This is a genomic window from Acerihabitans arboris, from assembly GCF_010131535.1.
In the GTDB taxonomy this organism is placed as follows: Bacteria; Pseudomonadota; Gammaproteobacteria; order Enterobacterales; family Enterobacteriaceae; genus Acerihabitans; species Acerihabitans arboris.
Genome location: NZ_WUBS01000009.1, coordinates 114820 through 172490, shown reverse-complemented (window position 1 = coordinate 172490; position 57671 = coordinate 114820). Strand labels below are relative to the sequence as shown.

Below are 57671 nucleotides of genomic sequence, written 5' to 3'. Positions count from 1 at the left end.
TCGACAAAAGGAAGGTAACAGAATGAATATATCTGGAACGATGTTTTATAAAATACACCATGATTCATTTGAATGAGATTGGTCACATTTTTTAGTTATCAAAATATGAAAATTTAATGTCTGTCACAAAATGAAATAAAATACCAATTTTTATGGTAAGGCGTTTCGGAGCTGATTAATATAGCGGACAATTTTTAAATTATAATAAAAACAATGATCTGATTGGATTTACTTTGAGGGCCGGGCAACGTTCATGGTTAAATACCATAAAAAGACATTTTTAATACTCTTTAGTTATTAATCCGCTTAACGCTATCCATCGAGGGCGTTACCCATTGTCAGCCCAAAGCGAAAATGTCGCTTCGGGCTAGATTCAGATCTCTGTCTTCAGGAGAACTATTTCAACGCGATGCGTGCCACGCTATCCGGACCCTTCGTCGTGCTGTCCTTATTGAAATCCTGCTTCGCGGTGACATATAGCGTTTGTCCATCCGGTGAAACCAGCAGGCTATTGGGACGGCTGTCGAATGACCAGCTGTTTTTCACCGCATAGGTGGTGGCGTCCAGCTGCAGCACTTTTTTCGATTCGCGCTGGCTGAGGTAAATCTCATTGCGTTTAGCGTTGAATTTGATGCCCAGCGCGTCGCCGTCGATGCGTTTGATCACCTTGCCGCTGCGCTCGTCGAACACCAGCGTGGTTTTCGCTTTGGAGTCGTCGGTAACCAACAGCCGCCCCGTCGCCTGATCTTCCGCCAGGTTCAGGAACAGATACTCTTTGCCATCGCCCGCGGTCAGGCGTTTCTCGATTTTATGCGTGCGCGGGTTGATCACCAGGATTTCGCCGCCGCCGTTCGCCGCGTAGATGCGGTCGGTCACCGGTGAATAGATAATCCCCGTCACCCACTTGCCGGCGTTTTTGATGTGCGCTTTTAGCTTCATGGTCTGCGCATCCACCACCCAAATGACGCCCGGATCACCTACGCCGCCGATATAGAGCTGGCCCTGATGCCAGAAAATTTCACGGGCGGGTAAAGGATCGCCGTCCTGGCCTCTGTCACTAAACATCAGACGCTGTAGCACCTTACCGCTCTGCGCATCCACTTTCGAGATGCCGCTATCCAGCGTATTGGTGATGTAAAGCACGCTGCCGTCGGGGTCCATCGCCATGGCGAAGTTTTTCAGATCGGTGTGGGTTTCGCCTTTGGTCGCAAGCGTAACGGGATCGAGACGATAGATTACGCCGCCGTTAACGTCTTTAAACGACTGTGCGCTGGCAACATAAAGCGCCTTAGCCTCTGGCGCATAGGCCATCTCATACAGCCCATCCGCTAAAATGCGCTGGGAAACCCGGGAATCAACCGGCTTTGGCGCAACGGGGACCTCGACTTTTTTCGCCGGCGCCTGACACGCAGTCAGGCTGAACGATGCCACCACCGCCAGTGCAACCAAGGCTTTACGCGGACTGAACAAAGATTTCATTCTGGGCTCCATCAATGGATGATCGACTCCCGCCTGGCCGCAGCCGCGGCGGGAAGCTTATAAAAAAGAATGAGAATCATACGTATTACCACTCTATAAGTAAATGCGCGATGTCAGCGCGCAGACCTTTGAGTGAGCATGCTGATATATTCAATAATAACAGTTTGTTACATTTAGTATCCACTATCCTTGATATTTTTCTAACGCAAATCATTATCATTACTATTCTCATCGCATGCTCTTCTTGCTTTTTGTGATACCTGCCGGGACACCCTGGTAATGCCGTATTGGTGTCAGGACAATAAAAAAAGCGGCAGCGCTTCGCATAACAATATTCCTTATGGGAAGTATCTATGTCTTTCATTAGCAGGGAAGCCGGCGTCGGTATGCGCGCGCCGGGTATCAAAAATACGTTTACCGTTTTACTGTTGGCACTGGCGATTCATGCTTTAATAAATCCCGCGCCGGCGCGGGCAGACGAAACCAGCAGCGACACCACCACTGCGACGTCGAAATCGCAGGAGGTTATGGTCGTTGATGCCGCCGCTAATGGATCGGCTAATGAGCAGCAGGATTACAGCGTGAAAACCACCCGCGCCGGCACAAAAATGCTGCTGACGCCGCGCGACGTCCCGCAATCGGTCAGTGTCATCACGCAACAGCGCATGCAGGATCAAGACCTGCAATCGGTGGGCGACGTGCTGGATAACACCACCGGCATTTCGACTGAAATCATTGACAGCGAACGCTCCGCTTACTTTTCCCGTGGTTTTTACATTAACAACTACACCTTCGATGATATTCCCACGTCGGTCAGCGATACATGGGACTTTGGCGATGCCGGCGAAGACACGGCCATTTATGACCGCATCGAAGTGGTACGCGGCGCCACCGGCCTGATGACCGGTGCCGGCAATCCGGCCGCATCGGTGAACATGGTGCGCAAGCACGCCGACAGCAGGGAATTCACCGGCAATGTTTCAACCAGCTACGGCAGCTGGAACAAACAGCGTTATGTCATGGACGTCTCTGGTCCGCTCAGCGAATCCGGCAATGTGCGTGGCCGCGTCATCGCGGGCTACCAGGATCAGGACAGTTGGCTGGACCGCTACCATAAAAGCAAAAAATTCCTGTATGGCGTGGTGGACGCGGATGTGACCGACCACACCACGCTGTCGCTAGGCTACGACTATCAGCAAAGCAATACCGGTAATCCGACCTGGGGCGGATTACCCACCTGGTACGGCGGCGGCTCGCGCACGCGCTTTGATCGCAGCACCAACCCATCGGCGGACTGGGCGCGCTACAGCCTCGATTCGCGTAAAGTCTTTGCTAACGCGACGCATAACTTCGACAACGGCTGGACCTTTCGCCTGAATGGCACGCATGCGGAAGAGACCTTTAACGATAAGCTTCTCTATATCATGGATTTTCCTGATGCGGTGACCGGCGAGGGCCTTTCCGGGTTTGGCAGCAAGGACCGGGGGACACGTAAGCTGGACTCGGTTGATACCTATGCCAGCGGCCCTTTCGGGCTCTTCGGGCGTCGGCATGAACTGGTGGCGGGTGTCAGCTACAGCCGTCAGCATAACGCCACTTACAGCGCGGACGGCGCCCTGGATAGCGACCAAATGGGCAGTTTCAACAACTGGAACGGCGATGTGGCCGATCCGCAATGGGATGACTGGTACCAGAATGCCGATGATGTCGTGCGGCAGAAATCCGCCTACACCGCCGCGCGCTTCTCGCTGGCCGATCCGCTGTCGCTCATCATTGGCGCGCGTTACACGCAATGGCGCACCAACGGCAGCAGCGGCGACATGAGCAAAAGCAACCTCACGCCGTATAGCGGCCTGGTTTACGACATCAACGATACCTGGTCGGCCTACGCCAGCTATACCTCCATCTTCCAGCCACAGACGTACCGCTCTCGCAGCGGAAGCTACCTCTCGCCCGTCACCGGTAAAAACTATGAAACCGGCCTGAAATCGGACTGGATGAATGGTCGCCTGACGGCGACGGTGGCCGTGTTCCGTATCGAACAGGACAACGTTGGGCAGCCCGATGGCGATAACTTCGTCAACGGCGGCAGCGAGCAGGCGTATTACGCCGCGAAAGGCGCGGTAAGTAAAGGGGCGGAATTTGAGCTAAATGGCGCGGTGACGGACAACCTGCAGATGACCTTCGGCGCCACGCGCTATGTGGCAAGAGATTCAACCGGCCGTTTCAACAGCAATATGCCGCAAACCTCGTTCAAGCTTTTCAGCCGTTATCAGCTGCCAATGCTGCCGGAATTGACCATCGGCGGCGGCGCGAACTGGCAAAACCGCACTTTCCAGGACGCAACCGGACCGGATGGGGAAACTCAGCGTGTTTACCAGGGCAGCATCCCGCTGGCCAATCTGTTTGCCCGTTACCAGGTGACGAAACAGCTGGCGGTGCAGGCCAATGTCGACAATCTGTTTGATCGTACTTACTATTCTTGGCTGAGCGACTATGCGGTCTATGGAGAACCGCGTAATTACTCGGTAAGCCTTTCCTATAACTTTTGATGCAAACATTTCCCCGGCTCACGGCCGGGGATTTTGCTATTTAAACAGGAATAGGCAATAAATCAAAAGAACTGGATATTCGCTCACCGCGGGGAAAACCGTATCATAACCCGTGTCATTCTCCAGCCGGGCGGCGTCGACGCCGGCAAGCCGTTCGCGCGTCAGACCGTCGGTCCGTATCATTACCTGAGGAATCCCCGTCATGAGCACTATACAACCTAAAACCTGGTTTATCACCGGAGCCTCCAAAGGCCTCGGGCTGACACTGGCCCGTTTGTTGCTGGCCTTGGGTCACAACGTGGCCGCGACTTCGAGGAACCGCGCGGACCTGGAGCGCGCCGTGGCGGCAACTGCCGACCAGTTCCTGCTGTTCCTGCCGCTCGAGGCCGACCTGACCGACGAGGACAGCGTCGGGGCGGCGGTAGAGCTGGCCCTTAAGGCCTTCGGCAGGATTGATGTGGTGGTTAATAATGCCGGTTATGGCCTGCATGGCACGGTGGAAGCCCTGACCGACGCCGAGCTGCGCCGTAATTTCGACGTCAATGTGTTCGCGCCGCTGAATGTGCTGCGCCGTACGCTGCCGCAGTTGCGCCGCCAGCGCTCCGGGCATGTTATTAATATTGCGTCTATCGTCGGTTTCCAGGGCGGCTACGCGGGCTGGGGCAGCTATGTCGCCACCAAATTCGCCCTGGCGGGACTGACGGAATCAATGGCGGCCGAAACGCGTGAATTGGGCATCAAGGCCACCGTGGTCTATCCGGGACCGGTGCGCACGGAATTTCTCTCCAGCGGATCGCTTACGCTGGCGCAACGCCATATTGACGACTACACCGAGGCCCAGGCCTCGCTGGATCTGCACCTGGGTACCCTGGCGGGCAACCAGGCCGGGGATCCCGATAAGCTGGCCGAACTTATCGTCCAGGCTGCGTCAGTGGAAAAACCACCGCTGCACCTGTTCGCCGGCCATATCTCGTGGGATCTGGCGTATCAGAAAATTGGCGAGGTGAAGCTGGATTTGGCGGCGTGGAAGGACGCGGCGCTGGCAACGGATTTCCCTGAGTAACCCAGCCACGTTGCCGCGGCCGAAACGGTCGCGGCATAACACCCGGCAAACCGGCCCCCCGTCTTTGATTTGTCATATTTTCGCAATCTGTTATTCAACAAAGATCCTTAGCCTTGCGCTGCGCTTTTTTACCCGCCGCAAGACAGGGTTGCTGAACAGAAATCCGCGCGGCTGTACAGATTTTATCCCCTTCGAACGTGGTTTTGTCCTATGATGTCAGGCATCGCCCGTGGCAAAAACAACACGACATTCATTCTTTTTTGGCATGACCCCATGGAGAACACCTGACGATGAAAAAAGTGAATCGCGTTTTATTGACCAATGATGACGGCATCGACGCGCCCGGCCTGGAACTGCTGGCCAAGGCCGCCCAGGAAATCGCCGAAGAGGTATGGATAGTCGCCCCCGCCCAAGACAAAAGCGGCGTGGCCAATTCCCTGAGTATGCGCGAACCGGTGCGGGTGATTAACAAAGGCCCACGGCGCTTTGCCGTCTACGGCACGCCGGCCGATTGCGTGGCATACGCCGTGCATCAGGCAATGCTCGATTCACCGCCCGACCTGGTGCTCTCTGGTGTGAATAACGGCTCCAACCTGGGGTTTGAAACCCTGCTTTCCGGCACGGTAGGCGCGGCGATGACGGGCATGCTGTCAGGCATTCCCTCGATTGCTTTAAGCCAGAACCGCGACCCGGATCAGCCGGTAAACTGGGATAGCGCCACACGTTATCTGGTGCCGACCCTGCAACATTTATTGCAGGCGTCATGGGATCGGCAGGTCTGCCTGAACGTCAATTTTCCCGATATGGCCGCCGATCGGGTCAAAGGCATCCGGGTCACCAAACAGGGCATGGGCAACGTGGACGGCATGATGGTGATAGCCACGCCGGATCCGCACGGTGAAGACTATTTCTGGATACGGGTGCAGCACGGCGGCCTGGAACGACCGGAGAACAGCGAGCTTAAACTGAATGACGAAGGTTATATTTCTGTTACGCCGCTGACCTTCGAGCGTACCGAAATGAAAGAGTACCAGCGGCTCGGCGGCCTGTACGGCCAGGACTTCTAGTCCATCCCTTATGGCTTCCCGAACCCTGGCAACCCGGTGAACGAGGCGACAATCGCCTCTTCCACCAAGGTGACGGCCCTATCGCGCGCGCCGTGGGTGCGCCGTCCCAGCTCGATGGGATAGCGCGGCAAACCGGCGCCGATCTGGTGGTCGGCGTGATTGAGCGAGCGGGCAGCACCCTGTACTGCCCGGCGCTGTTTTTCTCCGCCGGGGAAGGGCTGGCCGCCATCCACCTTAAACTGATGCCCACCGGCACCGAACGGCTGATCCGGGGACAGGGCGACGGTTCGACCCTGCCGGTGGTTGAAGGCAGCGCCGGTCGCCTGGGCACCGCCATCTGTTGGGAAAATCATATGCCCCTTTTGCGCATGGCCATGTACGCCAAAGGCGTGGAGATCTGGTGTGCGCCGACGGTGGATGGGCGAGATATTTGGCAAAGCCTTATGCGTCATATCGCCCATGAAGGCCGCTGTTTTGTCGTCAGCGCCTGCCGGGTTCAACCCTCGCCGGCGAAACTGGGCCTCGCCGTTCCCAACTGGGATAACGACCGGCCGCTGATCCGCGGCGGCAGCGTGGTTATCGGGCCGCTGGGGAATATCCTGGCCGTCCCGCTCGTCGGCGAAACGGGGCTGGTGACCGCCGCCATCGATCTGGATGAGATGGTTTAGGCCCGCTATGACTTTGACGTGGCCGGTCATTACGCCCGCCCGGATATTTTCTCGCTGCAGGTGGATACCCGGGTTAAGAGCAGCGTGGTGTTTACATCTTAGACGAAGGGTATTCGCAAGGCGACAAACGCAATGGCGGGTTGCGAAGGTTTATGATTTTAACTATAGTGTAAAATCTGAAATCATAAAAAAGGACGCCATTTATGCACACTTCCAACCTGAAAACCTGCCCTGAGACTGGAAACACGCATGGAGAATGGCATGCCACCACCGCGGGACGATTGGCAAAATTGATGCAAAGCTACCTGTGTGCCCTGGACAATAACGAACAAGCATTCAAAGGGCTATTATCCCTGCCGGATGATGAGTTTGCTATTGAATTCATTACCCAGGCCATCACGGCAAGACATAGCCAGCAGGAATCCCCGGAAACCGCCCGGCTGTTAAAACGGGCGAAAAACCGTGCCGACTTCTTAAACGAACTTGTTAAGCTTGGCGGCACGGTAAAATCCAGCGAGGTTGCCCGTATACTGGGCGTCTCGCCGGTAACGGTTAACAATAACCGCAAGAACGGCAAGCTGCTGGCGATCCAACTGGGCGGCGACTATCTGTTCCCCATGTTTCAATTTGCCAAAAATGGCCAGCACAATGACAAAGGCATGCTTAAAGGGGTCGGCGAAATTCTCGGCAGCCTGGATCATCTAAGCGATATCCGCAGATGCGGCTTCTTCATGGGTAGAATAGACACCTTGGATGCCTGCCTCGAAATGCAGACAACCCCTTTGACCATACTTGAGAAAGGAGCAACGGATGAAGAGATCCGCCAGCTTTGCCGCATTGCGAAACTGCGCGGAATGCAGGACGCCGAATAAAAAGGGCGGGAAATATTCAGCCATCACGTTACATCACCTTGATGTTTAAACGATCGAGCATGCTCTCCGCATCAATGTTTTGATAATGGAATCGGGAGAGCGCAACCACATCACGGGTAATAAACAGACCAGCGCCATCGGTGCATTCATGCCAGAACGCCAGGCAGGGTTCACCCAATTTACGTGAGATATACCATAATCCATCCGCATAGTGAGATACCTCCGCCGCGATTTTCTGTGTTGTTGCATAGGATTCGTTCATCAAAGCGGTTACATCAATCCCCAATTCCCTTGCCAGATAACCCATGTGTACAATTTTCAGGCTGCGCACGGGCGAAACGGTGGCCATAAAATACCTATCCAAATCCTCTGCTTCCAGATAAGCATCCTTAAATACTTCAGCCAGGGCTGTTTCAGGCGCATAGGCGACATAATACGTACCTTTGGTACCGGTTCCGACAGCGAAACGCGAGATTTTCGTGCCTGTTTGTTTATTAAAAAAAACGCCACTCCCCGAAAAATAACCTTTTTGGACATGAAATAACACCAGTCCCACCGGAAGGTTTATCATTACCGAAGGATTTATATCATTAACTAGGTCTATTAGCGTATTCGTATTACGGTTATGATTTCCCTCATTCAAATTTAGCATCATTATATTCCCTATAATAAATATAAATCCATTTATTTACTGAAAAAGTCACTTGGTTTATCAAAACTTTTTGTCGCTTGATACTTATAACATATTTATTTTTTATATGCCGGAATTTATATAATCAAAATATTCAATGCGTTATACCGGCAAGGACTTATCATATGGATAATATAATAATTGAAAAGAATCATATCCACTGAGCCTCTCAATTTTATAATTTGAGTATCATTTTGAAAAGATGCGCTAGACCCGTCAATGGGCGCAATAGGAAAGAATATGGATAATGACCGTTGATAGAAAAGAATGGGGATCGGGCCGGCCTTTAAGCAGCCGCTTATTAATACATCGATTCAGCCGGCGTTCTTTTTCACGTGCCGTCTCGAATACCGATCGATGATTTATCCACTGAACATCGCTTTCCCTTACGGGTTTTACGCCGCCGCCCCATCCGTTTTTTCCCGGCGCCGCTGCGGGTAAAAACGCCGCAATATCAACAATGGCCATGCGCCATCGCCGCTCGTTCCCACGCGCGGCGCTTCCTGTTCGGGCACCCGGCCATTGGCGCGCAGGCAGGCGTCCATAATGGCGGCGGTAAACTCGGGATGAAACTGTACCGAAAACGCCTGCGGGCTGTAGCGGATAACCTGGCAATGATCTTGCTGGGAGGCCGCCAGCACCCTGGCGCCAGCAGGCGGAGACAGCACCGTCTGGCGATGGGACAGCCAGGCGCTGAACCGGCCGGGAAGTCCGGCCAGCAAGAGGTCTTTACCGGCATCCCGCGTGGCCTCTATCCATTGCAGGCCCCCTTCCCACCCTTGGGGATTGTCCGCCACCGCGCCGCCGAGGGCATAGGCCATTAGCTGATGGCCATAACACACGCCCAGCAACGGCAATGCGCGTTGATAAACCTCACGAATCCAGGTGGCGGTAGCCTCGCTCCACGCCGCCCCGTCGGTAACCATCGCCCATGAGCCGGTCAGGATCGCACCTGATATCGCGCCGTCGTCCGGCAGCGGATCGCCCAGATCGGGGCGGATCAGGAGATAGTCGCCCGGGGCCAGCCCTAGCGCCCGGATAAACCAGTTATGCTGCTCGCCGACCCCGGCGATAATCGCCGCCGGCGGCGCGCCCAGCTGGATAATGGCCAACGGCGCATTTGCGGGATTATTCATATAGGTGAAAATCCTTTGCTGAATTAACGAAAAGTTTAATAAAAGCGGCCCGCTTTACAGCGGGTGCCCACGCTTATTGCCCAGCATAGCGCGACCGCGTCGCTTAGCACAGCGCCACCGATGCCCTGATGCGCTTATATCCGCGCCTCGATGATGGTATGAACCCCACCGGCGGGTATCACCCTCTTGATACGCAGCCCCGCCTGATCCACCAGCCGGCCGAACTCCCCGATACTCCTTTCGCGTCCGGTGGCGTAGGCCAGCAGCATCAAATCAAGGAATTTGGCATAATCGTGCTCATTGGCCGGCCGGAGCACATGTTCAAAAATCAGCACGCATCCATCGGGGCGCATGGCTTTACGACAGTTGCGCAGGATGCCGATCGCCTTGTCGTCCGGCCAGTCGCGCAGCACGTGCCGCAGGATATAGGTATCGCCCAGCCTCGGCACACTGTCGAAATAATCACCACTGGCCAACATCAGCCGTTCATCCGCCCCGGTTTCATCCCGTGCTGCGTTCGCCGGGATCTCCGGCCGCTTGAAGAGAATGCCGCTGGTAAGCGGGTGGGCGGCCAGGATGCCGCGTAAAAAGGTACCGTAGCCGCCGCCCACATCCACCACGCAGCCGGCCTGCGAAAAATCATACGCGTCAAGGGCGTCGGCAAGGGAGGAGGCGGACATCGATGTCATGGCGCTGGCGAAACGATTGGCCGCCGCCGGGTCCCGGCGCAGGGATTCGAAAAAGGAGCAACCGTGGATTTCATCAAATATGGGCAGTCCGGTAGCCAGCGACCAGCTTAAGCGCTCAAAGCAGCGGTTTACCTGTGGTGAGGCCATAAACTGCGCCCAGGCGTATTGCGAGTCCGGTATATCGCGGCGCAGCGTATTGCTCAGGATGGAATTGCGATAACCGCCCTCTTCCTCGATAAAAATGCCTTCGCCGCTGAGCGCGCGCAGCAGCCGATGCAGGGAATTTGCATCGGTTTGGGTAACATAAGCCAATTCATCGATCGGGCAAATATTATCGCCAATCACATCCGCTACTTTTAATTCGGCCGCCGCGGAAATGGCAAATACCACTAACGACCGCATGCCTATAGTTTCCAGCATTTGACTATGGGGGGAAGGTTTATTTATATTCATATATGTTCTCCAACATACAGTAGCGATGTTTGACAAACAGTAACCCGGCCCCATATATAAAGAAGATGATTAACACTTTTAATGTTTATTTCAGCCGGGTTGTTATAAACATTTTTATTTCAGCCCTGCCCAACCCTACGGGTTTAACTTTTTCGATTTAACCTGGCGTAAGAACGGTAATATTGATATAGGGATAACCACACTGGCGATATCTCAATCTCCCTTAATTAACCTATTGTGCATGTTTTTGAGCCTTTTAAGGTGCGAGTGTTCACGAATCCGCTTTTTTGGCTTCGGCCTCAAGCTACAGAATGATATCGCCTGTCATATTTGCCCGGGACTTAACAGAAATCCAGCCGGTATTCTGGGGTAATATCCTACCTGATTGAGCCGATACGGGATGACGATATAGTGGCGCTGAAACCTGCCTTGCCCCTTTCCGGACGCGACGACCTTCCCAAGCGGGAGTCGGCCTGCGCGCCCCCCGCGCTTGAGGAATCCTGGCGCCGCTGCCGCAAACTGATGCAGCCCGCCGACTGGCGTCCGGCGCACCGCGCCGCCGGCGCCACCTTTGATTCCATATGCCGGCGCAAGGACGACCTGCTGGTGCTGGGACAGGCGGCGCTGGAGGATGCGTATGAATATATGGAATCACGCCCCTGCGCGCTGCTGATCCTCGATGAGAGCGGCTGTACCCTGTGGGTATGCGGGCACCCGTTTACCCAGGCACAGCTGGAAGCGCTGGGCATCGGTCCCGGCAGCTACTGGACCGAGGGCCTGATCGGCTCCAACGCGCCGGCGCTGGCCATTGCCGGGGGCTATCCGGTGCAACTGGCGGGAGAGCAGCATTTCAGGCAGGCGCTGCATCCCTGGCATTTTTGCGCCGCCCCGGTCTACGACAACGGCGGCCGCCAGCGCGCGGTTATCGTACTGGCCAGCCTGGTAGAGGAAAAAGCCGCCAGCGATTTATCGCTGACGCTGGTGCTGGCGCGCGAAGTGGGCAACTACCTGCACGCCGACAGCCTGCTGGCTGAAACCAATCGCCACCTGAATGCGCTTAACGCCCTGCTGGATGGCGTGGAGGACGGCGTACTGGCCTGGGATCAGCACGGCTGCCTGCAATACCTGAACGCGCGTGCGGCGGCCATGCTGCGCCTCGATGAAACGGCAAGCCTCGGCAAACCGGTGCTGACGCTTATCACCCTGCCGGCGCTGGTGATCCAGGCGATGCACAACCGCAGCCCGCTGAGCCATGTGCAGGTGACCTTTGAGAGCCGACAACAGTTTATCCCGGCGCTGCTGACGCTAAAGCCGATCCCGGACGGCGACCGCTGCGGCTTTATCGCCCTGCTTCATCCCCAGGAGCTATTGCAGCAGTTGGTGCATAACCAGTTGGGCCGGGCGAGCTATACCTTTGCGGATATGCCGCTGGCCTCGCTGGAAATGCGGCGGCTGGTGCGCTACGGCAAACAGGCGGCCAAAGGCCGGCACCCGATGCTATTGCACGGTGAGGAGGGCGTGGGCAAGCAGCGCCTCGGACAGGCGATCCATAACGGCGGCGAACGCGCGCATGGCCCGTTTATCGCACTTAATTGCCAGGCGCTGCCGCAGGATTTGATGGCGCGGGAATTCCTGGGCAGCGACGCCAGCGAGGGCGAGGCCGGGCAGCCAAGTAAATTCGAGCTGGCCAACGGCGGTACCCTGTACCTGGAGCAGGTTGAATACCTGTCGCCTGAAATGCAGTCCGCCCTGCTGCAAATTATTAAAACCGGCATGCTGATGCGCGTAAATTCGAACCGGGTGATCCCGGTGGATGTACGGGTAATTGCCGCCACCGGCGCCGATCTGCCGCTGCTGGTCAAGCAAAGCCGGTTTCGCCGCCAGCTGTTTTATACCCTGCAATCCTTCGAACTGCATATTCCACCGCTGCGCCTGCGGGCGCAGGATATCCCCCTGCTGGTACAGGACAGCCTGAAGACGCTGGGTCGTCATTTCCAGTGCCGCTATCAGATCGGGGAGGATGTGATCCGCCAATTGTGCCTGTACCCCTGGCCGGGCAATGATCAGGAGCTGAAAAGCGTGGTGGAGCGTGCCGCCATGACCTGCCGCAACAATCGCATCGACCTTAACGATCTGCCGGAGCATTTGTTGCATGAGCGGGCGCTGGTTGAGCCGGACGCGCCCGAGGCGCAGCCGGTGCTGTCGTTTCCGGACCTGGAGCGCCAGGCGATTATCCGCGCGGCGCTGATGTGCCGGGGGCAGCTCAACGAGATGGCGCCGCTGCTGGGCATCGGCCGCACCACGCTATGGCGTAAGGTAAAGCAATACCAGCTTGAAATGGCGCGGTTTAAAGCGCGCGCCGAGGCTGAATAATCGCCGCCGGATCCGTTGTCATCGGCGCGGGGAAAATATTACTGGCAAGCATCGCGCCGCATGCGGCGGCGCCATGCTTCAAACAGGCACGCCGCCGCGCGGCATGATCTTATGCCTCGTCCAGCCCCGCCTTTTTACCGCCGGCGGGTTTGTCGACGGTGAGGGATCCGGTGGTCATATCCAGCGCCGCCATCTGGCCGGTGCGGGTGGCCTGCATACATCCGCTGACGCCCACCACCATCGGTATGCCCTGCGCCCGCGCCAGGATGGCGCTGTGGGACCAGATATTCCCCTCGCTCAGGCAAATACCCTTCACCTTTTGCCGCTCCAGGCCGATCATTTCGGACGGCATCAGTTCCTCCGCCACCAGCAATACGCCGTCGCCGTCGCCAATGCTTAACGGCGCCACCGGCCCGGCGCCAAGGTGTCCCAGAACGCGATTGAGAATATCGCGGATATCCAGTTCCCTGGCGCGCAGATAGGGGTCCTCCATCGCCAGGTATTCACCCGCCATCGCCAACAGTTCGTGTTGCACCGCCGCCTCGGCGCCGGCCAGCTGCCGGGCGATACGTTGGTCAAACGCCCGCAGCAGGTCCTCATCCTCAATCAGTAGCGCGTGGGCGCTGAAAATGGCCGCCTGATCCGGCCCCATGGCATCGCCGGCCCGGTGCGCCAGCCGTCGCAGATCGCCACGGGTGGCAGCCATCGCCGAACGCAGACGCTGCTGTTGCCCGGTGACCTGTGCGCGGGAAATCGTCTCGGAGCGGGCATGATAACGAGCCGGCCGCAGTTTCAGCACCGGCGCGCGTATGCCGCCCGGGGGAACCGGAATGCCGCCAAGTACCATGCCCGCGCGCGCGTCAACGTGTTCGCCAAAACCCCGGCGCGCCAGCGTGCTGAACGCGTCCAGCGCCTGCTGCGCCTCCGGTCCGCTGGCCAGCAGGCGAATAGTATCGCCCTGGCGGACTTGCAGCGTCGCCAGCTGATTGAGGCTGCGGGGATCGACGCCACGCCCCTCCTTTTGCAGCAACAGATCGGCCTTGAACGGCGCCAACACCCCCGCCAGTTGGGCGGCGGGGCGCACGTGCAGTCCATTCGGGTTAAGTACTTTCCAACTGACGCTTTGGCCATCGGCGGGCATCACCGGCGTGGCCGGACCGGCGGCGGGCTGGTCGGCCGGCTCGCCAAGCTGGCGGGCTTTCGCCGCCAGCGCGCCCAGCGCCTCGGTTGTAACCCGCGGCAAATCGCCGCCCGCCGAGGCCGCCACCACCGCCGCCAGCGTACCTTCCACCAGCGGCGCGGCGCACAGCCGGACCCGTTGCGCCATGTCGCGGTCCAGCAGCTCCAGCGCCGTTTCCGCGCTTAGCAAGGCGCTGCCAAGATCCATCAGCACCAATACGCCGGCAGGGTCGTCCACCGATGCAATGGCTTCCATTACCTTAACCGCATCGGTGCCGATGGGATGCGCTTCGTCGTCCACCCCGGCGGCGATTGCCAGCCTGCAGCCGCCCTGGATCATCTGTTCAGCCAGCTGCGCAACGCCCTGCGCCAGCAGAAGACTGTGGGACACTACCACGATATTGACCATCTCTCCTCCTGCCGGCCCAGGGCCTGTGACTAACGGGTAACCACCTGGTAAAGCGCCTGTATCATCAGCATCGCCGAGGTGGCGCCGGGGTCCTGGTGACCAATGCTGCGCTCGCCCAGGTAGCTGGCCCGTCCTTTACGCGCCTGCATGGTGATCGTGGATTCCAGGGCCTGCTGCGCCCGGTCGACGGCCAGGCGCAGAGCGTCGATAATATCCAGGTTGCCCTGGCGGTCCCGCTCCAGTTGCTCGACCACCGGAACCCAGACGTCGCACATGGTTTTATCACCCGGCTCGGCCTTGCCGCGCATGACCACGCCTTCCGACCCCTCTTTCAGCATCTGGCACAGGGCCGGCAAATCGAGGCTTTGCTTGGCGTTGGTGCTTTGGGCGGCGCGGATAAAAAAGGTGCCGAACAGCGGGCCGCTGGCGCCGCCCACGCTCGACAGCAGCGTCATACCGGTATTCTTGAGGATAAAACCAATATCCTTGTCCGCTACCGAAGGCAATTTCTCCAGCACTTTATTAAAGCCGCGGTTCATATTCAGGCCGTGATCGCCATCGCCGATATCCGAGTCCAGCCGGGTGAGGAAATCCCGCTGTTCGGTAAACACCTCGGCGCACAGCTGCAGCCAACTGACGATATGCTGTCTGGTGATAACCATTGTTGCCTCCATGAATTAACAGCCCCAGCGCAGGGCCGGCGTGTTGACCGGCGCATCCCACAGCGCCAGCAGCGCGTCATCGACCTTCAGCAGGGTAATGGACATGCCTTGCATATCCAGCGAGGTACAATAGGAACCGATTAATTTACGTTCCACCCGCAGGCCGAACTCCGCGCAACGCTTCGCCAGGCGGTGCCAGACGCCATACAGCTCCGACAGCGGTGTCGATCCCAGGTTGTTGACCAGCACAATCACCCGATCGCCTTTGACCAGCGGCTGCTTGGCCTGGCGGCTTTCGCGCCAATCGCCCGCCTGGCGATCCCAGTGGCGCAAGGTGCGCTGGTAGCCGCCGTGTTCGATAAGGGTGGTAAACATGGTATCCACCGTGTCGTTAAGCGAGGTAAACGGACGGCGCTCAATGCCCGGCTCGCCGTGGATGCCGATGCCAAACTCCATCTCATCCTCCGCCAGCGCAAACGACGGTTTACCGGCGGCGGGCACGGTGCAGGCGCCCAGGGCGATGCCCAGCGAATGCCCCTGGTTATTGATATGCTCGCCAAGCGCCGCGCATTCATCCAACGAGTCGCCGCGCGCCGCCGCCGCCCCCAGCAGCTTTTCCATCAGGACGGTATTGGCCACGCCGCGCCGGCCGGTGGTATAGAGGCTGTCCTTTACCGCTACATCGTCATCGACCACCAGGGTCGCCACCGGCGTGCCACCGGCGTGCAGCAACTCCGCCGCCGTCTCGAAATTAAGGATATCGCCGGTATAGTTCTTAATCAGCATCAATATGCCCTGGCCGCCGTCAATGGCCTGTCCGCATTCATACATCTGGTCCGGCGTGGGGGAGGTGAATATCTCGCCGGGACACGCGCCCGCCAGCATGCCCTCGCCGATATAACCGCAGTGCATCGGCTCATGGCCGCTGCCGCCGCCGGACATCAGCGCCACCTTGCCGGCTACCGGCGCATCGCTACGGGTAACAAACAGCGGTTCCCGATGCAGTTTCAGCCCGGGATGGGCTTCCACCAGGCCGTCAAGCTGTTCCTGTAAAACCGTTTCAACGTTATTGATTAATTTTTTCATACGCTGCTCCGCCAGATAATAGGAATAGATAATGACTATAAGGCAGCTTTGGCCCGCAGATGATAACCCCCTGAAAGGTTCCCGTTTGGAACATTGCCGGGCCATTAACGTTTCGTTATGGAACGTTAATCGGGCTGAAGGCGGGAGAGGGTGAACTGACGCACAGAACGCGCCGGGCAATGAAATGATGGACCCCGCCGGTGGTCGTTGGCATTAAACCGGGGATCCGTTACCCTTGGGCAAGTCAGCATTTTTTCCATCGCCGCGCGGCAGGGCTTTTATGACACCACTTATCTATTTGCAGGGTTATCCGGAACATTTGCTTGCGCAGGTGCGTACGCTAATCGAGGAACAACGGCTGGGCGAGGTGCTGGCGCAGCGCTATCCCGCCGCCCATGAGGTCACCAGCGACAAGGCGTTGTATGTCTATACGCTGGATCTGAAAAACCATTACCTGCGCAACGCCGCCCCGGTCAATAAAGTCGCCTGGGACAGTAAAATCCATGTGCTGAAAAATGCCCTGGGCCTGCACACCGCGGTATCGCGCGTGCAGGGCGGCAGGCTGAAGGCCAAGGCCGAGATCCGCATCGCCACGGTATTCAAAACCGCCCCGGCGGATTTCCTGCGCATGATTGTGGTGCATGAACTGGCGCATCTGAAGGAAAAAGAACATGACAAAGCGTTTTACCAGCTCTGCTGCCATATGGAACCACGCTATCACCAGTTGGAATTCGATACCCGCCTGTGGCTGACGCAGCTCTCACTGCAAGGCCGGCCGGATTAACGCCGGCGGCAGGAATAGCCAGCGCCCGGACGGTTAGGTTATGCTATGCTCGCTTATCCATGCGCAATCCGATAACCCCATGAAAAACATTGATACTTATGCTCCCGACCGGTTGATTACCCCAGGCGGACGCGTGCTGGGCTGGCGGGATCTTTTTTCCTTATGGTTCTCTTTAGGCATTGGGCTGGCGGTGTTGCAGGCCGGCGCCATTCTTTCCCCAGGGCTAGGCATGGCAGGGTCGCTGTCCGCCATCGCCCTAGGATCGCTGGCGGGATGTCTGCTGCTGGCGCTGGCCGGGGTCATCGGGTATGACACCGGCCGTTCGTCGATGGCCACCATGGCTTTTAGCCTGGGCAAAACCGGCGCGTCGGTGCCGTCCCTGCTCAATCTGCTACAGCTGATTGGCTGGGGCGCGTTTGAAATTGTGATGATGCGCGACGCGGCCAGCCTGCTGGCGGCCCGCGCCCTGGGCAGCACCAGCCTTTGGGCAAATCCGGCCTTATGGACCTGGCTGTTCGGCTTTTGCGCCACGGCGCTGGCCCTGGCGGGCCCATTGGCATTTATCCGGGTGGTGCTGCGGCGCTTCGGCATCTGGTTGCTGATTATTGCCTGCGGCTGGTTAAGCTGGTCGTTATGGCGGCGGGCGGATATGGCCGGACTGGCCGCCACCGCCGGCAACGGCACGCTGCCGTTTGCGGCCGGCTGCGATATTGTGATTTCCATGGCCCTGTCCTGGCTGCCGCTGGTGGCGGATTATACCCGTTTTGGCAAAAGCGCCCGGCAAACCTTTTTCGGCACGCTGGCCGGCTACCTGGCCGGCAGCCTGTGGGTCATGGCCCTGGGCGGCGCCTACGCCCTGGCCTTTGTCAGTAATAACGATGCCAGCGCGCTGCTGGTGGCGCTCTCGGGCGCGGCCATGGGCATTCCCTTATTGCTGATACTGATCGATGAAAATGAAAACGCTTTTGCCGATATCCATTCGGCGGCCTTGTCGTCGGCGCTGCTGGTACCGATGCGGGTGAAGCCGTTGACCCTGATTATCGGCCTGGCGTGTACGCTGATTGCCTGGGGGGTGCCTCTGTCGCAGTATGAAAATTTCCTGTTATTGATCGGCTCGGTATTTGCGCCGCTGTTCGGCGTGGTGCTGGTGGAGCACTTCCTGATCCGCCGCCGGGGTCTGGCCCCCGCGGCGGCCTCGTCATGGCGGGCGTTCCTGGCCTGGGCATGCGGCATCGCCGTTTACCAGGCCATGGTCCAATGGTTGCCGCAGGTGGGCGCCACCTTGCCGGCGCTTATTATCGCGGGACTGCTACACTACGGTTTGTCCCGCCGTCCAAGCCAGGTTTAACAGGAAAGACATGCCTTTTTACCGCGTTATGCCCCACCCGCTTACGCCAGGCTTTGCCCGCAATGCCCCACTCGCCTGCCGCCCGGATAACGGCGCGGCGGTATCGCCGCCGCGCCGGAGCCGGCAATGGATGGGCATCGCCCTGCTGCTGGCCCTGGCCGGCTGCGGCACCCAACAACACCAGGGCGCCGCCACACGCCAGCCCGCCGAGGCGCAGGCGCAAATCGCGCGTCTTTTGCCGCCCAATACCACCGATCGCGCGGGCTGGGCCAAGGATATCTATACGGCGTTCAACGCCCGGAATATCGACCCCAATACGGAGAATATCTGTTCGGTACTGGCCGTGGCCCAGCAGGAATCCGGCCTGCAGGCCGACGCGCCGGTGCCGGGATTGGGCAAGATCGCCTGGGATGAAATCGACCGCCGCGCCGCCCAGGCGCATATCCCGGCCATCGTGGTCCATGCCGCGCTGCATATCAACTCGCCTAACGGCAAGACCTATAGCGAACGCCTGGACAACGCGCGCAGCGAAAAAGAGCTGAGCGCCATCTTCGAGGACTTCATCGGTATGGTGCCGATGGGGCAAAAACTGTTTGGCAATCTCAATCCGGTGCATACCGGCGGGCCGATGCAGGTCAGCATTGCCTTCGCCGCCGGGCACGCCGACGGTTATCCCTACCCCGTCGAGGGTTCGATCCGTCACGAGGTGTTCAGCCGTCGCGGCGGCATGTACTTTGGCATTGTGCATTTACTCGGTTACCCGACCCATTATCCCCGGCAGATATTCCGCTTTGCCGATTTCAACGCCGGCTGGTACGCCAGCCGCAACGCCGCGTTCCAGAATGCCGTCAGCCGCGCCACCGGCAAGAAGCTGGCGCTTGACGGCGACCTGGTAAACTATGGTTCGGATGCGGCGGGCGCCACGGAGCTGGCTATACGGTCGCTCGGCAAACGGTTGGATATGAGCGACGCGGCCATCCGCCGGGCGCTGGTTAAAGGCGAACGGCTGGATTTCGAGGAGACGGATCTTTACCGGCGCGTATACGCCCTGGCGGATAAAACCCAGGACCAGCCGCTGCCGCGCGCCGTGCTGCCGGGCATTACCCTGGAAAGTCCGAAAATTACCCGCCGGCTGACCACCGCCTGGTTTGCCAAACGGGTCGACGAACGGCGCCTGGATTGCCTGGCGCGGGCAAGGAATAACTGAGGCGTCCCGCCCGCGGCGATCTGGTCCCCATTACCAATGGCTACCGGGTCAACACATTTCATAGCAATCGTTAAAAAAACATTGACGTGCCGGAAGCCGCGTCCTAAGTTGATGGCGGGCAGGACCACCGGCCCGCTGTCTACCCTTATATCAGATAACGATGAGAAGACTGAACATGGCTAATCCGGCACAATACGACCTGACCTACTATCAAGCCTCGATCCCGGTATTTATCCGGGCGCTTAACAATCTGTCCGCGCTGCTGCGTAAAGCGGTCGCCTTTACCGCCGAGCAGGGTATTGATGAATCCCAGTGGGTGAATGCCCGCCTGGCGCCCGATATGTTCAGCCTGGCACGGCAGGTGCAGTCGGCCAGCGATGCGGCGAAATCCTGCGCGGCGCGTTTATCGGGCGGTGAAATACCCAGTTTTCCCGATACCGAAACGACCTTTGCGCAATTGCAGCAACGAATCGACAAAACCATCGCCTATCTCAACAGCCTGCCCCAGGACCTGTTTGCCCACGCGGGTGAAAGGCCGATTGTGATGAATATGCGCGGCACAGCTAAAACCTTCAGCGGTTATGATTATTTATTCCGCCTGGCGTTGCCCAATCTGTTTTTCCATATCACCACGGCCTACGACATCCTGCGTAACCAAGGCCTGGCTATTGGTAAAAGCGATTATCTCGGATCTTTTGAATAATAGATTTTGACATCGCCTTTGCGCGCGATGACGGCGGGTAAAATGGATTTTATCCAGTCCAATTAGCGCCGTGACAATGCGGGAATAACGTCAAGCGGGCGTTAAATATAACAAGAACGGAAGGCCGCCATGGGCGGCACTCCTGTTCTATGTCGATTATTCATAAATTACCGCGGTGCCGTGCAGATTATTATGGCCGGAGGTCGAGGTAATCTGGAATGATTTGGCGCCGGACTGCGCGGCTTTATCGGCCAGTTGGCTTTCCAGCGAGGACAGGCTGCCGCCGCCGGTGGCGGAAATTACCCCTACCTGCCGCTGGTCGGCCGGTGCGGAATCAACCAGGTCGGCGGCAAAACTACCGAAAGAAACGACGCTCAGGGCGATGGCGGCTACTGCGTATTTTACATTTTTCATGATAATTGACTCTCTATAATCTGGTGTAATATCGTTTTCACTGTTCGCGGGCTTGCTGACGCCCACGCATAATTGCTTAATTAACGACTGGCCGTGTTATTTGCATCGGATCTATTTATATATAATAAATGTGATATCGAATAACCAAATTGCTCGCTCGATACCCTTTCCGGATAATTTCCGGCCCGACGGGCGCGGGGTTCAAATACCCCGCTGCACCTTGATACTTATTGATAAATTACCGCAGTGCCGTGCAGATTATTCTGGCCGGAAGCCGAGGTAATCTGGAACGATTTGGCGCCGGACTGCGCGGCTTTGTCGGCCAGTTGGCTTTCCAGCGAGGACAGGTTGCTGCCGCCGGTGGCGGAAATTACCCCTACCTGCCGCTGGTTGGCCGGTGCGGAATTAACCAGGTCGGCGGCAAAACTACCGAAAGAGACGACGCTCAGGGCGATGGCGGCTACTGCGTATTTTACGTTTTTCATGATGTATGCTCTCTTTAAAAGTTAATCAGGATTTTGTCTGCGGCGTTAATTTCTTAACGTTCGATAACTAAATGCTACCCTCTGTATTCATTCCGATCAACTCTTTTTTATTATCGATCGTTAATTTAATACTTAAGGTACTGATTATGCCTAGATTAAAGTCTTCTTTTTTGTTTTATCCCTCGTCCTGACGACCTGGCCGGGCGCTGGATGCCCCGGTTGCCCACGTGGTGCTTGTAATTTTATTAATGATCATTAATTATATACTGACACGACAACATCAATAAGAGAGGATTTTATGGACACACATCCGCCTGCGTGTGTCAAAACGACCAAAGGGCCGGGACGGCCAAAGCTGTTCGACCGGGAAAATGCCCTGGACAAAGCGCTGGTGCTGTTCTGGCGTCATGGTTATGAAGCCACCTCCATGTCGGATCTGGTCGCGGCGACCGGCGCCAAGGCACCGACGCTGTACACTGAGTTCGGCAATAAAGAGGGGCTGTTCCGCGCCGCCGCCGAGCGTTATATCGAGCTGTTCGCCGAGCGGGGTAAAAACCTGTTGGCCGATACTGCCCGCCCGGTGGCCGGGGTTCTGTGGGATTACCTGCGCGATGCGGCGGCGATGTTCACCGACGACGCCCTGCCCGCGGGCTGCTTTTTGATCTGTACCTCGGCGGCGCTGTCTTCGTCTTCTAACGACGTGGCGCTGATGCTGCGCGCCCGCCACCATCGGCAGGAAGATCTGCTGCTGGCGTTTTTCCGCCAGCGGCAGGCGATGGGGGAGCTGCCCGGGGATATGGACGCGGCGGGGCTGGCCAAGAACCTGGTCTGCGCGCTGCACGGCATGTCGGTGCAAGCCCGCGAAGGGGCCAGTCGTGACGATCTCCACGCCATCGCGGCAACCTGGATGACGGTATGGCCGGCGCTTGCGTTGCCCAAAGGCCCAACCGCCTGAATGTCCACAAAGGCTTAAAGCGTGGATGGCGGGTAGGCCATGCCGATGGCGCGCGCGGCGTCCATTTGCTCAAGGTGGATCGGCAGGATACGGGCACGAATACTTTCGGCGGTATAGGCGCCGGCGTTAACCGCAAATGCCGGCTTCGCCGCCAGCAGACGGTTATCCAATGGGCTGAGCAGGCTTATCAGTAACGGGCTGCCGGCCCGGCTGGCGCTGAAAACGGCGCCCATACCCATCAGGCCAAAGGGTCGGGCGCCCTGGAGGATATCCCCCGCCTTTACCGCCGTTCATGCGGCAAGCGTCGCGCCGCCGTCGATAACGATATCCTGCATTGTAATATGGCCGGCATGTTCGGAAGCGAGGAACAGCACCGCGGCGGCAATCTCCTGCGGGCGGGCAATTTTACCCAGCGGGATGCCAAGCTTAAACCGATCGGGGAAACCGGCGATGGTCTGCTGCTCCGCCCCGGCGGACTGCCACATGCCGCGCTGCATCGGCGTATCGGTCGAGCCGGGCGAAACCAGGTTGCAACGCACGCCGAACGGCGCCATTTCCAGCCCGACGGTCATGCACAGGCTCTTCAGCGCCGCTTTCGAGGCGCAGTAGGCCGACATGTCCACGCGCGGCACGTGCGCGGCGTTCGAGGCGATGCTGACAATGGCTCCGGCCCGCTGGCGGCGGAACACCGGCAGGGTATGGCGAAACAGGTTGAACGCGCCGCCGGCGTTGATCGCCATGCAGTCCTGCCAGTCCCGGAGGTCCAGGCTATCGGTGGCGCCCATGCGCAGGATGCCGGCGCCGTTAACCAAAACGTCCAGCCGTGGGTTTTCCTCCAGCAGGGACTGGCAAACCCGCCCGACCTCCGACGCATCGGCGATATCCAGCAGTTGGGTGCGAAACGGGTAGCCGTCGCCGGCAAACCGCCGGTCCAGCCCCACCACATCGGCCCCGGCCTCGGCAAACTCCAGCGCCGTCCGGTAACCAATGCCCTGCCCCGCGCCGGTGATCCAGACGCGCTTACCGCTAAAATCCAGGCTGATAGTCATGCGTTATGCTCCGGAGCCAGCAGTTTCCACCAGGCGTGAATGGTCGGTTCCCGGGCCAGCGCGACAAAATCAAGCCCCGCGCGCGCCTGCCGCCAGCGGGTGGCCAGCGTCATGATGCGCACCGAATCGAGGCCGTAGTCGATCAGGTTTTCATCATCGCCCAGATCCTCGCTATCATCATCGAGCATCGGCAGGATCTGCGCGCGCAGCTGCGCCTTGCTGACCGGCACCGGCAGCAAATCGGCGGTCATCAGCACGCGCCCGCAGCGGCCGGCGGCATAACGCAGGGCCATCAGATGCTCATCGCGGGTAAAATCCGCCAGGGCGTCCGCCACCAGCAGTGGTTTGATATTGCGCATAAAAGCGTCGGTGGCGGTCATCAGGCAGCCGATATGCGCGTATACGCCGCAGATAATCAGCTGGTTACGGCCGCGCTCGGTCAGGATTTCCTCCAGCGGCGAGCGATGGAACGCGCTATAACGCCATTTGACCAGCACCAGGTCGTCGGTATCGGGCGTCAGGGCGGCGACCACCGCCTGCTGTTCGGGATGCTGGTTTAACCCCGGTCCCCACATATCGTTTAACAGCCCGCGATCCTCATCGCTCTGCCGCGCCGGCTGGGCGGTGTAAAACACCGGGATGCCCTGTGATTTACAGTAGCGGCGCAGGGCGGCGATATTCTCCACCAGCCGGTTGACCAGCGCGCTGTCCTCGCCCCAGAAATTGAGGAAATAGTCCTGCATGTCATGGATAAGCAATGCCGCGCGCTGCGGTTCAAAGGCCCAGTTTACCTTGTTGGCGGGCAATTCCGCCGGTGTCGGCATCGCATAGGAAACCAGTTTCGGGATGGCCATCGGTTTATTCTCCTGCGGCGGGGGTGGTAGTGGAGGCGTCAATCAGCTGGCGCAGCCGTTTTTTATCAACCTTGCCCACCGGCGTCAGCGGCAATTCGTCAACCCGTTCAAAACGGTCGGGTAACTTGAACTCCGCCACGCCCAGTTGGCGAAGATGGCGGCGCAAGACCACCGGTTTGATATCCTGCGACGTGACGATATAGGCGCAGCTCTTTTCGCCAATCATTTCGTCGGCCATCGATACCAAGGCCACGTTCACCACGTGCGGATGGCGCAGCAGTAAATTTTCCACCTCTTCAGCGGCGATCTTTTCCCCGCCGCGGTTGATCTGATCTTTCTCGCGCCCCTGGACTTTCAGGTAGCCGTCCGGGGTCAGCTCAACCAAATCGCCGGAACAATAAAACCCGTCGGCGTCAAACGCCTCGGCATTGTGCTCCGGGCTTTGGTAATAACCGCGGAAGGTATAAGGCCCGCGCGTCATCAGGCGCCCGACCTGGCCCGGCGGCAGCGGATTACCCTGCCCGTCGGCCACCCAGACCTCATCATCCGGCGACATCGGGCGTCCCTGGGTGGTAAACATATGCTCGTCGTCATCGTCCAGCCGGGTGTAGTTCACCAGCCCCTCGGCCATGCCGAATACCTGCTGCAGCCGGCAGCCCAGCTCCGCCGGTATGCGGGCGGCCAGGGTTTCGCCGAGCTTGGCGCCGCCGACCTGTAATAACCGCAGGCTGGCCAGTTGCCCGCGGTCGCCCCACTGCTCCATGGCCTGCAGCCACAGCGTCACGGCGGGCGGCACCAGTCCGGTGACCGTGATCTTATGTTGCGCTATCAGCGGGAAACAGACATTGGCGCTCGGATCATTAGCCAGCACCACGCTGCCGCCGCCGTAAAATACCCCCAGCGCCCCCGGTGAGCTCAGCGGATAATTATGCGCCGCCGGCAGCGCGCACAGGTAACGGGTATCCCGGTCAAAACGGCAAACTTCCACGCTGACGCGGATACTGTAGTAATAGTCGTTATGAGTGCGCGGGATCAGCTTCGGCGTGCCGGTGCTGCCGCCGGAAAGCTGGAAAAAAGCCACTTCATCGGCGGGCGTGGGCGTGGCGATGAAATAGCCCGGCGCTTCGTCGAACAAATGCGCCAAACCAGATTCCGGCGCGGCGTCATTGCGCATCGCCACCACCCGAAGCGACGGATGCAGTTGCCGCAGTTCCCCGATAAACGCATCATCCGTAAACAGCGCATGATGCCTGTCGGCAATCAGCAGCGCCGGTTTGATTTGCTCCGCGTAGGCGTTCAGTTCGCTGCGCTGGTGGCTAAACAGCGCATTGACCGGCGCCACGCCTATTTTCAGCAGGGCAAACAGCACCAGGTAAAATTCAGCCACATTGCCCAGCTGCACCAGCGCGGTATCCCCCGCCGCCAGTCCCCGGCGCGCAAGCGCCGCGGCCAGCCGGTCGGTTAACCGATCAATATCGCGATAGCTCAGGCGGCGATCGCCGCAGACCACCGCCAGCGCGTCGCTGTCTTTACGGCGGTCGATAATATCGGTGAGGGGCACATCCAGCCAGTATCCCTTGGCGCGGTAGCGGGCCGCAAATTCATCCGGCCAACGGTTAAACGTTATGCTCATCATCTCTCCTGTTCTTTTAGTGCAATCCGAACGCGCTCAGCATGGTGTTGAGCTTTACGCCGGTTTCGCGCCATTCCGATTCGGGCGTGGAGGCGGGCACGATCCCCGCCCCGGCAAACAACCTGACCTGGTTGCCCGCCACCCGGGCGCAGCGGATGGTGACCACCCATTCGCCATTGCCCTCCTCATCGCACCAACCCACCATGCCGCCGAACAGATCGCGATCAAAGGGTTCCAGGGTCCGGATTAACCGGCGCGCGCGGTCGGTCGGGGCGCCGCACAGCGCGGGAGTGGGATGCAGCAGGCAGGCCAACGACAGGGCATTGACCTCGGGGTCCGCCACGTCGCCGTCGATGGCCGTGGCCAAATGCCACAGGGTGGGCGTATTGACCAGTCCGGGCTCGGAAGGCACGTTTAAACCCTCGCTGTACGGCGACAGCACCTCGCGCATCTGATCAATGACCAACTGATGCTCATAACGGTCCTTGGCTGAATCCAGCAATTGACGACCGGCGGCGGCATCCCGATCAGGCTCGGCATCGCGCCGGGCGGAACCCGCCAGCGGCGTGGAGTAAAAGCGGCGGCCGATCTTGCGCAGCAGCAGTTCGGGGCTGGCGCCAAGCAAGGCGCCGTCGTCCAGGGGCACATGAAAATTATAACTGGCGGGATTTTGGGCGACGATCCGCCGCATCAGCGCCGCGGTATCCACCGGCTCGCGGGTGGTAATATCCAGCAGGCGCGACAGCACCACTTTACTCAAACGCTGCTGCCCGGTCGCCTCGACCGCCTGCGCCACCATGCGCCGAAAGTCATGTTCCAACGGACGCTCGACTTTTTCAATCACCTGCGGCAGCGCGCCGCCGCGCACGTTCCGGCCCTGCAAAAACGTCTGGCGATCGAACCCATGGCTGCTTTGCGGGATAAACAGCGACGGGGGCCGGTCGGCGTCAAACGGAATGGCGCCCACCACTACCGGCCGTTCAATACCGGCATTCCTGGCGCGCCTGAACGCGTGGCGCAGTTCCCGCTGGAACATGCCTTCCCGCTGATGCCCCGAACCCGCGGGGGTTTCAATGGCGCAAAAACGCCCTTGGGTAACGAAGCTGCGATAGGGCGACATGAAGAAAAATCCGTTTATAATGGCATCCGCGTCGCCTGGTGATGTCTGTCGTAACAATGAAAATTCCACGTGGCGGTCTCCGCTATTGACAAATGATAAACACAATAATAATTATTATCATTTGTATTGTTAGTCATTAAACTACGTCGTAGAATCTGCCGTGTCAATAAACGTAAATCGCGTTTTACCGCTCACGGGTGGTTTTTGTCGCCCATCTTCCGTAATGTTGATGCATATCAAACATGCACTCTTATCCCAGGAATTTTCAGATATGACCACTGCACAATCCCGGCGTCGATCCGCCCTGAATTGGCTCGCCCTGGCGGCGCTTTCCTGCCTGCTGGCGGCCCCGCTGCGCGCCGCCGAGAGCGGCTGGCCGCGACAGGTGGCGGGCACCCGCGGCGCCATTACCCTTGAGCGCGCGCCGCAACGCATTGTGTCCACCAGCGTCACCCTCACCGGCACGCTGTTGGCCATCGGCGCGCCGGTGGTTGCCAGCGGCGCCACCACGCCAAACAACCGGGTGGCCGACGAGCAGGGCTTTTTCCGCCAATGGGCCGGCGTGGCCAAACAACGCGGGGTCCGGCGCCTCTATATCGGCGAGCCGGATGCCGAGGCCATCGCCGGCCAGAACCCCGATCTGATTATTATTGCCGCCACCGGCGGCGATTCCGCCCTGCGCCTGTACGATCAGCTGTCCCCGCTGGCGCCGACGCTGGTGGTCAACTATGACGATAAAAGCTGGCAGGATCTGGCTCGTGAGCTCGGACAGGCAACCGGCCACGAGGCCCAGGCGCTTGCTATCATCACCCAGTTCGATGTCCGCCAGCAGGCGCTGAAACAACGGCTGGCGTTGCCGCCGCAGCCGGTATCCGCCCTGGTTTACCAACCGGACGGCAAAGCCGCCAACCTGTGGACCGCCGATTCGTCCCAGGGCCAGCTGCTGCGCCAGCTGGGTTTCCAGCTTGCCGAACCGCCCAAAAGCCTTTCCGGCGGGCAAAGCATGGGCAAGCGCAAGGATATCGTCCAACTGTCCGGCGAAAATCTGGCGACCGGGCTGAACGGGCAAACCTTCCTGCTGTTTGCCAACGATGACGCCAATGCCCGGGCGTTATTGGCCAACCCGTTCCTGGCGCATCTGCCGGCGGTGCAAAACCACCGGGTCTACGCCCTCGGCAACGATACCTTCCGTCTTGATTACTACAGCGCCAGCAATGTGCTGGCCCGTCTGGAACAGCTGTTCGTTAAACCCTGATCTTTCCCCGTCCCTAGCGGGCGGGGTTTTCCACTGCGCCATCCTTGTCCATATCCACGGCGCGCAGACCGCGCAGCGCCAACGCCGGCAGTATCCCGGCCAGGGCCGCCGCCAGGGCGAACGCGGCGGCGGCCAGCCCCGGCGGCATCAGGGTGCCCAAGCCGCCCAGCACCAGCGCCCCCAGCGCGTCGCCGGTGACGTTCTGCGCGGTCCACAGGCCGTTGATCCGGCCCAGCAGATGATCCGGCGTCAGTTTTTGTATCAGCGCATATTGCAACAGCGAATTGATGGCGCTGAAATAACCAAATCCCACCAGGCAGAGCAGCGCCAGGGCGAAAAACGGCGCCAGGCTGAACACCGCGACGGTAATAAACGCCGCAACGGCGGTGGCCAGCAGCATCCAGCCCGGTCGCGCCGTGGCGGCAACCCGGCCGCTGGTAAACGCGGCTATCGCCGCGCCCAGGGGCACCGCCGAATACATTAACCCCAGCCGGGCGGCGTTGATATGCCAGCTGACCGCCAACGCCGGATAAAGCACCCGCACCGCGCTGGTCATGGTTAGCAGGGCGCCGATCAGCGCTACCAAACCGATGGTTTTATGCTGGAACAGGTAGGTTACCCCCCCCGCCAGCGAGCGCAACGGATGCTCCTTGGGCTGGGGCGGCGGCGCGAGCCTGGGCAACCGGAGCAGCGGCAACAGCGTTAACAGCGTGCCGAACGCCGCCAGGCCGTAGTTCCAGGCCACGCCGCCGGAGGCGATGATCAGGCCGCCCACCGCCGGCGATAAAATAGCGCCGAAGCGTACGGTAAGCATGCTGATGGCCCCCGCCTGCATGACATTTTCCCGCCCGACCAGCGCCGGCGTGGCGGCCAGCAACGCCGTGACGCCCACCGCGCCAAAAAAACCATCCCATACCGCCAGCAGGTAAATCGCGAAAAGCGACGGCGCCGGCAGCAGCGCATTGATGCACAGGCCGATAAACCCCACCCCGCAGGTGGAGCGGGCAAACAGGATAAGCCCGCGCCGCTCGTGGCGATCCGCCATGACCCCGCCGGCCAGCAGGCCGACGAACATGCCGCCGCCCGCCAACGTCACCGCCAGCCCCACCCGCAGGGTAGACCCCGTCATGGCCTGTATCTGCACCGGCACCGCCACCGCCAGCATGCCGAGCGCCAGGATGGATAAAAAACGCGCCAGGAAAATCGCCCGGAACGCGGGATGGGTTTTGAGCAGGCTGATATCGAGCATGAAAGAGGGTTTTTGCATAAGGCGTTGACTACTCGGAATTCGCCGCTATTGGACGCTGCAATAATGGAAGCAGTCATGCTATCATAAGTAGTTGCGAGTAATAACGATAATAAATATCATTATCATATAATTTATGGTCTAGTCTTTTATGCGCCATTATTACGGATTGCTATTTGTTAGTGTACTGTTGGCATTGTTGATGGCGGCCAGCTTATTTATCGGCGCCAAAACCATTCCCTCCGACCAGGTATTGCCCGCGCTGACCGGCGCATGCCGCAGTCCGGATTGCATTATCATCCTTAACAGCCGCCTGCCGCGTATGCTGGCCGGGCTGCTGGCCGGTATCGCCCTCGGCCTGTCCGGCGCCCTGATGCAAACCCTGACCCGCAATCCGCTGGCCGATCCCGGCATTCTCGGCGTTAACGCCGGCGCGGGTTTTGCCGTGGTGTTGGGCATCACCTTTTTTGGCGCCGGCTCCATCGATCGCTATCTCTGGTTTGCGTTTGCCGGCGCGCTGGCCGCCGCCCTGCTGGTGGCGTTAATCGGCGCGGTGGGCGGCGGACGGTTGAATCCCATTCGTTTAACCCTGGCGGGCGTGGCCCTGGGCGCGGTGCTGGACGGCATGGCCTCCGGCATTTCACTGCTTAATCCGCTGGTCTACGACCAACTGCGTTTCTGGCAGGCCGGTACGCTGGATATCCGCAGCATGGCGGTGGTGAAAGCGGTGATCTGGCCCATCGTGCTGGGCACCGGCCTGACGCTGTGGCTGACGCGGGCGCTGAATACCCTGAGCATGGGCAGCGAGCTGGCGACGGCGCTGGGCTCGCGGGTGGGCGTAACCCAGCTTCTCGGGCTGGCGGCCATCACCTTGTTATGCGGCGCGGCCACGGCGCTGGTCGGACCTATTGCTTTTGTCGGGCTGATGATGCCGCATATTGCGCGCTGGATTACCGGCCCGGACCACCGTTGGCTGATGCCCTGGACATTGCTGCTCACGCCGCTGCTGCTGCTGGGCAGCGATATGATCGGCCGGGTGATTGTGCCCGGCGAGCTGCGCGTATCGGTTATCACCGCGCTACTCGGCGCGCCGGTGCTGATCGCCCTGGTGCGCCGCCACCGGATGATCAGCCGGCTATGATGGTAAACCGGCGGTCCCGGGCCAGGGTTATCGTCGCTACCGGCGTTTTGCTGCTCGCATGCCTTACGCTGGCGATTTACGGCCTTGGCGCCGGTTCGCTGCCGCTCTCCGCCGCCCAGGTGGTGGACGCCTTGCGCGGCGCGGAGGCGCACAATATCCAGGTTATCGTGACGCAATGGCGGCTGCCCCGGGTGGCGATGGCGTTACTGCTGGGCGCGGCGCTTGGCGCCAGCGGTGCCATTTTTCAATCATTAATGCGTAATCCGCTCGGCAGTCCCGATGTCATGGGCTTTAATACCGGCGCGCACAGCGCCGTACTGATAGCCATTGTCCTGTTCAGCAGCAGCTACCTGGGCATTACCGGCGCGGCGCTGGCCGGCGGACTGGCGACCGCCGCCGTGGTCTACCTGCTGGCCTGGCGCAACGGCATCCAGACCTTTCGGCTGATCATCGTCGGCATCGCCATCCGCGCCCTGCTGGTGTCGCTTAATACCTGGCTGGTGGTCAGCGCCTCGCTGGAGTCCGCGCTGACCGTCGGGCTATGGAGATCCGGATCGCTTAACGGCATGACCTGGGCAAAATGCCTGCCGGTGTCCGTGCCGATCGCCATGGCGTTCTTCCTGGCCCTGGCGCTGTCCCGCCGCATGCGGCTATTGGAAATGGGCGATGACGCCGCCTGCGCGCTCGGCGTGCCGGTGGAAAAATCGCGCCTGGGCCTGATGCTGGCGGGCGTGGCGCTGACCGCCGCCGCCACGGCCGCCGCCGGCCCCATATCCTTTATCGCCCTGGTGGCGCCGCAGATATCGCGCCGGCTGGCGGGCACCCAGACCCTGCTTATTCCCCTGGCCGCGCTGACCGGCGCGCTGCTGCTGCTGGCGGCCGATCTCGTCGCCCAGCGCATGTTTATCCCTCATCAGCTTCCCGTCGGGGTGGTTACCGTCAGCATCGGCGGCATCTATCTGATCGGTCTATTAATCCGGGAGTCGCGAAAAAAATGAGCGCCGTTAACCCGTCGTCCGACCGTCTGCGGGCGGAACATCTTACGCTCGGCTATGATAAAAAAATCATCGTCCGCGATCTGTCCATTGCTATACCCGATGGCGAACTGACGGTGATAATAGGGCCAAACGCCTGCGGGAAATCGACCTTGCTGCGCACGCTAAGCCGCCTGATGCGCCCGAACCAGGGCACCGTATGGCTTGACGGCCGGGAGATCGGCAGTTACGCCACCAAGGAAGTGGCGCGGCGGCTGGGATTATTGCCGCAAAGCTCCAGCGCGCCCGGGGATATTACGGTGGGCGATCTGGTGGCGCGCGGGCGCTATCCCCACCAATCACTGTTAAGCCGCTGGAGTGAGCGGGATGAACAGGCGGTGCTGGAGGCGATGCGGGCCACCGGCGTCGGCGAACTGGCGGGACGGTCGGTGGATACCTTGTCCGGCGGACAGCGCCAGCGGGTGTGGATAGCCATGGTGCTGGCGCAGCAAACGCCGCTGCTGCTGCTGGACGAACCCACCACCTGGCTGGATATTGCCCACCAGATAGATCTGCTGGAGCTGATGCGCGACCTGAACCGCAACGGCGGCCATACGCTGGTGGTGGTGCTGCACGATCTTAACCATGCGTGCCGCTACGCCACCCATCTGGTGGCCATGCGCGACGGCCGTATCCTGGCCCAGGGCGCGCCCGGGGATATCGTTACCGCCGAGCTGGTGGAACAGGTGTTCGGCCTGCGCTGCATGATCATCGACGATCCCGTGTCCCATACGCCGATGATCGTGCCGCTGGGCCGGAGCTGACGCCTACAGTTCCCTGAGCACCTGGTTGAGCAGCGGGCCGAGCACCTGGAACGAGGCGGGCGAGATGATATCCACATGGGCGCAGTCCAGCTCATGTACGCTCAGCTTGCCCACATAGGTCGACCAGGTTTGCCGCACGTCCATATCGGCGGGCAGCGTGCGGCGCGCCACGAACAGCGTGGCTTCCCCGGCAAAATACGCGCTGCGGCTGGCCGCCAGCAGGCGCACCGAATCCGCATAGTTACCCTCGATATCATCAAACAGCCGCCGCTGTCCGCCTCCCGCCGGCTCGGCTATGCCCTGCTGCGCGGCGATAAACTGCTCGCGCTCGCGCCGCACTTCCTCCAGCACTTCCGGATCCAGCACGTGCTTACCCTGCACCGCATTCCAGTTGCGGGTTTCCGGCGGGTAGGTATCGAGCAGGCCGAGAAACGCCACCGTTTCCCCCGCGGCGCGCAAGCGGGCCGCAATACCCTGCGCCAGCGTGCCGCCCAGCGAGTAGCCGATAAAATGATAGGGTCCGTGCGGCTGCACGTTACGCACGGTCAGCAGGTGCGCGTCGCATACCTGCTCCAGATCGTCGCAGCGTTGCAGCGGGCCGTCCGGACGCGGCGACTGAATACCCACCAGCGGCCAGCGCGGATCGAGATAGCGCCGCAGCACGCTGAACTGCCAGGCAAATCCGGACGCGGGGTGGAAACAGAACAGCGGCGGGCCGTTGCCATGACGTAGCGGCAACACCGCGTCCAGGCCGGAGCGCTGCGCATCGTCGTCCCGATCGCGGCCGTTATCGTCCAATAACACGGCCAGCTGCGCCACCGTCGAGGCCACCATCACCTGCCCGACGGTAACCGGCTTGCCCAGCGCCCGGCGCAGTTCGGCCGCCAGCCGCATCGCCAGCAGGGAGTGGCCGCCGAGGGCGAAAAAGTCATCATCAACCGACCCGATCTCCTGTTGCAACAGTTGCGCAAACAACGCGGCAATCCGCCGCTCGGTTGCCGTTTGCGGCGCACGCCCACGGGCGGCCTGACGGGCCCGCGGCAACGGCAGCGCCTTACGATCGAGCTTGCCGTTGGCGCTGAGCGGCAGGGCGGGAAGCTCGACCAGCGCCACCGGCACCATATGCGCGGGCAGCCGTTCGGCCAGGGCGGCGCGCAGCGCCTCGGGATGCAGCGTTTCGCCCGGCTGGGCCACCAGGTAGCCGACCAGTTGCCGGGCGTCGCCGCCGGCGCCGGCGTCGGGCATGGCGCCCAATACGCGGGCATGGGTCACCGCCTGGCGCACGCCCGGCAATAACAGCAGGGCATGGTCGATTTCACTTAGCTCGACACGCTGCCCGCGGATTTTAAGCTGATCGTCGCTGCGTCCCAGATATTCCACCGCGCCGTTATCCAGCCAGCGGGCAATATCGCCGGTGCGGTACATCCGCCCGCCGTCGCCGTCGGGATCGGCCACGAACCGGCTGGCGGTCAGCTCCGCGCGTGCCAGATAGCCTTGGGCCAACTGTGCGCCGGTCAGGTAAAGATCGCCCGCCACGCCCGGCGGCACCGGGCGCAACCGCCCGTCAAGAATACGCAGGCCGGTATTCCATACCGGGAAGCCGATCGGGACATTCGCCCCGCCGATCGCCGCCAGCACCTCGCCATGGGCGGGGTACCAGCTCACATCAACCGCGGCCTCGGTCGGGCCGTACAGATTATGCAGTTCCACGCCGGTACGCCGTTGCCACAGGCGGGACAGCTCGGCGGGCAGCGCCTCGCCGCTGCAAAATACCCGGCGCAATGTACCGCAGCAGGCAACGGCGTCGTCATCGGCCAGCGCGGTGACAAACGCCGCCAGCATCGAAGGGACGAAATGCAGGGTGGTCACGCGATAATCCGCCATCAGCTGCAGCAGGGCCTGCGGATCGCGGTGGGCGTCCGGCGGCGCCATCACCAGCCGCGCGCCGACGATCAGCGGCCAGAAAAATTCCCACACCGACACATCAAAGCTGCAGGGGGTTTTCTGCAATACCACGTCGGCGGCGGTCAACGGATAATGATCCTGCATCCACAGCAAACGGTTCACGATGGCGTCATGGGCCACCACCACGCCTTTCGGCCGCCCGGTCGAGCCGGAGGTGTAGATAATATAGGCGGGATGATGCACCGACGGCCCCGGGAAGGCCTGCGGCAGCCGCGGATCTTGGGCCAGCGGCGCGTCATACAGCAGCAGGGCGCCGCGGGTGTCGAAACGCGCGGCCTGATCTTCGCTGGTGATAATCAGGCGGGGCCGCGCGTCGTCCAGCATCAGCCACAGCCGGTCGTCCGGATAGCCGGTGTCCAGCGGCAGGTAGGCGGCGCCCACCTCGACAATGGCCATCAGCGCCAGCGACAGAAATACCGAACGCGGCAGCGCGACGGCGACAATATCGCCCGGCCGCACCCCCCGCGCCACCAGTCGTTGCGCCAGCGCCAGCACCTGTTCGCGGGTTTCGCCATAGGTCAGGCGGCGCCGCGTATCCATCAGCGCCATGGCCTGCGGCGCGCGCAACGCCTGCCGCGCCAGCAGGGTGCTGAGCGTATCTGGCGCCACCGGCCTGGCGGTGTCATTGATGCGCGCCAACAACGCATGGTCGGGAGCGTCCAGCAGATCGGCCCGGCCGCATTGCAGCGCGGGGGCGGCGGCAAACTGGCGCAGCAGCAACGGCAGGCGGCGGGCGTGGCCGGCCAGTTCGGCGGCGGTGTAACGTTCGGCATTGGCCACCAGTTCCACCGCCACCTCCTGTTCGCCGAGGTATAACGCGATTTCCACATCCCGCACCGGTCCCGAGGCCAGGGCGCGGGTCACGCCTTCCACCCCGGCAAAATCCAGCTGGAAATCGAACATCTTCAGGTTAAATACCGGGCCGAACATCGGCTGTCCGTCGCCGGTCCGGCCCAGATCGCGCTGCACCTGCTCCGAGTCATAGCGCTGATGGCGGCGCAGGCTTTTCAGCTCGCCGGACAGGGTGGAAGCCAGTTCGCCCAGCGTCTGTCGCGGGCCGACGTTGACGGCCAGCGGCAGGACATTGATCACCGGGCCGGTGGCGTCCAGGGCCGCCGAGCCCATACGGCGCATGAAGATAAAGCCGGCGGCATAGGACGTTTGCCCGCTCAGCCGGGCAAACCATAGCGCCACCAGCGCCAGGGCCAGATCGGCGACGCCCGGCGCGCGTTGTTGTCCCGTTACCAGGACGTTCAGCAACCGGGTGTCAAGATTCAGCGTATGCCGCAGCAACCGGGTGGTGGCGGCCTGGCCGGACAGCGGTTTGAGCGCCAGCGTGGCCGGCGCCGGCAGTTGCCCGGCTTTTTCCCGCCAGAAAGCGGCGTCGCGTTGCCAGGCGTCCGACTGATGATAAGCCTGGTATTCCTCCACCACCGCCCGGAACGGGGTAAAAGGAGGCGGCGACGGCGTCTCTAGCCGCATCAAGGCGGTATACAGCGCGGCAATGCGCCGGGTGACGGCGGTAAAACTAAAGCCGTCCACCTGCAGGTGATGGTAGCGCTGATACCAAAACCAGCGATCGCGGGCCACGCGTATCAGCATATGCCGGTACAGCGGTTTGCCGCTCAGCGCGCGCATGTCGCCCGCCAGATCCTCTTGCATCAGCGCCAGCGCGGCGCTCTCCGCTCCCTCGGCGGCGCCGAGATCCAGGCAATCGGGGCGATCAAACGTCCGATCGTCTGCGACCCATTGCACCGGGATGCCGTCACGTTCGGCAAAGCGCATCCGCAGGGTATCGGCCTCGCCCATACCCTGGCCGATGGCGCGCAGCAGGCAATCGCTGTTGATATCGCCCTTTAGCTCAATGTAATGGGCCACCGCATAGGCGTTATGCAGCGGGGAGAGTTGGTCGGCAACCCAGATACCGGGTTGCGCCGCCACCAGGGGCATTTCGATCGCTTGTCCATCGGCGTCGGTTGGCAAGGATATGTCTGACACGGCGGTAGCTCCTTTAAAACGAATGATTGCGCCGGTTATGCGCCACGCAGCGCGGCGGGACGCATATCGGTCCAATGAGTTTCCAGCCAACGGCCGCATTCAGCGCGCGGCGCCGGGCCGAATACCGGCGCCCAGCCGCGGGGCACCGGACTGAAATCAGGCCAGAGGCTATATTGAGATTGCTGATTGCGTAACACCAGACAGTCCTGCAGCGGGTCGTCAAATGGGTTGAGTTGTTCCAAAACAGACTCCTTGCATCAGTGCGTAATAGCTGAAAACAGGCATGGCCCATGGGTGGAAATGGCTAAGCGCGGGTAAAGAGCCAGGGCATAGGCGACATGCCGGACCACAGCGCGGCAAGCCCGTCCAGCAGTCCGCCGCGCCAGCACAGCGCGTCGTGGCCGCCGTCCACCACCCGGTAATCGACCTGATGCCCGCGCCGGCGCAGGAGATCGGCTAAACGGTCGTTTACCCGATGGATAAGCTGCTCCCTGGCGCCGACCTCGATAAACGCCTTTAACGCCTGACCGTCGCCCAGTCCCTGCGCTATCTGGCCCAGCAGCCGGCTGGCGTCGCCGGGGACGTTCTCGGCCTGCGCCAAATCCCGGTCTGGCCACCAGAAGGATCCGGACTGGCTTAGCACGCAGCCAAAATGCCCGGGCCAGTTCAGCGCGGCGTACAGGGCCGACAGGCCGCCAAAGCTTTGCCCCGCCACCACCGTCGTGGCCGGATCGGCACGGTACGGCGCCCAGGTTGCCAACTGTGGCAGCAGTTCTTCCCGCACCGCCAGCCAGAAGTCAGGATTGCAGGTTAATTCGCGCCCGCGCTGCCGGGTATCGATGGCGTCGATCAGCACATAGACCGCCTCTGGCAGGCCCCCGGTCCGGGTCATGTGCAGCAGCGGCGACCAAACCGGCATCTGCCGCGACCAGAACTGTCCGTCGAGCAGGATGGCGAGGGGGCGTTCGGCTTCGCGCCGCCGGCCGGTGGTGAATATCCATATATCGCGGGTATTGCCCAGGCGCTCGCTTAACCAGCGATGACGCTCAAGCCCCGCGGGCGCCGGCAACGGCGGCAGGGTGCGCCCGGCCACCGGACCGATCTTGTCAAACTCGCGCCAGGCCGCCTGCGCGGGCGCCCGCGGCATATGCAGCGCGGAAACCGGATGGCCGCGCCCGTTGGTCCAGGCGCGCAGCGGATTTAGCCTATCGGCCACCGCGCCGGCGAATAAACCGCGCCAGGCGTTGCGCAACGCGGCCCGGTCCACGGGCGCCATCGTCAGCGTGACGAAAGCACCGTCGTCCCGGCACGGGATAAAGCAGTAACTGCCCCGCCAGCTTTCCCCAAGCCGGGTTTGCCAGTACCAGACATCCGTGCCGGCGATACGCTCAAGGCTTTGCGGACCGGTATTGCCGTGATGGTCGGTCACGCCGCTGATGTTTATCCATACCCGGCGAATAGCGGATGCGCGCTCGTCGCCCTCTGGATCACGCCACAGGAAGATGACGCCGCATTGTCCGGCCGGGCCTGGCTCCACCCAAGGCGCGCCCTGGCGTTCCACCTCCCGCCACCAGCCGTCGCCGCCTACGTCGGCACGGGCCAATATCTCTTTATTCACCGTGCACTATTCCTTATGGAAAACCCGAATGTAGACCTTTTAATATAAAACGTAAACTTAATACTATTGATAATTATTTCTATTTGCAATAGTGTGTAAAAGTTCCGTAAAGGGTCGGTTTTATTTGTCATTGGATTGACTGATCGAGGAAATAACGCAATGTTAACAGCAGGTTAACATTGGCCTTTCGCCGCCGGGCAGTTGCTGAAAAACTGCTTATTTTATCAACATAATAAAACATCAGGCCGTCCATACCGCTGGATTTCCGCCAGCGCAGTCTCCGGATCGGCTTCAGATCAGGGATAATATGCATACCACATTATCAGGTTACTCCTTAGCGACCTTAATCAGTCTGGGCCTGGGGACTCTGGCACTTCCTTTGGCTGCGTTTGCGGCCGACAGCACTACCACAGCACCGGTATCAACACCCGCGACGTCGGGCAACACCACGGCAAGCGACGGCGCTCAAACCGCCGGCAAGAGTACCGCCACCGGCGATACCATCGTGGTCACCGCGGCGAAGCAAAACCTGCAGGCGCCGGGGGTATCCACCATCTCCGCCGATGAAATCAGGAAACGACCGCCCGCCCGCGATGTGTCGGAAATTATCCGCACCATGCCCGGCGTCAACCTGACCGGCAACTCCACCAGCGGCCAGCGCGGCAATAACCGCCAGATCGATATTCGCGGCATGGGGCCGGAAAATACCCTGGTCCTGATTGACGGCCTGCCGGTCAGCAGCCGCAACTCGGTGCGCCAGGGCTGGCGCGGCGAGCGCGATACCCGCGGCGATACCGCCTGGGTGCCGCCGGAAATGATCGATCATATCGAGGTGATCCGCGGTCCGGCTGCGGCGCGCTACGGCAATGGGGCCGCAGGCGGCGTGGTTAATATTATTACCAAAAAAGAGACCGGGGAGTGGCATGGTTCATGGAATACCTACATGAATATGCCGCAGCATGATGACGAAGGGTCGACCAAACGCACCAACTTCAGCCTGGCCGGGCCGCTCAGCGACGCATTCAGCTTTCGCCTGACCGGCGGCTACAGTAAAACCAAGGCCGATGCCCGCGATCTTAACGACGGCCATCAATCCCTGCGTACCGGCACCTATGCCGATACCATCCCGGCCGGACGCGAAGGCGTCAGGGACAAAAATATCGATGCCCTGCTGCACTGGGATCTGGCGCCGATGCACTCGCTGGAGTATGAAACCACTTACAGCCGCCAGGGCAACATTTACGCCGGCGATACCCAGAATACCAATACCAGCGCGCTGGTAGAGGATAACTACGGTAACGAAACCAACCGCATCTACCGCCAGACCCATGCCCTGACCTATCGCGGCGCCTGGGACAGCGGCATCAGCACCATGAACTATGTGCAGTATGAGCGCACCAAGAATACCCGGCTGAACGAGGGACTGGCCGGCGGCACGGAAGGCATTTTCTCCAATGACGATTTCTCCACCATCGAGTTGGACAGCCTGCTGGCGCATACCGAACTCAGCGTACCGTTTGAGCTGGGGGTCAACCAGACCCTGACGGTCGGCAGCGAATGGAACCAGCAGAAAATGAAGGATCCGGCGTCGAATACCCAGACCCTGTTGGGCGGCGCTATCCCGGGCGTATCCAGCACCGGCCGCAGCCCGTACTCCTCGGCCGATATTTTCTCGCTGTTTACCGAGGATAATATGGAACTGACCGACAGCACCATGCTGGTGCCGGGGCTGCGCTTCGATCACCACTCCATCGTCGGCGACAACTGGAGCCCCTCCCTTAACCTCTCGCAGGGGCTGGGCGATGATTTCACCCTGAAGATGGGCATTGCCCGCGCCTATAAAGCGCCGAGCCTGTTCCAGACCAATCCCAACTACCTGCTCTACAGCCGCGGCCAGGGCTGCGCCGCCAGCACCGGCGGTTGCTATCTGCTGGGTAATGATGACCTGAAGGCGGAAACCAGCATCAACAAGGAAATCGGGCTGGAATTCAAGCGCGACGGCTATCAGGCGGGAGTGACCTATTTCCGCAATGATTACCGCAATAAAATCGAGGCGGGTTATGTGCCGACCGGCGTATCGACCAACGGCGCGTCCGATATCTACCGTTGGGAAAACGTCCCCAAAGCGGTGGTACAAGGGCTGGAAGGCACGCTGAACATCCCGGTCAGCGAAACCATCTCCTGGAATAACAACATCACCTACATGATTGAAAGCAAGAATAAAGAGACCGGCGATTACCTGTCCATCATCCCGGAATATACGCTGAACTCAACCTTGAGCTGGCAGGCGCGCCAGGATCTGTCGGTGCAGTCCACCCTTTCCTGGTACGGCACCCAAAAACCGAAGAAGTACAACTACAAGGGCGAACGCGTTACCGGCAGCGAAACCGACGAGGTCAGCCCTTACGCCATTATCGGCCTGAGCGGCACCTATGATGTCAACAAATACGCCAGCGTCACCCTGGGCATCGACAACCTGTTCGATAAGCGCCAGTTCCGCGCCGGCAACGCCCAGACCACCGGCAACGCCGCCACCAACGCCTATATGTACGGCGCCGGCGCCGCCACCTACAACGAACCGGGCAGGACATTCTACCTTGGCCTGAACACTCACTTCTGAATCCGGCGCCAGTAGCCGGTAGTGAGAGAGTGTATGTGCCGATGGCACGCCGAGTTTGCTGACAACGGGGGGAGGGTTTCGCCTGCGGTAGGCTTTATGTCACCCCGGCGGGGTCTGGCTGGCGGTAAGGTTTATGTTGCCCCGGCGAGGGTTTCGCTTGCCTTGCGTTGGGTGGTTATTGGTATTGCCGGGTGCCGGCAAGCGACAAGGAGGGTGTTTCGCGACACCCTCCTTGACCTCCGCGCGTCCGGCAGGTCGCGCGTCGCTGCGCGATGCCTTCCTGCGCCAGCGCGCTCTATGCCGGCCCAAATGTCGCTGTTAGCAATGCTTTTTTATTAGGCTATAGCGTTGCTGGTGTTGAGGGTCAGGAAGTATAGATTGAGATACTGCTAATCATTATGGGAAGCAACTGGCACAGCGAAAATCAGGTCATCCGGCATAAGCCTTTAGCCTTTAGCCTTTAGCCTTTAGCCTTTAGCCAAAAATTACCGCTGTTTCCCCCCCGGTATATGCATACTCCCATAAACAAACAAAAAACGCCTTCTCTTGCAGACGATGGTGTTGACCTTGTGCCGGCATAGAGTGCGCCGGCGGCGCAAATCACGGCTGGATGAGCCGCCGGGAGCGGCGAAAGCCCGGGTTGCGCCGGGAGCGCATCCCGGGCGGTCCAAAAGCCGTGATGCGGCGATGCCGGGGACCGCGCAGCGGCGCACGACCTGCCGGACGCATGGGAGTCCAGAGGGACCGGGCGAACGGTCCCTCTGGTTGCTTGCCGGCACCCGGCAATACCAATAACCACCCAACGCAAGGCAAGCGAAACCCTCGCCGGGGCAACATAAACCTTACCGCCAGCCAGACCCCACCGGCGCGACATAAACCTTACCGCCAGCCAGACCCCACCGGCGCGACATAAACCTTACCGCCAGCCAGACCCCACCGGCGCGACATAAACCTTACCGCCAGCCAGACCCCACCGGCGCGACATAAACCTTACCGCACGCCAGACTCGCCGGGGCGACATAAACCTTACCGCCAGCCCCTGCGCTAAATCCTCCATGAGACAGCTATAGTACCGAAACCCTCCACCCCATTACGCCAGCACTCAAAAAGGAAGGCGGCGGGATGGTCAACAGACCAAGCGTGCCGATAGCACGCCCTCTACACCGCATAACCAATCATCGTCAACATCTTTTTCACCTGCTGCACCGCATCCTGCCGCTGCCCCACGCCCAGCTTTTGATAAAGATTGCGGATATGGGTCTTGATGGTGGTCGCCGCCACCTCCAGCTCGCCGGCGATTTGATTATTGCTGTACCCCGAATAAATCAGCCCCAGCACCTGCCACTCGCGCTGGGTCAGCGGACTGATGCGAATCAGCTCCGGCACCTGCGGATGATGCAGCAGCTGTTGGACAAAATCCTCATCGAAATGGGCGAACTTATGCCGGTGATGGGCATTGATATCGCGCAGGATGCGCCGGGTACGCTGTTGCTCCAGCTCCGGCAGCACGCCCAGCTGCAGTAGTTGCCTCAGTTGCACCGCCATCGTTTCGCCCTCGATGACAAAATGGCTGATAAAGCCGGTGCGATTAGCTAACGACAGCGCCTCCATCAACACCTTTTGGGCATCATTCTTCCGCCCGGCATGCCAATAAATCAGGTTATTCAGCAACAGATTACGGTTAAGGTCGCTGACCAGACGCAACTGCCGGGCGTTATCGTTAAGCTCGTCCAGCACCACTTCCGCCTCGTCAAACTGACCGAGCAGGATTTGGGCGCGCGCGATATTACGCCACTGGCCCTGCAAAAAATGGTTATCGACATTATCCGGTTTTACCGTCTGGCCCAGCCACCGCGCGGCGGCATCGGTGTCGCCGGTCAACTGCCAAAACAACACCCGGGGCTTATCGGCGTTGGTTACCCAATCGCTATGGTATTGCGCGCCGCTCATCAGGTTTTCGCAACGATGCAGGTGGCTACGGGCATTGTCGAAATCACCGCGCGCCAAGGCGATTTTGGCCAGCATGGCCAGGCACTGCAACTGCTGCTGCGGCTCGGCGCCGGCCAGGACCTTCAGCCCGGCGAGGGCGGCCTGTTCAGCCTCGTCCAGGCGCGACCAGGACCAGAGCAACTGCGCGCGCAGCCGCAGCAGGAACTCATGCATCGGCAACTGTTCCAGATGTTGCTCGCCCACCAGCTCAAACGCCTTATCCTGTATTTCAAATGCCGCCTGCAAATATCCCTGGGCTATCAGGATCTCGCTTTGCTGCAACAGCGCCCATAACGCGTAATGGTATACCCCGTGCTGGCGCGCCATCCGATCGGTCTGCTGCATCATGGTCAGCGCAATGGTCAACTGTCCTTTGCAGTGCGCGACTTCGCCGGTCACCGACGTGGCGACGATGCGGCCGAAATAATTGCACTGCGGCAAAAACCGCAGCGCTTCGGCCGCCAGGGCTTCCGCTTCGTCGGGCTTGCCGGTGTTGATGGCCACCTGCGCCAGCAGGGCGTTGAACTCCGCCGCCAGCCAGGGCGAGACATCGAGCTTGCGACGGGCCATCTCCGCTTTGTCATGGGCCAGCAGGCTCGCCACCTCGGCGCATCTGTGCTGGCTCTGGGCCAGCCAACCCTTCAACAACACCAGCCGCGGACGCAGGATCAATACGTCATAGGGCAGATGCTTCAGGCAACGATCCAACAGCGCCAGCTCGCCATGGTTAAACAGCGTCCAGCCGCTATCGAGCAGGATCCGGCACATCATCTCCACATCATCCGCCGCCATCGCATGGTGAATGGCCTCGCCGGGATAACCCAGCTCCAGCCAGCCGGCGGCGGCGCTACGGTGGATCTCGGGCAGCTCGGCCGCCAGTTCCCACTGGCAGCGCTGGCGCAGGAAACCGGCGAATAATGGATGAAAACGAAACCATTCGCCGCTATCGTCCATGCGCTGGATAAACAGCCCCTGGTGCTCGGTTTGCTCCAGCCGCTGCTGACCGTTTTCCTCGCCCGTCAGCCGGTCAATCAACACGTCGTTCATCGAGCGCAGCAGCGAACAGCGCAGCAGGAAACGCCGGGTGGCGCCGTCCACCCGATCGAGCACCTCATCCACCAGGTAATCGGACAAATGACCCGCATTGATGCCCGACAGCCGCCGGGCGGTTTTACTGGCCGGCGTATCGGACTGACGGGTGGACAGCACAATCAATTGCAGCGCCGTCGCCCAGCCCGCCACTTCGTCACAAAGCCGGTTGCTATCCTGGGATTCGATGGACATATCGAGACGGCAATCGAAAAACAGCTTCGCCTCCTCATGGGTAAAGGCCAGTTGCTGGCTGCCGATTTCCAGCAGTTGATCGCGCACCCGCAGGTTGGCGATGCCCAGCGACGGCAGGTTGCGCGATAGTAAAACCAGCTTGAGGTTATCCGGCTGCTGGCGCAACAGGCCGCGCATGGCGTCGTGTATCACCGAATTGGTGATCAGATGATAATCGTCGATCACTAAAAACAGCGGCTTGTCCCAGTCGGCCAGATCCACCGACAGCTGGGCAAACAGGGTGGCAAGGCTGGCATACTGATGCTTCTGCGCCAATGCCTCGCTGCGCAGGCAATGGCCGTCCGTCGCCTGCTGGATGGCCGCCACCAGGTAATTGGCAAATATCTCAGGTTCATTGTCACTTTCATCAAGCGAAAACCAGCCCAAATCCTGTCTTGCCGCCGCCCACTGCGCAATAAGCGTCGTTTTGCCGTACCCGGCGGGACTGGTAATCAGCGCCAGGCGATAGTTGGCCGCTGAAGAAAGCCGGTCCAGCAAACGCTGGCGCGGCACCGTATTATGCAGCCTTGCCGGCCGTCTGAGTTTTGATGGGATTAGCATTCTTTTTATTTCCCCGGAGGTGCGCAATAACTGTCGAAAACTAACTGTTAATTATTGTAATAATATTGTAAGTAATTATTGCCCAAGGTTATCCATTTCATATTTTGGTAAATTGCGCCCTGTCACAATTTTTACTACGCCTCGTCGCTCCTCCTCACATAACCCATCACCGGGAGGATGCCGGTCGCGCCCCGCCAGGTCATGATCAACGGCGGTACCAGTCATCAGCGGCCCACGGCGGGAAGGATAATGGAAGAACTTTTGCTGGAACAGCTATCGGCCCAGGCCGGAATCGGCAGCGAATATATCAACGCCCTGGGCCGGCGCCAGACCATCTCGCCACAGACCAAACGCCGGCTGCTGGACGCCATGGGATGCCGGGCCGGACTCGCGGCCGTCACCACGGAACCGCTGCCGCCGGTGGCCGTTTGGCGACGGGACGAGCCGGCGGCGCTGACGCCCGGCGGCGAGGGCGATTACCAGTGGCGGCTGTATACCGAACAGGGCGGTTTCCTCCAGGGTGAGGTGAGCGCCGGATCCCCGCTGCAACTGCCCCGCGTCCTGGCGTGCGGCTATCACCGGCTAACCTTAAGCCAGGGCGCGCGCGCGTGGCGCTGCCGGGTGATCATCGCCCCGCCCCGCTGCTATCAGCCCGAGGCGCTGCTCGGCGGGCAAAGGCTGTGGGGCGCCTGCGTTCAGCTCTATACGCTGCGCTCGGCGGCCAACTGGGGCATCGGCGATACCGGCGATCTGAAAAAGATGGTGCGGGAAATCGCCCGGCGCGGCGGCGCGTTTGTCGGCCTTAACCCGCTCCATGCGCTTTATCCGGCCATGCCGGGCAATGCCAGTCCCTACAGCCCGTCATCGCGGCGCTGGCTGAATACGCTGTATATCGACATCAATAGCCTGGAGGATTTCCACCTTAGCCCGGCGGCGCGGCTATGGTGGGCGCGGGCGGACGTGCAGCGCCGGTTGGCGCAAGCGCGCGCCGCGGCTGACGTGGATTACCCTGGGGTCGGCGCCCTGAAATTAACCGCGCTGCGGCTGTGCTGGCAACAGTTTAACCTGCGGGAAGAGCAGGATGGGCAGCGGCTGGCTTTTGCCGCTTTTGTGCGTCTGGGCGGCGCCAGCCTGCGCCATCAGGCCGAATTTGACGCCCTGCATGAGTCTCTGCTGGCGCGGGACGCGTCCTGCGTGGGCTGGCCGGACTGGCCGGAGGATTGCCGCGATATCCGGGGCGCCGGCACCCAGACGTTCCGCCAGCGGCATGGCGATGAGATCGCGTTTTATCTTTGGCTGCAATGGCTGGCCGATGGTCAGTTCGCCGAGTGTTTCGCGTTGTGCCGCGCGCTGGGCATGCCCATCGGGCTATATCGCGATTTGGCGGTGGGAGTTGGCGACGGCGGCGCGGAAACCTGGAGCGACCCGGCATTGTATTGCCTGGGGGCGTCGGTGGGCGCGCCGCCGGATATGCTCGGTCCGCGGGGACAGAACTGGGGGCTGGCCCCCATGGATCCCCGCGAGATGGCCTTACGCGGGTACCAGCCGTTTATCGATCTGGTGCGATCTAATATGCAGGGCTGCGGGGCGCTGCGCATCGATCATGTGATGTCGCTGCTGCGCCTGTGGTGGATCCCGCTGGGCGATACCGCCGGACAGGGCGCCTATGTTCATTATCCGATGGAGGATCTGCTGTCCATCCTGGCGCTTGAGAGCCAGCGCAACCGCTGCATGGTGATCGGCGAGGATTTGGGCACGGTGCCGCATGAGATCCTCGCGCGGCTGCGCGGCAGCGGCGTGTATTCCTATAAAGTGCTGTATTTCGAGCAGGACGCCCACCATAATTTCCTGGCGCCCGGGGCGTACCCGCCGCAGTCGATGGCCACCGCCGCCACCCATGATTTGCCGACGCTGCGCGGCTATTGGGGGGCGGGCGATCTCCGGCTCGGGCAGACGCTGGGACTCTATCCCATTGAGTCGGCGCTGCGTTACCTGCATAAGGACCGGCGGCGCTCGCGCCAGGGGCTGCTGACCGCCCTGCACCGCCACGGCTGCCTGCCGCGGCGGGTCTCGCCACTGGCTGATACCCTGCCGATGTCGCCGGTGCTTAACCGCGCCATACACCGCTATCTGGCCGATAGCGCCAGCACGTTATTGGGATTGCAACCCGAGGATTGGCTGGATATCGCCGCGCCGGTCAACGTGCCCGGCACCGGCAATGAATACCCGAACTGGCGCCGCAAGCTGACGCTAAGCCTGGAGGAGATATTTGATAATGCCGGGATTAACCGGCTGCTGCGGGATATCAACCGACGCCGTCAATTGCGTTAAAGACCGGTATTGTTTCCGGCACAACCGATCCAGGGGCCGCGCCGGCCATCAGGCAAAAAAATGGCGACATTACGTCGCCAAAGACACAGGACACAGACATATACGCAAATTACAACAACAGTGGCTTAACCTTTCAGGCCCCCGGCGGTAAGACCGCTTACCAGCCAGCGCTGGGCCAGCAAAAACAGCAGGGTAATAGGTATGGCGGACAGCACCGCCGCGGCGGCAAAATCCCCCCACAAATAGTTTTGCGGATTGAGATACTGCTGCATGCCCACCGCCAGGGTAAAGTTGTCCACGTCGCGCAGCAGCAGCGACGCCACCGGCACCTCGGTAATGGCGCCGATAAACGACAGCACGAACACCACCGCCAGGATCGGTACCGACAGCGGCAGCAGTACCAGCCGGAACGACTGCCAGGGCGTGGCGCCGTCCAGGGCGGCCGCCTCCTCCAGCGATCCCTCGATGGTGTCGAAATAGCCCTTGATGGTCCACACGTGCAGCGTGATGCCGCCAAGATAGGCGAATATCACCCCGCCGTGGGTATTAAGACCGAGAAACGGCAGGTACTGCCCAAGCCGATCAAACAGTACATACAGCGCCACCAGCGACAGCACCGCCGGGAACATCTGGAAAATCAGCATGCCCTTGAGCAAGGGGCTTTTACCGCGAAACCGCATGCGGGCGAAAGCGTAGGCGCAGGTGGTGGACAGCGCCACGATGCCCACGGCGGTAACCGACGCCACCTTGACCGAATTCCATAACCACAGCAGCACCGGAAACGGCGGCGGCGTGATGCCGCCGTCCGCGTGCCGCACGCTCAGTCCCAGCGCCAGCCGCCAGTGCTCGAGGGAAATCTGCCCGGGGATCAGGCTGCCGGTGGCAAAGTTGCCGATACGCAGCGAAATCGCCAGCACCATCAGCAGCGGGAACAGGATCATGGCGATAAAACCCAGCAGTAATACATGCGTCGCCGCCAGGCGCAGAAAGCGCGAGGATGATTGAACTATGGCCACCGGCGGACCTCCTTAATCAAACGTCAAACGTGTTGCTTTCAGGTTCAGTATCGCCAGCCCGCCCACCAGCAGGAAGATGATGGTGGCAATGGCGGCGGCCAGGCCAAAATCCTGCCCGCCGCCGCCTTCGAAGGCGATACGGTAGGTATAACTCACCAGCAAATCGGTATAACCCGCCGGCGTGGTGGTGCCGATGCGGTCCGGTCCGCCGTTGGTCAACAGCTGGATCAGCACAAAGTTATTAAAATTAAACGCAAAGCTGGCAATAATCAGCGGCGTCAGCGGCTTAATCAGCAGCGGCAGCGTAATACCAAAGAAATTCTGCAACGGCCCGGCGCCGTCCATGGCCGAGGCCTCGTATAAATCATCGGGGATGGATTTCAGCAGCCCCATGCATAAAATCATCATATAGGGATAACCGAGCCAGGCGTTCACCACCACCAGCATCAGCCGGGCCAGCAGCGGGGCCTGGAACCAACTGGGCCTGATGCCGAACAGGGCGTTAAGCATCAGGTTGATTTCGCCGAAACTCTGGTTAAACAACCCCTTGAAAATCAGTATCGAGATGAACGACGGCACGGCATAAGGTAAAATCAGCAACAGCCGGTACAGGGCGCGGCCCCTCAGCGCCTCCCATTGCACCACGCAGGCCAATACCATGCCGATGGCCACGGTCAGGACCACGGTTAGCAACGAAAACACGATGGTCCAGACGAATATCGCCAGGAAAGGTTTCTGGATCCCCTGGTCCTGCACTACGCGCATGAAATTTTTCCAGCCCACCGGCACGGTATACCCGGGGCTGAGCTGGCCGTCGACAAAACGTCCTTCGGCATTCACCGCCTGGTAAAAACCCGTGGCCGGGTTGGGCCGGTATTCTTTCCCGCTATGGCTGTCGGTCAGGCTATCCCGCTCGCCCAGGACATACAGCGGCCGCAGGCTGGAAAACTGCCGTAACGAGCTGATGCGCAGCCGCGCGCCGTCGGGCAGTTGCAGCGTCAGCCGCCCCAGCGCCTGGCGATGCCGCGTGACCGCCCTGAGCGTACCCCGCGCCCCCGCTGGCGGCGCGTCGCTCGCTTGCATAACCAACGTCCGCTCCCGGCCGTCGTCCGCCGTGAACACCGGCGAGACCCAAAGCCCGCCGTTCACGTCATCGGTCAATGCCAGCCGCCACGCGTCATCCTGGCCATACAGGCTGAAGCCGTAGGATTTGCCGGACTGTAATTGCCGTTCCAGCAACACCGATTGCGCGCGGTCAAAGGTCAGCTGATGCACGCTGCCGTAGTTGGTAAACGCGATACCGATGGTGCAGGCCAACGGAAACAGCACAAACAGCCCGACGCCCGCCAGGCCGGGATAAACATAGCGCCAGGCATACGCCCCGGCGTTGGCGAAGATGGCCAGCCAGGCGCCGGCCAGGATAAGCGTCAGCATGGCGAACAGATATTCGCCCCGGGCATACATCGGTATCACCATCCAGGCGATGGCCAGGGCGCAAAAAACCACCATCGGCCACTTCACGTACCGATGGCGCCACCGGCGCGCGGACCTGCGGGACAGGGGAGCTGAGCCAAGTTTTGACATAACCCTTCCTATAACGGCGAATGACAACCTGATTGCTCGCACGCGCCGTGACGACGGTTGACCAGCCAATGGCCCGCACGCGCCGTGACGGCGGGAGATAACCCGACTCCAGGCACGGCCCCGGGCCGACGGGTCATTTGATGATGCGCGCCTTTACCCCGTCCAGCGCGTCCTGCACGCTTTGTTTACCGTTGATGGCGTTGACCACCGCGCTGCGCTCGGCATACCAAAAAGCGCTCATCTGCGGAATATTCGGCATGATCTCGCCCCTTTGCGCATTATCCATAGTGGCGGCGATACGCGGATCCCTGGCCAGTCCGGCCTGATAACTTTTCAGCGCCACCGCGCCGAGCGGCTTGTCTTTATTCATGGCGCCCAGACCGTCCTGGGTCAGCAGATAGTTTTCCAGGAACTCTTTCGCCAGTTCCTTATTGGGGCTGGCGGCATTAATCCCGGCGCTGAGCACGCCGACAAAGGGTTTAGAGGGCTGGCCCCGGAAGGTGGGCAATGCCGCCACGCCGTAGTGGACGCCGCTTTTTTCCAGATTGCCCCAGGCCCAGGGTCCGTCGATGGTCATGGCGGTTTGTCCCCGGTTAAAGGCGGCGTCCGAAACGGAATAATCGGTGTCGGCGCTGATGTGCCCGTTCTTGATCAGATCGACGATAAACTGCAGCCCGGCGCGGGAGCCGGCGTTGTTCACCCCGACATCCTGGGTGTTGTAGCCGCCGTTTTCCGCCTTAAAGGCGTAACCGCCGGCGGCGGCGATAATCGGCCAGGTAAAGTAGGGTTCCTGCAGGTTCCACATAATGGCGCTTTTACCCTTGGCGCGCAGCTGGGTGTCAAGCGCCGGGATCTCTTCCCAGGTTTTCGGCGGCGCGCCGATCAGGTCTTTGTTGTAAATCAGCGACAGGGATTCCACCGCGATGGGATAACCGATCAACTTGCCGTCGTAGCGCACCGCGTCCCAGGTAAAAGGAAACAGCTTATCCTGGAACGCCTGGTCCGGGGTGACCTCCGCCAGCAGGCCGGACTGGGCGTAACCGCCAAACCTGTCGTGCGCCCATAAAATAATGTCCGGTCCATCGCCGGTCGCCGCCACCTGGGGATACTTCTCCTCCAGCTTATCGGGATGCTCTACGCTCACCTTAATGCCGGTATCCTGTGCAAACTTCTTGCCGACTTCAGCCAGGCCGTTGTAGCTCTTATCGCCGTTGATCCAGATAAGCAGCCGACCTTCCTCTATTTTGGCCAAGGCCGGCGAGCAGGCCATCGCCGAGATTACGGCCGACAGCGTCAGGGTACAAAGAGCGCATGTGATGCTAGCCATAGTTCCATCCTTACATGTGGCGATGTCCCGCAGGCGCGGAAAGCGAGTCCCCGACAGGAACCGGACCTGTAACCAGGCCGGCGGCGTCCGGGCGCGCGGAAAACCGTGATGAATCGACAATCTGGACATAGTGCGCATAACTTTTGCCACGCTCATCCTCCCCCGCCCTACGCCCCTGGGTCCCCCGCTGTGACCGCATTAACACTCCATGGGCAATTTGCGCGGCAAGCCACAAAAAGCATGCTGGATACTTGCGGCAACCGTCACGCTTTTACCGGCTCGCCGCCGCCATGGCCGTCAATTGCTCAGCAACGTCATCCCGCCGTCTCCCCCTTGAAAAAAGCCGCCCCCGGAGGATTTCCCTCCCGCGCGTTTCACTCACACTTGCCGACACTAGATGTCAACCTGCCGCCGCACCGCCGGGCGGCGGGCGGCGGGGCAAAGAGAGGCAGGAACCAGGGCCTATGGCAAGCGTGACGCTGCGCAATATCGGCAAAAGCTACGGTGACCACGTGATTTTCAGCGATATCAACCTGGATATCGGCGAAGGAGAGTTCGTGGTGTTTGTCGGCCCGTCGGGCTGCGGCAAATCCACCTTGCTGAGAATAATTGCCGGGCTGGAGGACATTACCTCCGGCGAGCTGAAAATCGACGATCGCCGGATGAACGAGGTGCCGCCCGCAGAACGGGGGGTCGGCATGGTTTTCCAGTCCTATGCGCTTTATCCGCACCTGACGGTGGCGGGCAATATGTCCTTCGGCCTGAAGCTGGCCCGGGTCAAAAAAGAGGAAATCAACCTCCGGGTGAACCAGGTGGCGGATATTCTCCAGCTCGGCCATCTGCTGGAACGCCGCCCCAAGGCGTTGTCCGGCGGGCAGCGCCAGCGGGTCGCCATCGGCCGTACCCTGGTGGCGGAACCGCAGGTGTTCCTGCTCGACGAGCCGCTGTCGAACCTGGACGCCGCGCTGCGGGTGCAGATGCGCATCGAGATTTCGCGCCTGCACCAGCGTCTGCGGCGCACCATGATTTACGTCACCCATGACCAGACCGAGGCGATGACGCTGGCGGACAAGATCGTGGTGCTCGACGGCGGTCGCATTGCGCAGTTCGGCAAACCGCTGGAACTGTATCACTACCCGGCCAATCGTTTTGTCGCCGGGTTTATCGGCTCGCCCAAGATGAATTTCCTGCCGGTAAAAGTGACCGCCATCGCCATCGACCAGGTACAGGTCGGGCTGCCCAACGGGCGGAAGGTGTGGCTGCCGGTGGAGAGCAGCCGGGTGGAGGTCGGCGCCAATATGTCGCTGGGCATCCGTCCTGAGCATTTGCTGGCCGGCAATATCGCCGATGTCGTCCTGGAGGGCGTGGTGCAGGTAGTAGAGCAACTGGGGTATGAAACCCTGATCCATATTCAAATTCCCTCCATCCGCCTCAATCTGGTCTATCGCCAGAATGATGTGGTGTTGGTCAACGAGGGTGCCCTATTCGCTATCGGCCTGCCGCCCCAGCGTTGCCATTTATTCCGTGAGGATGGCAGCGCCTGCCGACGGTTACACCAGGAACCGGGCGTATAAGTCTGCCTGTTCGCAGGCAATAATAATCAGGAGAAAATAATGACTAACCTACGCGTATTACCTTTGTCAGTGGCAATCATCGCCGGCGCGGTTTCCGCCCAGGCGATGGCGGTGGATTTTGGCGGTTATGCCCGTTCCGGCATCGGCTGGACCGGGAGCGGCGGCGAACAGCAATGCTTCAAGGCCACCGGCGCCTCCAGTAAATACCGCCTCGGCAACGAATGCGAAACCTACGCCGAACTTAAACTCGGGCAGGAGCTGTGGCGCGAAGGCGACAAAAGCTTCTATTTTGATACCAACGTCGGTTATTCCGTCTCCCAGCGTAACGATGACGAACCGTTGGAACCGAGCTTCCGCGAAGTCAACGTGGTGGGTAAAAACCTGATCGATTCGCTGCCGGGCGCCAATATGTGGGCCGGTAAACGCTTCTATCAACGTCACGACGTCCATATGATCGACTTCTACTACTGGGACATTTCCGGTCCCGGCGCCGGATTGGAAAATATCGATTTGGGCGTGGGCAAGCTGTCGCTGGCGGTGACGCGTAACAGCGAGGCCGGCGGCTCCTATGGTTATATCGATAACCAGCTCAACCAGGTGCCGACCATCAACGACATCTATGACGTGCGTATTGCCGAACTGGAGACCAACCCCGGCGGCAAACTGGAGTTTGGCGTCGATTATGGCCGCGCCAACGTGCAGGACAACTTCAACCTGGCGGACGGGGCCACCAAGGACGGCACCATGGCCACGTTGGAACACACGCAAACCATCGGCAACGGCTTTAACAAGTTTGTGCTGCAATACGCCACCGACGCCATGACCACCGATAATACCGGTCGTCCGCACGGCTCCTACGTCGATAACGACGGCCATATGATCCGCGTGCTGGACCACGGCGGCCTGGACTTTAACGACAAGTGGGCAATGATGTATGTCGCCATGTACCAGGATGTCGACCGCGACAACAACAACGGCACCACCTGGTACACCGTCGGCGTGCGCCCGATGTACAAATGGACCCCGATCATGAGCACCCTGCTGGAAGTGGGCTACGACAACGTCAAGTCCCAACGTACCAGCGATCGTAACGATCAGTACAAGGTGACGCTGGCGCAGCAGTGGCAGGCCGGTGACAGCATCTTCTCCCGTCCGGCAATCCGCCTGTTCGCGACCTATGCCAAATGGAATGAAAAATGGGGTTATGGCGATAACAACGCGGGTTATACCAACGGCGTCGCCTATAGCGATAACAGCAGTACCACCTTCAGCCGCGGTAAGGACGACGAAGTCGCCTTCGGCGTGCAAATGGAAGCCTGGTGGAAATAACCCCCGGCGCGGCCTGTTGACGGGTCGCGCTGTATAAGCACCTGGCGGGCCTGCGCTACTTGCCCGGCGCCGGCCCGCCGCTCGTCACGCTGATAAGGCGACAATAATGAAAATAAAAATGCTTTCCCTGTGCCTGATGGCCGCACTGAGCGCCATCCTGCCGGCCGCCACGCTGGCCGATACCCAGACCAATCCGCAAGATATGTCGGTAGCGCCGGTGATACCGCAGTCCACCCTGAGACAGTTGCCCTGGCAGACGCTGATGCCGCCGGTTAAACAGGAAATTATCCTCGACGGCGCCTCGCCCCGGATCCAAGCGGGCGACATCACCGGGCCGGTGGCCGCCGTGACCCTGCCGGCGAACCGCGGATCGCTGTCCGTCACCCTGAGCAGCCTGGCGAAAGGCCAGTCGGTCTTTGCCCCCAACGTGCTGGTGCTGGATGAGCAAATGCATCCGGCGGCGTTCTTCCCCAGCAGCTATTTTCCCTATGAAAAACCGGGGGGCATGTCGATGGACCGGCTGGAGGGCACGCTTAAGCTCACCCCCGCCCTGGGTCAAAAACAAATTTACCTGCTGATCTACACCACCCGCCAGGATCTGCTGGCCACCACCACCATGTCCAATCCGGCCAAAGCCTACGCCGAGGGGGTAGGCAACGCGGTGCCTGATATTCCCGATCCCATCGGCCGCCATAGCGAAACCGGGGCCCTCAGGTTAAACGTGGCGGCGGAACAGAAGAGCGGCAATATTACCATCGGCCAGATTTTCTCCGGCCCGGAAACGCAGCCGGTCGTGGTCGGCAACGCCGCGCCGGTGGCGTCCCAGGCTCCGGCGGCTGTCGCGCCGGCCGCGCCGATGCTTACCGATACCGAGCGCTATTTTAATCAAGCCATTAAACAAGCGGTGCGCGAGGGCAATATCGACAAGGCGCTTAAACTGCTTAACGAAGCGGAGCGGCTGGGGTCGTCATCGGCACGGCAAACATTTATCAGCAGTGTAAAAGGCAAGGGGTGAGGTTATCCCGATACTGCTGATATTTGGCAGAACATTGGTGCGCTCAGGCGCACCCTTTTTTCATGCCGGGGAAAAAAAAGACAAAAACCGCTCCAGGCTAATCTAAATCATTGTTTCAGCCGAGTAAGGTCATTATGATGCCGCAGCCCTTCGCCGGGCGGGGAGCCATCTTCGCCGTCGCGGGCCCCGAAAGGAGAGTCAGTCCACTTCATTTTGCCTTTTTCTGCTGAGGATATATGCATACCAACAAGTTGGCGAACCCCGGCCCGCTGGGATTAATGGGTTTTGGGATGACCACCATATTGCTAAACCTGCATAACGCTGGTTTTTTCCCTTTGACCTCAATCATTATCAGTATGGGTATTTTTTACGGCGGTATCGCGCAAATCATCGCCGGTATCATGGAATATAAGCACGGCAATACCTTCGGCACCACGGCGTTCACCTCGTACGGCGCGTTCTGGCTGAGCCTGGTGGGGATACTGATGTTGCCGCGCATGGGATTGGCCGAGCCGAGCGACGCGGTATTCCTGGGCGTGTACCTGGCGCTGTGGGGCATTTTTACCCTGTTTATGTTTTTGGGTACCCTTAAATCCAGCCGGGGGCTGCAAATCGTGTTCGGCAGCCTGACCGTGCTGTTTGCCCTGCTGGCCGCCGGCAATATTACCGGCAACCATCAGATCATCGTCGTTGCCGGGTATGTCGGCCTGTTCTGCGGCGCCAGCGCCATCTATCTGGCCATGGCGCAGGTCATAAACGAACAGCTGGGCCGCCAGGTGATGCCGGTCGGCTGAGTCTTGACAATAAAGCAATAAGGTCTCTTAGCGAGACCTTTTTTATGATGGGCTGGGCTGGATTGGCCCTACGCGGTCAAACCGGTCGAGGCCGCCACCGGGACCTGGATGTGCGACTGGGGCTGGGCAACCGTCGCCGGGGTCTTGTGGTGGACCGGCTCCTTGCCGCGCATCCGGCCCAGCACCCGTTCGGCCACCGCCAGCACCTGCTGGCAATAATCCAGCGAAATGGTCAGCGGCGGCTCGATGCGGATGGTTTTGGCATTGTTCAGCGTGCCCGCCACCAGGATCTGATGCTGGAACATCCCCTGGGCAAAAGCATACCCGATATCATTGCGCCTGAATTCCAGCGCCTGCAACAGTCCGCGCCCGCGCGCCTCCACCATAAACTCCGGATAGGCCGACGCCAGCCGGACAAAACCCTTGAGCAGGAACCGGCCCTTAAGCGCCGCCTGCGCCGGCAGATCTTCGCTGAGCAGCACGTTAATGGTGGCCAGCGCCGCCGCGCAGGCCAGCGGGTTGCCGCCAAAGGTGGTGGTATGCAAAAACGGATTCTCGAACAGCACCGAAAACACCTCTTCGGTGGCTACCGTGGCGCCGATAGGCATCACGCCGCCGCCGAGCGCCTTGGCCAGGCAGAGGATATCCGGCTGGACGCCTTCATGTTCGCAGGCAAACATCTTGCCGGTGCGGCCCATGCCGGTCTGTACTTCGTCGAGGATCAGCAGCGCGCCCACCTCGTCGCACAGCGCCCTGACCGCCGTCAGGTAGCCCGCCGGCGGAATAATCACCCCGCCCTCGCCCTGGATCGGTTCCAGGATGATGGCCGCCACGTCCGCGCCGGTGGACCGGCAGCGATAGACGCGATCGCGCATTGCCCCGATATCGCCGAACGGCACATGATCGAAGCCCTGCAGCATCGGCATAAAAGGACGGCGGAAGGTGGATTTGGCGGTGGCGGACAGCGCGCCGAGGGTTTTACCGTGGAACGCGCCGGTGGCGGCGATAAAGGTGGTCTTGCCGCGCGGAGTCTGGTAGGCCTTCGCCAGCTTCAGCGCGCCCTCGACGGATTCGGTGCCGCTATTGCTGAAAAAACTGTATTTAAGCCTGCCGGGCGTCACCGCCGCCAGGGTTTTGGCCAGCATCGAGCGCAGCGGATCGAGCAATTCCTGGCTATGGAGCGGTTGTTTCGCCATTTGGTTTTCGACGGCGGAAAGAACTTTTGGATTACGGTGCCCCACGTTGAAAATGCCAAAACCCCCCAGGCAATCGATATATTCCCTGCCCTGGGTGTCGAGCAGTGTATTAAGTCCACCGGCTCGCCATTCTACGGCTCCGTAATCCCCGCCTACCGTGACTGATTTACGATAATCAAGAAAACCGGGATTCACATACTCTTTAAAATTGTTTATCACTTCCTTATTCAGGTTGATCATCTCATCATGCGTCAGCGTTTTTTTCTCAATCCACTTAAGCGCCTGCTGAGTACATTCTAACGGGGTAAGCATGGGGGTTGAACGAGACAAAATAAGCTCCTTGGAAGGAGATATCATATGATATCGATCTGACAGATGCAGCGTCCGGGCCAACTGTAACTACCTGTATATATTTAGAACAAAATATGAAATCCATCAATAAAAAGAGTTATTAGCGCAAGATTGGAAATGAATAACAGCCGGAAATACTGAAATAACCAAGAGGAAAAAATAAGGAGGTTTTATTGCGAAGACGGCAATGCACCACGATGGATCGCGCATGCCTTAAATAAGTGCGTCTGACCAATGAGATAAAAGCAATAATATTTTTAACGCAGGATTTTATAGCAGACGGGAAGCGTAACGGCAATCTTTTTATGCCTGATTTCAGGCTTTTTATTATATTTTTTTCCCAGGCTTTTTTCGGCAACACAGGCGGCGGCGAAACGGGATATTCGCCGCCGCCCCGGTTGATGAAGGGTTAATGACGGATCATCACGTGCCGCACGGCGGTATAGTCTTCCAGGCCGTACATCGACAGATCCTTGCCGAAGCCGGACAGCTTCTGGCCGCCGTGGGGCATCTCGCTGACCAGCATAAAATGGGTGTTGACCCAGGTGCAGCCGTATTGCAAACGGGCGGTGACCCTGTGGGCGCGGCCGATATCCCGCGTCCAGACCGACGACGCCAGTCCGTAAGGCGACGCATTGGCCCAGCGGATCGCCTGCGCCTCGTCGTCAAATACCGTGACGGTGACCACCGGCCCGAACACTTCCCGCTG

General features: G+C 60.2%; 46 protein-coding genes (1 of these 46 running past the window's edge). 22 read left to right on the top strand and 24 right to left on the bottom strand.

Features of this window, described 5'->3' with window-relative positions; all coding sequences use genetic code 11:
• Nucleotides 1–396: 396 nt before the first annotated feature.
• On the bottom strand, nucleotides 397–1479 hold the full coding sequence (locus GRH90_RS14030) for a YncE family protein (protein WP_162366575.1): 1083 nt from the start codon (nucleotides 1477–1479) through the stop codon (nucleotides 397–399).
• 353 nt (nucleotides 1480–1832) lie between these two features.
• On the opposite strand from GRH90_RS14030, the gene fhuE reads away from it, so the two are divergent.
• The 5 genes from fhuE (at nucleotide 1833) to GRH90_RS14005 (ending at nucleotide 7701) form a co-directional block, all read left to right on the top strand.
• The gene (fhuE, locus tag GRH90_RS14025; RefSeq protein WP_162366574.1) at nucleotides 1833–4031 is read left to right on the top strand and encodes a ferric-rhodotorulic acid/ferric-coprogen receptor FhuE; all 2199 of its coding nucleotides are present in this window, start codon (nucleotides 1833–1835) and stop codon (nucleotides 4029–4031) included.
• A 202-nt stretch (nucleotides 4032–4233) separates the two neighbouring features.
• Complete coding sequence (locus GRH90_RS14020) at nucleotides 4234–5094, top strand: SDR family oxidoreductase (RefSeq protein WP_162366573.1); 861 nt, start codon at nucleotides 4234–4236, stop codon at nucleotides 5092–5094.
• Between the two features lie 290 nt (nucleotides 5095–5384).
• Nucleotides 5385–6161 (top strand): 5'/3'-nucleotidase SurE, encoded by a 777-nt coding sequence (gene surE, locus GRH90_RS14015; protein WP_162366572.1) that lies wholly within the window; start codon nucleotides 5385–5387, stop codon nucleotides 6159–6161.
• Nucleotides 6162–6253: 92 nt separating this feature from the next.
• On the top strand, nucleotides 6254–6829 hold the full coding sequence (locus tag GRH90_RS14010; RefSeq protein WP_312857188.1) for a nitrilase-related carbon-nitrogen hydrolase: 576 nt from the start codon (nucleotides 6254–6256) through the stop codon (nucleotides 6827–6829).
• Nucleotides 6830–7032: 203 nt separating this feature from the next.
• Nucleotides 7033–7701 carry a helix-turn-helix domain-containing protein gene (locus tag GRH90_RS14005; protein WP_162366571.1) on the top strand — a complete coding sequence of 223 codons (669 nt, stop codon included), beginning with the start codon at nucleotides 7033–7035 and terminating at the stop codon, nucleotides 7699–7701.
• 28 nt (nucleotides 7702–7729) lie between these two features.
• Here the strand turns inward: GRH90_RS14005 and GRH90_RS14000 are convergent, their stop codons facing one another.
• From GRH90_RS14000 to GRH90_RS13990, 3 genes are all read right to left on the bottom strand, one after another.
• Complete coding sequence (locus GRH90_RS14000; protein ID WP_162366570.1) at nucleotides 7730–8356, bottom strand: RES family NAD+ phosphorylase; 627 nt, start codon at nucleotides 8354–8356, stop codon at nucleotides 7730–7732.
• Nucleotides 8357–8787: 431 nt separating this feature from the next.
• Complete coding sequence (locus GRH90_RS13995; protein ID WP_162366569.1) at nucleotides 8788–9528, bottom strand: glutamine amidotransferase; 741 nt, start codon at nucleotides 9526–9528, stop codon at nucleotides 8788–8790.
• A gap of 134 nt (nucleotides 9529–9662) precedes the next feature.
• Nucleotides 9663–10619: a methyltransferase gene (locus GRH90_RS13990; RefSeq protein ID WP_162366568.1), complete on the bottom strand. Its 957-nt coding sequence runs from the start codon at nucleotides 10617–10619 to the stop codon at nucleotides 9663–9665.
• Between the two features lie 480 nt (nucleotides 10620–11099).
• On the opposite strand from GRH90_RS13990, the gene dhaR reads away from it, so the two are divergent.
• Entirely contained in the window at nucleotides 11100–13043 is a 1944-nt protein-coding gene (gene dhaR / locus GRH90_RS13985) for a dihydroxyacetone kinase operon transcriptional regulator DhaR (RefSeq protein WP_281352764.1), read from the top strand.
• Between the two features lie 109 nt (nucleotides 13044–13152).
• Here the strand turns inward: dhaR and dhaM are convergent, their stop codons facing one another.
• Genes dhaM through dhaK form a run of 3 tightly spaced genes read right to left on the bottom strand, consistent with a single transcriptional unit; the run spans nucleotide 13153 to nucleotide 16379 of the window.
• The gene (gene dhaM / locus GRH90_RS13980) at nucleotides 13153–14631 is read right to left on the bottom strand and encodes a dihydroxyacetone kinase phosphoryl donor subunit DhaM (protein ID WP_162366567.1); all 1479 of its coding nucleotides are present in this window, start codon (nucleotides 14629–14631) and stop codon (nucleotides 13153–13155) included.
• 29 nt (nucleotides 14632–14660) lie between these two features.
• Nucleotides 14661–15293, bottom strand: coding sequence for a dihydroxyacetone kinase subunit DhaL (gene dhaL / locus GRH90_RS13975; RefSeq protein ID WP_162366566.1), 633 nt, complete (start codon nucleotides 15291–15293; stop codon nucleotides 14661–14663).
• A 15-nt stretch (nucleotides 15294–15308) separates the two neighbouring features.
• A complete protein-coding gene (gene dhaK, locus GRH90_RS13970) occupies nucleotides 15309–16379 on the bottom strand; it encodes a dihydroxyacetone kinase subunit DhaK (RefSeq protein ID WP_162366565.1) in 1071 nt (356 codons plus the stop codon).
• A 280-nt stretch (nucleotides 16380–16659) separates the two neighbouring features.
• Between dhaK and GRH90_RS13965 the strand changes: the two genes are divergently transcribed.
• From GRH90_RS13965 to GRH90_RS13950, 4 genes are all read left to right on the top strand, one after another.
• Nucleotides 16660–17163: a YgjP-like metallopeptidase domain-containing protein gene (locus GRH90_RS13965; RefSeq protein WP_162366564.1), complete on the top strand. Its 504-nt coding sequence runs from the start codon at nucleotides 16660–16662 to the stop codon at nucleotides 17161–17163.
• Between the two features lie 79 nt (nucleotides 17164–17242).
• Nucleotides 17243–18511, top strand: a complete 1269-nt coding sequence (gene cytX / locus GRH90_RS13960) for a putative hydroxymethylpyrimidine transporter CytX (RefSeq protein ID WP_162366563.1) — start codon at nucleotides 17243–17245, stop codon at nucleotides 18509–18511.
• A gap of 130 nt (nucleotides 18512–18641) precedes the next feature.
• A complete protein-coding gene (locus GRH90_RS13955) occupies nucleotides 18642–19718 on the top strand; it encodes a DUF1615 domain-containing protein (RefSeq protein ID WP_162366650.1) in 1077 nt (358 codons plus the stop codon).
• Nucleotides 19719–19893: 175 nt separating this feature from the next.
• Nucleotides 19894–20421: a DUF1993 domain-containing protein gene (locus tag GRH90_RS13950; RefSeq protein ID WP_162366562.1), complete on the top strand. Its 528-nt coding sequence runs from the start codon at nucleotides 19894–19896 to the stop codon at nucleotides 20419–20421.
• A 156-nt stretch (nucleotides 20422–20577) separates the two neighbouring features.
• On the opposite strand, the gene bhsA (GRH90_RS13945) is transcribed toward GRH90_RS13950, so the two are convergent.
• Nucleotides 20578–20835, bottom strand: coding sequence for a multiple stress resistance protein BhsA (bhsA, locus tag GRH90_RS13945; protein ID WP_162366561.1), 258 nt, complete (start codon nucleotides 20833–20835; stop codon nucleotides 20578–20580).
• A gap of 227 nt (nucleotides 20836–21062) precedes the next feature.
• On the bottom strand, nucleotides 21063–21320 hold the full coding sequence (bhsA, locus tag GRH90_RS13940) for a multiple stress resistance protein BhsA (RefSeq protein ID WP_162366560.1): 258 nt from the start codon (nucleotides 21318–21320) through the stop codon (nucleotides 21063–21065).
• A 298-nt stretch (nucleotides 21321–21618) separates the two neighbouring features.
• Here bhsA (GRH90_RS13940) and GRH90_RS13935 point away from each other — a divergent pair, with 298 nt between their 5' ends.
• Nucleotides 21619–22275: a TetR/AcrR family transcriptional regulator gene (locus GRH90_RS13935; protein WP_162366559.1), complete on the top strand. Its 657-nt coding sequence runs from the start codon at nucleotides 21619–21621 to the stop codon at nucleotides 22273–22275.
• A gap of 14 nt (nucleotides 22276–22289) precedes the next feature.
• Here GRH90_RS13935 and GRH90_RS13930 read toward each other — a convergent pair whose 3' ends face one another.
• Genes GRH90_RS13930 through GRH90_RS13910 form a run of 5 tightly spaced genes read right to left on the bottom strand, consistent with a single transcriptional unit; the run spans nucleotide 22290 to nucleotide 27000 of the window.
• Nucleotides 22290–22508 (bottom strand): hypothetical protein, encoded by a 219-nt coding sequence (locus GRH90_RS13930; protein ID WP_162366558.1) that lies wholly within the window; start codon nucleotides 22506–22508, stop codon nucleotides 22290–22292.
• Nucleotides 22509–22565: 57 nt separating this feature from the next.
• Complete coding sequence (dhbA, locus tag GRH90_RS13925) at nucleotides 22566–23324, bottom strand: 2,3-dihydro-2,3-dihydroxybenzoate dehydrogenase (RefSeq protein ID WP_162366557.1); 759 nt, start codon at nucleotides 23322–23324, stop codon at nucleotides 22566–22568.
• Nucleotides 23321–24178 (bottom strand): isochorismatase family protein, encoded by an 858-nt coding sequence (locus GRH90_RS13920; protein WP_162366556.1) that lies wholly within the window; start codon nucleotides 24176–24178, stop codon nucleotides 23321–23323. The genes dhbA and GRH90_RS13920 overlap by 4 nt, the downstream gene beginning before the upstream one ends.
• 4 nt (nucleotides 24179–24182) lie before the next feature.
• Nucleotides 24183–25811, bottom strand: coding sequence for a (2,3-dihydroxybenzoyl)adenylate synthase (locus GRH90_RS13915; protein WP_162366555.1), 1629 nt, complete (start codon nucleotides 25809–25811; stop codon nucleotides 24183–24185).
• Between the two features lie 16 nt (nucleotides 25812–25827).
• Nucleotides 25828–27000: an isochorismate synthase gene (locus GRH90_RS13910; RefSeq protein ID WP_312857187.1), complete on the bottom strand. Its 1173-nt coding sequence runs from the start codon at nucleotides 26998–27000 to the stop codon at nucleotides 25828–25830.
• A gap of 202 nt (nucleotides 27001–27202) precedes the next feature.
• On the opposite strand from GRH90_RS13910, the gene fepB reads away from it, so the two are divergent.
• Nucleotides 27203–28186 carry a Fe2+-enterobactin ABC transporter substrate-binding protein gene (fepB, locus tag GRH90_RS13905; protein WP_162366553.1) on the top strand — a complete coding sequence of 328 codons (984 nt, stop codon included), beginning with the start codon at nucleotides 27203–27205 and terminating at the stop codon, nucleotides 28184–28186.
• A gap of 13 nt (nucleotides 28187–28199) precedes the next feature.
• On the opposite strand, the gene entS is transcribed toward fepB, so the two are convergent.
• The gene (gene entS / locus GRH90_RS13900; protein ID WP_162366552.1) at nucleotides 28200–29453 is read right to left on the bottom strand and encodes an enterobactin transporter EntS; all 1254 of its coding nucleotides are present in this window, start codon (nucleotides 29451–29453) and stop codon (nucleotides 28200–28202) included.
• Nucleotides 29454–29583: 130 nt separating this feature from the next.
• On the opposite strand from entS, the gene fepD reads away from it, so the two are divergent.
• From fepD to GRH90_RS13885, 3 genes are read left to right on the top strand one after another with little or no spacing between them, the layout of a single operon-like run.
• On the top strand, nucleotides 29584–30573 hold the full coding sequence (fepD, locus tag GRH90_RS13895; protein ID WP_162366551.1) for a Fe(3+)-siderophore ABC transporter permease: 990 nt from the start codon (nucleotides 29584–29586) through the stop codon (nucleotides 30571–30573).
• Nucleotides 30570–31571 (top strand): iron-enterobactin ABC transporter permease, encoded by a 1002-nt coding sequence (gene fepG / locus GRH90_RS13890; protein ID WP_162366550.1) that lies wholly within the window; start codon nucleotides 30570–30572, stop codon nucleotides 31569–31571. The genes fepD and fepG overlap by 4 nt, the downstream gene beginning before the upstream one ends.
• Entirely contained in the window at nucleotides 31568–32371 is an 804-nt protein-coding gene (locus tag GRH90_RS13885; RefSeq protein ID WP_162366549.1) for an ATP-binding cassette domain-containing protein, read from the top strand. The genes fepG and GRH90_RS13885 overlap by 4 nt, the downstream gene beginning before the upstream one ends.
• Nucleotides 32372–32374: 3 nt before the next feature.
• On the opposite strand, the gene GRH90_RS13880 is transcribed toward GRH90_RS13885, so the two are convergent.
• From GRH90_RS13880 to fes, 3 genes are all read right to left on the bottom strand, one after another.
• Nucleotides 32375–36286: an enterobactin synthase subunit F gene (locus tag GRH90_RS13880; RefSeq protein ID WP_162366649.1), complete on the bottom strand. Its 3912-nt coding sequence runs from the start codon at nucleotides 36284–36286 to the stop codon at nucleotides 32375–32377.
• A gap of 83 nt (nucleotides 36287–36369) precedes the next feature.
• Entirely contained in the window at nucleotides 36370–36576 is a 207-nt protein-coding gene (locus GRH90_RS13875; RefSeq protein WP_162366548.1) for an MbtH family protein, read from the bottom strand.
• Nucleotides 36577–36638: 62 nt separating this feature from the next.
• Nucleotides 36639–37952, bottom strand: a complete 1314-nt coding sequence (fes, locus tag GRH90_RS13870) for an enterochelin esterase (RefSeq protein ID WP_162366547.1) — start codon at nucleotides 37950–37952, stop codon at nucleotides 36639–36641.
• Between the two features lie 307 nt (nucleotides 37953–38259).
• On the opposite strand from fes, the gene GRH90_RS13865 reads away from it, so the two are divergent.
• The gene (locus tag GRH90_RS13865) at nucleotides 38260–40572 is read left to right on the top strand and encodes a TonB-dependent siderophore receptor (RefSeq protein WP_162366546.1); all 2313 of its coding nucleotides are present in this window, start codon (nucleotides 38260–38262) and stop codon (nucleotides 40570–40572) included.
• A gap of 1158 nt (nucleotides 40573–41730) precedes the next feature.
• On the opposite strand, the gene malT is transcribed toward GRH90_RS13865, so the two are convergent.
• Nucleotides 41731–44445, bottom strand: coding sequence for an HTH-type transcriptional regulator MalT (malT, locus tag GRH90_RS13860; protein ID WP_162366545.1), 2715 nt, complete (start codon nucleotides 44443–44445; stop codon nucleotides 41731–41733).
• 249 nt (nucleotides 44446–44694) lie between these two features.
• Here malT and malQ point away from each other — a divergent pair, with 249 nt between their 5' ends.
• Nucleotides 44695–46776, top strand: a complete 2082-nt coding sequence (malQ, locus tag GRH90_RS13855; protein ID WP_162366544.1) for a 4-alpha-glucanotransferase — start codon at nucleotides 44695–44697, stop codon at nucleotides 46774–46776.
• Nucleotides 46777–46901: 125 nt separating this feature from the next.
• Here the strand turns inward: malQ and malG are convergent, their stop codons facing one another.
• The 3 genes from malG to malE all read right to left on the bottom strand — a co-directional run bounded on the left by malG (nucleotide 46902) and on the right by malE (nucleotide 50703).
• Nucleotides 46902–47792 carry a maltose ABC transporter permease MalG gene (malG, locus tag GRH90_RS13850; RefSeq protein ID WP_162366543.1) on the bottom strand — a complete coding sequence of 297 codons (891 nt, stop codon included), beginning with the start codon at nucleotides 47790–47792 and terminating at the stop codon, nucleotides 46902–46904.
• A 12-nt stretch (nucleotides 47793–47804) separates the two neighbouring features.
• Nucleotides 47805–49301 carry a maltose ABC transporter permease MalF gene (gene malF / locus GRH90_RS13845; RefSeq protein ID WP_246236057.1) on the bottom strand — a complete coding sequence of 499 codons (1497 nt, stop codon included), beginning with the start codon at nucleotides 49299–49301 and terminating at the stop codon, nucleotides 47805–47807.
• 208 nt (nucleotides 49302–49509) lie between these two features.
• The gene (gene malE, locus GRH90_RS13840) at nucleotides 49510–50703 is read right to left on the bottom strand and encodes a maltose/maltodextrin ABC transporter substrate-binding protein MalE (protein WP_162366541.1); all 1194 of its coding nucleotides are present in this window, start codon (nucleotides 50701–50703) and stop codon (nucleotides 49510–49512) included.
• 464 nt (nucleotides 50704–51167) lie between these two features.
• Here malE and malK point away from each other — a divergent pair, with 464 nt between their 5' ends.
• From malK to satP, 4 genes are all read left to right on the top strand, one after another.
• Complete coding sequence (gene malK / locus GRH90_RS13835) at nucleotides 51168–52277, top strand: maltose/maltodextrin ABC transporter ATP-binding protein MalK (protein WP_162366540.1); 1110 nt, start codon at nucleotides 51168–51170, stop codon at nucleotides 52275–52277.
• Nucleotides 52278–52316: 39 nt separating this feature from the next.
• The gene (locus GRH90_RS13830) at nucleotides 52317–53606 is read left to right on the top strand and encodes a maltoporin (RefSeq protein WP_162366539.1); all 1290 of its coding nucleotides are present in this window, start codon (nucleotides 52317–52319) and stop codon (nucleotides 53604–53606) included.
• Nucleotides 53607–53712: 106 nt separating this feature from the next.
• The gene (gene malM / locus GRH90_RS13825) at nucleotides 53713–54621 is read left to right on the top strand and encodes a maltose operon protein MalM (RefSeq protein ID WP_162366538.1); all 909 of its coding nucleotides are present in this window, start codon (nucleotides 53713–53715) and stop codon (nucleotides 54619–54621) included.
• 236 nt (nucleotides 54622–54857) lie between these two features.
• The gene (gene satP / locus GRH90_RS13820; RefSeq protein WP_162366537.1) at nucleotides 54858–55415 is read left to right on the top strand and encodes an acetate uptake transporter; all 558 of its coding nucleotides are present in this window, start codon (nucleotides 54858–54860) and stop codon (nucleotides 55413–55415) included.
• A gap of 68 nt (nucleotides 55416–55483) precedes the next feature.
• Here satP and ygjG read toward each other — a convergent pair whose 3' ends face one another.
• On the bottom strand, nucleotides 55484–56941 hold the full coding sequence (gene ygjG, locus GRH90_RS13815; protein ID WP_376766080.1) for a putrescine aminotransferase: 1458 nt from the start codon (nucleotides 56939–56941) through the stop codon (nucleotides 55484–55486).
• Between the two features lie 242 nt (nucleotides 56942–57183).
• Here ygjG and GRH90_RS13810 point away from each other — a divergent pair, with 242 nt between their 5' ends.
• Nucleotides 57184–57375 carry a hypothetical protein gene (locus tag GRH90_RS13810; protein WP_162366535.1) on the top strand — a complete coding sequence of 64 codons (192 nt, stop codon included), beginning with the start codon at nucleotides 57184–57186 and terminating at the stop codon, nucleotides 57373–57375.
• Here the strand turns inward: GRH90_RS13810 and patD are convergent.
• Nucleotides 57372–57671, bottom strand: the end of a protein-coding gene (gene patD, locus GRH90_RS13805) for an aminobutyraldehyde dehydrogenase (protein WP_162366534.1). Its footprint extends 1125 nt past the window's final position; only the last 300 of its 1425 coding nucleotides appear in the window; its start codon lies beyond the right edge, outside the window — the gene reads right to left on this strand; it ends in the stop codon at nucleotides 57372–57374. The two genes, GRH90_RS13810 and patD, sit on opposite strands and share 4 nt — an antisense overlap.

Coding starts and splice junctions, on each gene's coding strand:
- dhaL (WP_162366566.1), bottom strand. CDS start 15,293: ATGGTTATCACCAGACAGCATATCGTCAGTTGGCTGCAGCTGTGCGCC.
- GRH90_RS13880 (WP_162366649.1), bottom strand. CDS start 36,286: ATGCCCCTGGTGGCGGCGCAACCCGGTATCTGGGTTGCCGACCAACTC.
- GRH90_RS14020 (WP_162366573.1), top strand. CDS start 4,234: ATGAGCACTATACAACCTAAAACCTGGTTTATCACCGGAGCCTCCAAA.
- dhaM (WP_162366567.1), bottom strand. CDS start 14,631: ATGGTCAATATCGTGGTAGTGTCCCACAGTCTTCTGCTGGCGCAGGGC.
- GRH90_RS14030 (WP_162366575.1), bottom strand. CDS start 1,479: ATGAAATCTTTGTTCAGTCCGCGTAAAGCCTTGGTTGCACTGGCGGTG.
- GRH90_RS13955 (WP_162366650.1), top strand. CDS start 18,642: ATGGGCATCGCCCTGCTGCTGGCCCTGGCCGGCTGCGGCACCCAACAA.
- fepG (WP_162366550.1), top strand. CDS start 30,570: ATGATGGTAAACCGGCGGTCCCGGGCCAGGGTTATCGTCGCTACCGGC.
- dhbA (WP_162366557.1), bottom strand. CDS start 23,324: ATGACTATCAGCCTGGATTTTAGCGGTAAGCGCGTCTGGATCACCGGC.
- malE (WP_162366541.1), bottom strand. CDS start 50,703: ATGGCTAGCATCACATGCGCTCTTTGTACCCTGACGCTGTCGGCCGTA.
- surE (WP_162366572.1), top strand. CDS start 5,385: ATGAAAAAAGTGAATCGCGTTTTATTGACCAATGATGACGGCATCGAC.
- dhaK (WP_162366565.1), bottom strand. CDS start 16,379: ATGAAAAAATTAATCAATAACGTTGAAACGGTTTTACAGGAACAGCTT.
- malQ (WP_162366544.1), top strand. CDS start 44,695: ATGGAAGAACTTTTGCTGGAACAGCTATCGGCCCAGGCCGGAATCGGC.
- GRH90_RS13990 (WP_162366568.1), bottom strand. CDS start 10,619: ATGCGGTCGTTAGTGGTATTTGCCATTTCCGCGGCGGCCGAATTAAAA.
- malF (WP_246236057.1), bottom strand. CDS start 49,301: ATGGTGGTTTTTTGCGCCCTGGCCATCGCCTGGATGGTGATACCGATG.
- GRH90_RS13885 (WP_162366549.1), top strand. CDS start 31,568: ATGAGCGCCGTTAACCCGTCGTCCGACCGTCTGCGGGCGGAACATCTT.
- malT (WP_162366545.1), bottom strand. CDS start 44,445: ATGCTAATCCCATCAAAACTCAGACGGCCGGCAAGGCTGCATAATACG.
- cytX (WP_162366563.1), top strand. CDS start 17,243: ATGAAAAACATTGATACTTATGCTCCCGACCGGTTGATTACCCCAGGC.
- fepB (WP_162366553.1), top strand. CDS start 27,203: ATGACCACTGCACAATCCCGGCGTCGATCCGCCCTGAATTGGCTCGCC.
- GRH90_RS14005 (WP_162366571.1), top strand. CDS start 7,033: ATGCACACTTCCAACCTGAAAACCTGCCCTGAGACTGGAAACACGCAT.
- satP (WP_162366537.1), top strand. CDS start 54,858: ATGCATACCAACAAGTTGGCGAACCCCGGCCCGCTGGGATTAATGGGT.
- fhuE (WP_162366574.1), top strand. CDS start 1,833: ATGTCTTTCATTAGCAGGGAAGCCGGCGTCGGTATGCGCGCGCCGGGT.
- GRH90_RS13950 (WP_162366562.1), top strand. CDS start 19,894: ATGGCTAATCCGGCACAATACGACCTGACCTACTATCAAGCCTCGATC.
- GRH90_RS13830 (WP_162366539.1), top strand. CDS start 52,317: ATGACTAACCTACGCGTATTACCTTTGTCAGTGGCAATCATCGCCGGC.
- malM (WP_162366538.1), top strand. CDS start 53,713: ATGAAAATAAAAATGCTTTCCCTGTGCCTGATGGCCGCACTGAGCGCC.
- bhsA (WP_162366560.1), bottom strand. CDS start 21,320: ATGAAAAACGTAAAATACGCAGTAGCCGCCATCGCCCTGAGCGTCGTC.
- GRH90_RS13920 (WP_162366556.1), bottom strand. CDS start 24,178: ATGGCCATCCCGAAACTGGTTTCCTATGCGATGCCGACACCGGCGGAA.
- GRH90_RS13865 (WP_162366546.1), top strand. CDS start 38,260: ATGCATACCACATTATCAGGTTACTCCTTAGCGACCTTAATCAGTCTG.
- fepD (WP_162366551.1), top strand. CDS start 29,584: ATGCGCCATTATTACGGATTGCTATTTGTTAGTGTACTGTTGGCATTG.
- GRH90_RS13915 (WP_162366555.1), bottom strand. CDS start 25,811: ATGAGCATAACGTTTAACCGTTGGCCGGATGAATTTGCGGCCCGCTAC.
- malK (WP_162366540.1), top strand. CDS start 51,168: ATGGCAAGCGTGACGCTGCGCAATATCGGCAAAAGCTACGGTGACCAC.
- GRH90_RS13935 (WP_162366559.1), top strand. CDS start 21,619: ATGGACACACATCCGCCTGCGTGTGTCAAAACGACCAAAGGGCCGGGA.
- GRH90_RS13930 (WP_162366558.1), bottom strand. CDS start 22,508: ATGGGCGCCGTTTTCAGCGCCAGCCGGGCCGGCAGCCCGTTACTGATA.
- bhsA (WP_162366561.1), bottom strand. CDS start 20,835: ATGAAAAATGTAAAATACGCAGTAGCCGCCATCGCCCTGAGCGTCGTT.
- GRH90_RS13995 (WP_162366569.1), bottom strand. CDS start 9,528: ATGAATAATCCCGCAAATGCGCCGTTGGCCATTATCCAGCTGGGCGCG.
- GRH90_RS14000 (WP_162366570.1), bottom strand. CDS start 8,356: ATGATGCTAAATTTGAATGAGGGAAATCATAACCGTAATACGAATACG.
- GRH90_RS13965 (WP_162366564.1), top strand. CDS start 16,660: ATGACACCACTTATCTATTTGCAGGGTTATCCGGAACATTTGCTTGCG.
- entS (WP_162366552.1), bottom strand. CDS start 29,453: ATGCAAAAACCCTCTTTCATGCTCGATATCAGCCTGCTCAAAACCCAT.